55 protein-coding genes and 1 pseudogene (2 of these 56 only partly in view) are annotated in these 55,556 nt (G+C 71.5%); 24 read left to right on the plus strand and 32 right to left on the minus strand.

The genetic code is table 11. The annotated features are described in order from the left end of the window. The 3 genes from ACQPZW_RS24000 to ACQPZW_RS24010 all read right to left on the minus strand — a co-directional run. Window positions 1-1,147: the 5' portion of an ATP-binding protein gene (locus ACQPZW_RS24000; RefSeq protein WP_433797173.1), read on the minus strand. 209 nt of this gene lie to the left of the window's left edge; only the first 1,147 of its 1,356 coding nucleotides appear in the window; the start codon lies at window positions 1,145-1,147; its stop codon lies off the left edge, out of view. Window positions 1,148-1,215: 68 nt separating this feature from the next. After that, the gene (locus ACQPZW_RS24005) at window positions 1,216-4,068 is read right to left on the minus strand and encodes a M28 family peptidase (RefSeq protein WP_433797609.1); all 2,853 of its coding nucleotides are present in this window, start codon (window positions 4,066-4,068) and stop codon (window positions 1,216-1,218) included. A 197-nt stretch (window positions 4,069-4,265) separates the two neighbouring features. Further along, complete coding sequence (locus ACQPZW_RS24010; protein ID WP_433797174.1) at window positions 4,266-4,844, minus strand: hypothetical protein; 579 nt, start codon at window positions 4,842-4,844, stop codon at window positions 4,266-4,268. A 27-nt stretch (window positions 4,845-4,871) separates the two neighbouring features. On the opposite strand from ACQPZW_RS24010, the gene ACQPZW_RS24015 reads away from it, so the two are divergent. The 3 genes from ACQPZW_RS24015 to ACQPZW_RS24025 are packed head-to-tail and all read left to right on the plus strand — an operon-like array spanning window position 4,872 to window position 7,041. Then, the gene (locus tag ACQPZW_RS24015) at window positions 4,872-5,537 is read left to right on the plus strand and encodes a response regulator transcription factor (RefSeq protein WP_433797611.1); all 666 of its coding nucleotides are present in this window, start codon (window positions 4,872-4,874) and stop codon (window positions 5,535-5,537) included. Window positions 5,538-5,580: 43 nt separating this feature from the next. Next, a complete protein-coding gene (locus ACQPZW_RS24020) occupies window positions 5,581-6,183 on the plus strand; it encodes a nitroreductase family protein (protein ID WP_433797175.1) in 603 nt (200 codons plus the stop codon). Window positions 6,184-6,195: 12 nt separating this feature from the next. Next, entirely contained in the window at window positions 6,196-7,041 is an 846-nt protein-coding gene (locus ACQPZW_RS24025; protein ID WP_433797176.1) for a hypothetical protein, read from the plus strand. Here the strand turns inward: ACQPZW_RS24025 and ACQPZW_RS24030 are convergent. Beyond that, window positions 7,025-7,765, minus strand: a pseudogene (locus tag ACQPZW_RS24030) (TerC/Alx family metal homeostasis membrane protein); the annotation flags it as partial. The gene ACQPZW_RS24025 and the pseudogene ACQPZW_RS24030 sit on opposite strands and share 17 nt — an antisense overlap. Window positions 7,766-7,951: 186 nt before the next feature. Here ACQPZW_RS24030 and ACQPZW_RS24035 point away from each other — a divergent pair. Beyond that, a complete protein-coding gene (locus ACQPZW_RS24035; RefSeq protein WP_433797178.1) occupies window positions 7,952-8,227 on the plus strand; it encodes a helix-turn-helix transcriptional regulator in 276 nt (91 codons plus the stop codon). Between the two features lie 32 nt (window positions 8,228-8,259). Here the strand turns inward: ACQPZW_RS24035 and ACQPZW_RS24040 are convergent, their stop codons facing one another. Genes ACQPZW_RS24040 through ACQPZW_RS24050 form a run of 3 tightly spaced genes read right to left on the minus strand, consistent with a single transcriptional unit; the run spans window position 8,260 to window position 9,385 of the window. Continuing rightward, window positions 8,260-8,616 (minus strand): nuclear transport factor 2 family protein, encoded by a 357-nt coding sequence (locus tag ACQPZW_RS24040; protein ID WP_433797179.1) that lies wholly within the window; start codon window positions 8,614-8,616, stop codon window positions 8,260-8,262. Further along, window positions 8,613-9,065: an SRPBCC family protein gene (locus tag ACQPZW_RS24045; protein ID WP_433797181.1), complete on the minus strand. Its 453-nt coding sequence runs from the start codon at window positions 9,063-9,065 to the stop codon at window positions 8,613-8,615. Before ACQPZW_RS24045 ends, ACQPZW_RS24040 begins: the two co-directional genes overlap by 4 nt. After that, the gene (locus ACQPZW_RS24050) at window positions 9,062-9,385 is read right to left on the minus strand and encodes an ArsR/SmtB family transcription factor (RefSeq protein WP_433797183.1); all 324 of its coding nucleotides are present in this window, start codon (window positions 9,383-9,385) and stop codon (window positions 9,062-9,064) included. The genes ACQPZW_RS24045 and ACQPZW_RS24050 overlap by 4 nt, the downstream gene beginning before the upstream one ends. Before the next feature lie 282 nt (window positions 9,386-9,667). Here ACQPZW_RS24050 and ACQPZW_RS24055 point away from each other — a divergent pair, with 282 nt between their 5' ends. The 3 genes from ACQPZW_RS24055 to ACQPZW_RS24065 are packed head-to-tail and all read left to right on the plus strand — an operon-like array spanning window position 9,668 to window position 11,252. Next, entirely contained in the window at window positions 9,668-10,315 is a 648-nt protein-coding gene (locus tag ACQPZW_RS24055; RefSeq protein WP_433797184.1) for a GTP cyclohydrolase II, read from the plus strand. After that, window positions 10,312-10,779, plus strand: coding sequence for a deaminase (locus ACQPZW_RS24060; protein WP_433797185.1), 468 nt, complete (start codon window positions 10,312-10,314; stop codon window positions 10,777-10,779). The genes ACQPZW_RS24055 and ACQPZW_RS24060 overlap by 4 nt, the downstream gene beginning before the upstream one ends. Further along, entirely contained in the window at window positions 10,776-11,252 is a 477-nt protein-coding gene (locus ACQPZW_RS24065) for a MarR family winged helix-turn-helix transcriptional regulator (protein WP_433797186.1), read from the plus strand. The genes ACQPZW_RS24060 and ACQPZW_RS24065 overlap by 4 nt, the downstream gene beginning before the upstream one ends. 15 nt (window positions 11,253-11,267) lie before the next feature. Here the strand turns inward: ACQPZW_RS24065 and ACQPZW_RS24070 are convergent, their stop codons facing one another. Together ACQPZW_RS24070 and ACQPZW_RS24075 are read right to left on the minus strand one after the other, a co-directional pair. Then, the gene (locus tag ACQPZW_RS24070; protein WP_433797187.1) at window positions 11,268-11,972 is read right to left on the minus strand and encodes a class F sortase; all 705 of its coding nucleotides are present in this window, start codon (window positions 11,970-11,972) and stop codon (window positions 11,268-11,270) included. Next, window positions 11,969-12,793: a DUF4397 domain-containing protein gene (locus tag ACQPZW_RS24075; protein WP_433797189.1), complete on the minus strand. Its 825-nt coding sequence runs from the start codon at window positions 12,791-12,793 to the stop codon at window positions 11,969-11,971. Before ACQPZW_RS24075 ends, ACQPZW_RS24070 begins: the two co-directional genes overlap by 4 nt. Window positions 12,794-12,949: 156 nt before the next feature. Here ACQPZW_RS24075 and ACQPZW_RS24080 point away from each other — a divergent pair, with 156 nt between their 5' ends. The 3 genes from ACQPZW_RS24080 (at window position 12,950) to ACQPZW_RS24090 (ending at window position 14,825) form a co-directional block, all read left to right on the plus strand. After that, entirely contained in the window at window positions 12,950-13,528 is a 579-nt protein-coding gene (locus tag ACQPZW_RS24080) for an RNA polymerase sigma factor (RefSeq protein ID WP_433797190.1), read from the plus strand. Further along, window positions 13,482-14,195: an anti-sigma factor gene (locus tag ACQPZW_RS24085; protein WP_433797191.1), complete on the plus strand. Its 714-nt coding sequence runs from the start codon at window positions 13,482-13,484 to the stop codon at window positions 14,193-14,195. The genes ACQPZW_RS24080 and ACQPZW_RS24085 overlap by 47 nt, the downstream gene beginning before the upstream one ends. Window positions 14,196-14,336: 141 nt before the next feature. Then, complete coding sequence (locus ACQPZW_RS24090; RefSeq protein WP_433797193.1) at window positions 14,337-14,825, plus strand: SgcJ/EcaC family oxidoreductase; 489 nt, start codon at window positions 14,337-14,339, stop codon at window positions 14,823-14,825. Here ACQPZW_RS24090 and ACQPZW_RS24095 read toward each other — a convergent pair. Further along, window positions 14,794-16,182 carry a sensor histidine kinase gene (locus ACQPZW_RS24095; protein ID WP_433797194.1) on the minus strand — a complete coding sequence of 463 codons (1,389 nt, stop codon included), beginning with the start codon at window positions 16,180-16,182 and terminating at the stop codon, window positions 14,794-14,796. The genes ACQPZW_RS24090 and ACQPZW_RS24095 overlap by 32 nt on opposite strands. Next, complete coding sequence (locus tag ACQPZW_RS24100; protein ID WP_433797195.1) at window positions 16,179-16,853, minus strand: response regulator transcription factor; 675 nt, start codon at window positions 16,851-16,853, stop codon at window positions 16,179-16,181. The genes ACQPZW_RS24095 and ACQPZW_RS24100 overlap by 4 nt, the downstream gene beginning before the upstream one ends. Window positions 16,854-17,125: 272 nt before the next feature. On the opposite strand from ACQPZW_RS24100, the gene ACQPZW_RS24105 reads away from it, so the two are divergent. Then, a complete protein-coding gene (locus ACQPZW_RS24105; protein WP_433797196.1) occupies window positions 17,126-18,367 on the plus strand; it encodes a glycoside hydrolase family 16 protein in 1,242 nt (413 codons plus the stop codon). Here the strand turns inward: ACQPZW_RS24105 and ACQPZW_RS24110 are convergent. From ACQPZW_RS24110 to ACQPZW_RS24120, 3 genes are read right to left on the minus strand one after another with little or no spacing between them, the layout of a single operon-like run. After that, complete coding sequence (locus tag ACQPZW_RS24110) at window positions 18,346-19,269, minus strand: STM4015 family protein (RefSeq protein ID WP_433797197.1); 924 nt, start codon at window positions 19,267-19,269, stop codon at window positions 18,346-18,348. The two genes, ACQPZW_RS24105 and ACQPZW_RS24110, sit on opposite strands and share 22 nt — an antisense overlap. 27 nt (window positions 19,270-19,296) lie before the next feature. Then, window positions 19,297-20,538, minus strand: coding sequence for a metal-dependent hydrolase (locus tag ACQPZW_RS24115; protein WP_433797198.1), 1,242 nt, complete (start codon window positions 20,536-20,538; stop codon window positions 19,297-19,299). A gap of 11 nt (window positions 20,539-20,549) precedes the next feature. Beyond that, entirely contained in the window at window positions 20,550-20,936 is a 387-nt protein-coding gene (locus ACQPZW_RS24120) for a nuclear transport factor 2 family protein (protein WP_433797200.1), read from the minus strand. Window positions 20,937-20,996: 60 nt separating this feature from the next. Between ACQPZW_RS24120 and ACQPZW_RS24125 the strand changes: the two genes are divergently transcribed. Beyond that, window positions 20,997-22,145 (plus strand): FAD-dependent monooxygenase, encoded by a 1,149-nt coding sequence (locus ACQPZW_RS24125; RefSeq protein ID WP_433797201.1) that lies wholly within the window; start codon window positions 20,997-20,999, stop codon window positions 22,143-22,145. Here ACQPZW_RS24125 and ACQPZW_RS24130 read toward each other — a convergent pair. From ACQPZW_RS24130 to ACQPZW_RS24155, 6 genes are all read right to left on the minus strand, one after another. Then, window positions 22,118-22,930: an ABC transporter ATP-binding protein gene (locus ACQPZW_RS24130; protein WP_433797203.1), complete on the minus strand. Its 813-nt coding sequence runs from the start codon at window positions 22,928-22,930 to the stop codon at window positions 22,118-22,120. The two genes, ACQPZW_RS24125 and ACQPZW_RS24130, sit on opposite strands and share 28 nt — an antisense overlap. Continuing rightward, window positions 22,923-23,663 carry an ABC transporter permease gene (locus tag ACQPZW_RS24135; RefSeq protein WP_433797204.1) on the minus strand — a complete coding sequence of 247 codons (741 nt, stop codon included), beginning with the start codon at window positions 23,661-23,663 and terminating at the stop codon, window positions 22,923-22,925. Before ACQPZW_RS24135 ends, ACQPZW_RS24130 begins: the two co-directional genes overlap by 8 nt. Continuing rightward, the gene (locus ACQPZW_RS24140) at window positions 23,660-24,370 is read right to left on the minus strand and encodes an ABC transporter permease (RefSeq protein ID WP_433797205.1); all 711 of its coding nucleotides are present in this window, start codon (window positions 24,368-24,370) and stop codon (window positions 23,660-23,662) included. The genes ACQPZW_RS24135 and ACQPZW_RS24140 overlap by 4 nt, the downstream gene beginning before the upstream one ends. After that, window positions 24,367-25,314, minus strand: coding sequence for an ABC transporter substrate-binding protein (locus tag ACQPZW_RS24145; RefSeq protein WP_433797206.1), 948 nt, complete (start codon window positions 25,312-25,314; stop codon window positions 24,367-24,369). The genes ACQPZW_RS24140 and ACQPZW_RS24145 overlap by 4 nt, the downstream gene beginning before the upstream one ends. Window positions 25,315-25,379: 65 nt before the next feature. After that, entirely contained in the window at window positions 25,380-26,021 is a 642-nt protein-coding gene (locus ACQPZW_RS24150; RefSeq protein WP_433797612.1) for a response regulator transcription factor, read from the minus strand. Beyond that, on the minus strand, window positions 26,012-27,256 hold the full coding sequence (locus tag ACQPZW_RS24155; RefSeq protein ID WP_433797207.1) for a sensor histidine kinase: 1,245 nt from the start codon (window positions 27,254-27,256) through the stop codon (window positions 26,012-26,014). The genes ACQPZW_RS24150 and ACQPZW_RS24155 overlap by 10 nt, the downstream gene beginning before the upstream one ends. 90 nt (window positions 27,257-27,346) lie before the next feature. Here ACQPZW_RS24155 and ACQPZW_RS24160 point away from each other — a divergent pair, with 90 nt between their 5' ends. Continuing rightward, entirely contained in the window at window positions 27,347-28,084 is a 738-nt protein-coding gene (locus tag ACQPZW_RS24160; RefSeq protein WP_433797208.1) for an ABC transporter ATP-binding protein, read from the plus strand. Beyond that, on the plus strand, window positions 28,078-31,476 hold the full coding sequence (locus ACQPZW_RS24165; protein WP_433797209.1) for an FtsX-like permease family protein: 3,399 nt from the start codon (window positions 28,078-28,080) through the stop codon (window positions 31,474-31,476). The genes ACQPZW_RS24160 and ACQPZW_RS24165 overlap by 7 nt, the downstream gene beginning before the upstream one ends. Before the next feature lie 364 nt (window positions 31,477-31,840). On the opposite strand, the gene ACQPZW_RS24170 is transcribed toward ACQPZW_RS24165, so the two are convergent. Genes ACQPZW_RS24170 through ACQPZW_RS24190 form a run of 5 tightly spaced genes read right to left on the minus strand, consistent with a single transcriptional unit; the run spans window position 31,841 to window position 36,508 of the window. After that, the gene (locus ACQPZW_RS24170; RefSeq protein ID WP_433797210.1) at window positions 31,841-33,088 is read right to left on the minus strand and encodes a beta-N-acetylhexosaminidase; all 1,248 of its coding nucleotides are present in this window, start codon (window positions 33,086-33,088) and stop codon (window positions 31,841-31,843) included. Next, on the minus strand, window positions 32,992-33,456 hold the full coding sequence (locus ACQPZW_RS24175) for a glycoside hydrolase family 20 zincin-like fold domain-containing protein (RefSeq protein ID WP_433797212.1): 465 nt from the start codon (window positions 33,454-33,456) through the stop codon (window positions 32,992-32,994). The genes ACQPZW_RS24170 and ACQPZW_RS24175 overlap by 97 nt, the downstream gene beginning before the upstream one ends. A gap of 9 nt (window positions 33,457-33,465) precedes the next feature. Continuing rightward, complete coding sequence (locus tag ACQPZW_RS24180) at window positions 33,466-34,272, minus strand: carbohydrate ABC transporter permease (protein ID WP_433797213.1); 807 nt, start codon at window positions 34,270-34,272, stop codon at window positions 33,466-33,468. After that, window positions 34,269-35,219: a carbohydrate ABC transporter permease gene (locus ACQPZW_RS24185; protein ID WP_433797214.1), complete on the minus strand. Its 951-nt coding sequence runs from the start codon at window positions 35,217-35,219 to the stop codon at window positions 34,269-34,271. Before ACQPZW_RS24185 ends, ACQPZW_RS24180 begins: the two co-directional genes overlap by 4 nt. After that, window positions 35,216-36,508, minus strand: coding sequence for an extracellular solute-binding protein (locus ACQPZW_RS24190; RefSeq protein WP_433797215.1), 1,293 nt, complete (start codon window positions 36,506-36,508; stop codon window positions 35,216-35,218). Before ACQPZW_RS24190 ends, ACQPZW_RS24185 begins: the two co-directional genes overlap by 4 nt. Before the next feature lie 105 nt (window positions 36,509-36,613). Between ACQPZW_RS24190 and ACQPZW_RS24195 the strand changes: the two genes are divergently transcribed. After that, the gene (locus ACQPZW_RS24195; RefSeq protein WP_433797216.1) at window positions 36,614-37,591 is read left to right on the plus strand and encodes an N-acetylglucosamine kinase; all 978 of its coding nucleotides are present in this window, start codon (window positions 36,614-36,616) and stop codon (window positions 37,589-37,591) included. Between the two features lie 467 nt (window positions 37,592-38,058). After that, on the plus strand, window positions 38,059-40,323 hold the full coding sequence (locus tag ACQPZW_RS24200; RefSeq protein ID WP_433797217.1) for a M4 family metallopeptidase: 2,265 nt from the start codon (window positions 38,059-38,061) through the stop codon (window positions 40,321-40,323). 144 nt (window positions 40,324-40,467) lie between these two features. Here ACQPZW_RS24200 and ACQPZW_RS24205 read toward each other — a convergent pair whose 3' ends face one another. Continuing rightward, entirely contained in the window at window positions 40,468-41,340 is an 873-nt protein-coding gene (locus tag ACQPZW_RS24205; RefSeq protein WP_433797218.1) for a TIGR03620 family F420-dependent LLM class oxidoreductase, read from the minus strand. 85 nt (window positions 41,341-41,425) lie between these two features. Further along, the gene (locus ACQPZW_RS24210; RefSeq protein WP_433797219.1) at window positions 41,426-41,677 is read right to left on the minus strand and encodes a hypothetical protein; all 252 of its coding nucleotides are present in this window, start codon (window positions 41,675-41,677) and stop codon (window positions 41,426-41,428) included. A gap of 442 nt (window positions 41,678-42,119) precedes the next feature. Between ACQPZW_RS24210 and ACQPZW_RS24215 the strand changes: the two genes are divergently transcribed. Beyond that, window positions 42,120-42,656, plus strand: coding sequence for a QsdR family transcriptional regulator (locus ACQPZW_RS24215; RefSeq protein ID WP_433797220.1), 537 nt, complete (start codon window positions 42,120-42,122; stop codon window positions 42,654-42,656). A 48-nt stretch (window positions 42,657-42,704) separates the two neighbouring features. Here ACQPZW_RS24215 and ACQPZW_RS24220 read toward each other — a convergent pair whose 3' ends face one another. From ACQPZW_RS24220 to ACQPZW_RS24230, 3 genes are all read right to left on the minus strand, one after another. Then, complete coding sequence (locus ACQPZW_RS24220; protein WP_433788678.1) at window positions 42,705-43,868, minus strand: ISAs1 family transposase; 1,164 nt, start codon at window positions 43,866-43,868, stop codon at window positions 42,705-42,707. A 460-nt stretch (window positions 43,869-44,328) separates the two neighbouring features. Next, complete coding sequence (locus ACQPZW_RS24225; protein WP_433797221.1) at window positions 44,329-45,225, minus strand: alpha/beta hydrolase family protein; 897 nt, start codon at window positions 45,223-45,225, stop codon at window positions 44,329-44,331. 671 nt (window positions 45,226-45,896) lie between these two features. Continuing rightward, window positions 45,897-46,397: a hypothetical protein gene (locus tag ACQPZW_RS24230; RefSeq protein WP_433797223.1), complete on the minus strand. Its 501-nt coding sequence runs from the start codon at window positions 46,395-46,397 to the stop codon at window positions 45,897-45,899. 457 nt (window positions 46,398-46,854) lie between these two features. On the opposite strand from ACQPZW_RS24230, the gene ACQPZW_RS24235 reads away from it, so the two are divergent. Then, window positions 46,855-48,240 carry an MFS transporter gene (locus ACQPZW_RS24235; protein ID WP_433797225.1) on the plus strand — a complete coding sequence of 462 codons (1,386 nt, stop codon included), beginning with the start codon at window positions 46,855-46,857 and terminating at the stop codon, window positions 48,238-48,240. On the opposite strand, the gene ACQPZW_RS24240 is transcribed toward ACQPZW_RS24235, so the two are convergent. Together ACQPZW_RS24240 and ACQPZW_RS24245 are read right to left on the minus strand one after the other, a co-directional pair. Continuing rightward, window positions 48,209-49,465 carry an MFS transporter gene (locus tag ACQPZW_RS24240; RefSeq protein WP_433797226.1) on the minus strand — a complete coding sequence of 419 codons (1,257 nt, stop codon included), beginning with the start codon at window positions 49,463-49,465 and terminating at the stop codon, window positions 48,209-48,211. The two genes, ACQPZW_RS24235 and ACQPZW_RS24240, sit on opposite strands and share 32 nt — an antisense overlap. Continuing rightward, window positions 49,465-50,049, minus strand: coding sequence for an ArsR/SmtB family transcription factor (locus tag ACQPZW_RS24245; RefSeq protein WP_433797227.1), 585 nt, complete (start codon window positions 50,047-50,049; stop codon window positions 49,465-49,467). The genes ACQPZW_RS24240 and ACQPZW_RS24245 overlap by 1 nt, the downstream gene beginning before the upstream one ends. A 404-nt stretch (window positions 50,050-50,453) precedes the next feature. Between ACQPZW_RS24245 and ACQPZW_RS24250 the strand changes: the two genes are divergently transcribed. The 6 genes from ACQPZW_RS24250 to ACQPZW_RS24275 form a co-directional block, all read left to right on the plus strand. Then, entirely contained in the window at window positions 50,454-50,906 is a 453-nt protein-coding gene (locus tag ACQPZW_RS24250) for a hypothetical protein (protein ID WP_433797228.1), read from the plus strand. Window positions 50,907-51,133: 227 nt separating this feature from the next. Continuing rightward, the gene (locus ACQPZW_RS24255) at window positions 51,134-52,075 is read left to right on the plus strand and encodes an MBL fold metallo-hydrolase (RefSeq protein ID WP_433797229.1); all 942 of its coding nucleotides are present in this window, start codon (window positions 51,134-51,136) and stop codon (window positions 52,073-52,075) included. Further along, window positions 52,048-52,935: a LysR family transcriptional regulator gene (locus ACQPZW_RS24260; RefSeq protein WP_433797230.1), complete on the plus strand. Its 888-nt coding sequence runs from the start codon at window positions 52,048-52,050 to the stop codon at window positions 52,933-52,935. The genes ACQPZW_RS24255 and ACQPZW_RS24260 overlap by 28 nt, the downstream gene beginning before the upstream one ends. Window positions 52,936-53,008: 73 nt before the next feature. Then, the gene (locus ACQPZW_RS24265; RefSeq protein ID WP_433797231.1) at window positions 53,009-54,163 is read left to right on the plus strand and encodes an LLM class flavin-dependent oxidoreductase; all 1,155 of its coding nucleotides are present in this window, start codon (window positions 53,009-53,011) and stop codon (window positions 54,161-54,163) included. After that, a complete protein-coding gene (locus ACQPZW_RS24270) occupies window positions 54,163-54,684 on the plus strand; it encodes a flavin reductase family protein (RefSeq protein WP_433797232.1) in 522 nt (173 codons plus the stop codon). The genes ACQPZW_RS24265 and ACQPZW_RS24270 overlap by 1 nt, the downstream gene beginning before the upstream one ends. After that, window positions 54,608-55,556, plus strand: partial view of an aliphatic sulfonate ABC transporter substrate-binding protein gene (locus ACQPZW_RS24275; protein ID WP_433797234.1) — the 5' portion only. Its footprint extends 74 nt past the window's final position; the window shows 949 of its 1,023 coding nt (coding positions 1-949); it begins with the start codon at window positions 54,608-54,610; its stop codon lies beyond the right edge, outside the window. The genes ACQPZW_RS24270 and ACQPZW_RS24275 overlap by 77 nt, the downstream gene beginning before the upstream one ends.

A 55,556-nucleotide genomic window follows, 5' to 3' on the forward strand; every position in this document is an offset into this window, starting at 1 on the left:
CGCCGCGGGCCAGGGCGGCCTCCGGGTCGGCGAAGCCGGGGCCGGCGTCGTCGACGATCACGGTGGCGGACTCCTCGGCACGGACGACGGCGACCCGGCAGGCGGCGTCCTCGCCGGTGTGGTGGAACACGTTGCCGAGCAGCACGTCGAGGGCCTCGGTGACCCGCGACCAGGCGGCCGGCACGGTGATCCCGTCGGGGGGCGGGTCGGCCTGCCAGGGGCGGCCCTGGTCCTCGGCTAGGGCGCCCCAGAACGCGGTCCGGTCGGTGACCACGGCACCCAGGTCGCAGTGCAGGCGGGGGCGGGCGGCCAGTGGACGGCCGGCTTCGCTGATTACGGCGCTGATCTCGTGCTCCAGGCGGTCGACGACGCGCAACTGGCGGTCCCGGTCGTCACCGGCGGGCAGGGCCTCGGCGTTCAGGCGCAACGCGGTGAGCGGCACCCGCAGGCGGTGGGACAGGTTCGCGGCGAGCGCCCGCTCCTTGGCGAGCAGCTCCAGGAAACGGTCGCCGAGCAGGTTCAGGGCCGACCCGACCTCCTCGATCTCGCGGGGGCCGCTGGGGCGTACCCGGGCATGAAGTTGACCTCCTCCGAGGCTGGTGGCGGTGCGTGCCAGGTCGCGGGTGGCGCGGACGATCCGGGCCGCCAGGCGGTCGGCGAGGACCATGCAGAGCCCGACCAGGACGATCGCCTCGACCAGCAGCACGAGCACGGCGGTGCCGACTCCGGCGCGCAGTGACGTGTCGGGGACGAAGACCTCGATGACGGCGATCAGGCCCTGCGGGAGGGCGACCGGGCGCAGGTAGACGCGACCGCCGTCGATGCCGATGGCGCCGGCGGTCTCCCGCTGCCGGACCTGGGCGACGGCCCCCTCACCGGCCCGGGTGACGCCGACCGTGCCGAGGGTGGGCAGGTGGGCGGCGAGCTCGCCGTTCTGCCCGGCCCGGGTGCTCATGATCGAGTTGAGGACGAGCTCCCGGTCGGTGGCGACGACCACGACGGCGGACAGGCCGAGGGCCTGGCGCTCGGCCTCGCGCATGGCGCGGTCCTGCACGGCGCTGTGCACCAGCAGCGCCAGGGGGATGACGAACGCCAGCGCCACCAGGGTGGTGACGGCGAGGGCGACCAGTACGTAGCTGCGTCTCATCGGACCGCCGACCATAGCCGGACCGGGCGCACCCCACCATAGGGAGGGGTACGCCCGGCGTGCGCTGATCAGAACGTCAGCGCCCACGAGTCGAGCGTTCCGGTGTCGCCGGAGTAGAGGTCTCGGACTCGCAGCTTCCAGGTGCCGGAGGCCTGCTCGCCGGAGGCGTCGACGGTCTGGCTGACCTGGACGTCGTCGGCGCTGTCGAACCGGCTGGACTTCTTGATCCGGTAGGCGGTGCCGTCCGGGGCGATCAGGTCGATCTCCAGGTCGCCGCGGAACCCGTGCCGGATGCTGACGTCGACCTTGAGCGTGGCCGGCGCCGGGCCGGTGCGCTGCACGGTGATCGGCGACTCGATCGCCGCGCGGTCACGGATCGCGAAGTCGGCCGGGTTCTCGACCCGTGTCGAGGCCGTCTCGGCGGGCGCCTTCACCCCGGTCAGGGTCCAGGCGGCGTACGCGGCGACGTCGGTGTGCGCGTCGAGGGCGTCGAAGTCGACGTTCCCGGCGCCGTCACAGGCGGAGTGGTAGCAGGGGTCGTACGGCTTGCCCGCCTCACCGTCCCACTTGTCGGCCTCGGCCTGGGTCATCGCCGGGGCCAGGCTCAGGGTGGCGGTGCCGCCGGTCGGGATGCCCGCGGCCTTGAAGGAGGCGTGGTCGGAGCGGCCCTTGATGTCGGTCGGCTCGGGTTCGATGCCCTCGGCGGCGAATCCGGCGTTCAGCGCGGCGGCGATGGCCGTGCCCCTGCTGTCGTCGCCGTAGACGAAGTAGCCGGGGTTCGGGGAGCCGATCATGTCGAAGTTCAGGTACGCGGTGATCTTCGCCCGCTCGGCGGTGCCGAGTGAGGACACGTACGCCTTGGAGCCGACCAGACCGGCCTCCTCGGCGCCCCACCAGCCGAACCGGATGCCGGAGTCGCCGTCGGCGCCGGAGGCGGCGTAGGCCAGGGCGACCTCGAGGATCCCGGCCGAGCCGGAGGCGTTGTCGTTGATGCCGGCGCCCTGGGAGACGCTGTCGAGGTGCGCCCCGAGCATGACGACCCGGTTGGGGTCGCCACGCCCGGGCAGGTCGGCGATCAGGTTGTGGCCCGTCTTGCCGGCGTGGGTGAACTGCTGGACGCGGGTGGTGTATCCGGCCGCGTCCAGGCGCTGCTTGAGGTAGTCGAGGGAGGCCTTGTAACCGGTCGTTCCGTGCGCGCGGGTGCCGTTGTTGGCCTTGGCGATGCGGGCGAACTCGGTGATGTCGGCGCGCAGCGCGGCGACGTCGATGTCGGCCGCCTTCGCCGGGGTGGCGGTCGGGCCGGAGGTGGGGGTGACGGACGGCGACGCCGAAACGGGAGGCGTCGACGTGGTGGCCGATGGGGTCGGCGGGGTCGGCTGGGTCGGCTGCGGGGCGGCCACGGCGCAGGTGGGATCACCCTGGGCGGGCACGCTGACGGCGTCCCAGGCGGCCTTGATCGCGGTGAACTCGGTGCAGCTGTCCGGGTGCAGCGACAGGGTGGCCTCCAGGGTGGCTTTGCGGGCCTTGCTGTAGGTCCAGCCGGACGTCTTGCGCAGCAGCGCGTGGTAGAAGATCTCGCCGGCCAGCCACAGCCCGATGCCGGTCACCTTGGCGCCGTTGCAGGTGGTGCTGGCGGGCTTCCCGGCCGGGGCGGAGCCCTCGGAGGCCAGGTAGAACCAGTGGTTGAGCGGCCCGGCGGCGGAGTGCACCTCGGTGGTCGGGATCTTCGACGACCAGCAGTTCGGGTCGCCGACGGCCGACGGGTTGAACATGTTGCGGATCGGGCCGCGGCCGGAGAGGTTCACCTCCTCGCCGACGAGGAAGTCGGCCGGGTCGTTCGGGTTCGCGGCGAAGTGCTCGGCCATGGTGCCGAAGATGTCGCCGGTCGCCTCGTTCAGGCCGCCGGTCTCGTTGGTGGTGCCGCGGCTGCCGCCGGGGGTGTGGCAGAAGACGCCGTGGCCGAGCTCGTGGGCGACGACGTCGACCGAGTTGACCTGGCGGGCTCCGTCGCTGGTCCGGCCGTACTTCGTCTGGTCGCGGTTGGCGTCGCCCGTACCGGCGCAGCTGTAGAAGGCGTTGACGTCGGTGAGGCCGACGAACATCGTCGCGGCGCCGCCCTTGCCGTCGATGCCGTTGCGGTTGAACCGGGCCTTGAGCATGTCCCAGAGGACGCCGCCGGCGTACTGGGTGTCGACGCCGCCGGTGGTGATGTCGCTGCCTGCGCCGGTGCCCCACTTGTCGTCGGCGTCGGTGAGGATCTGGCCGGTGCGGTCGTTGAGGGTGCGCATGCCGCCGCGGGCCGGGTCGCGCATCTCGAAGCCGCCGGAGCCGGTGGTGGTGCCGATGGTCACCTGACCGCCGTAGTGGCCCTGCCCGGTGCCACCGGTGATCTCGTCCCAGGATCCGGCGTACTTCCCGGTCCGCGCGTCGACGTAGGCGTGGGCGCGGCTGTCGTCGCCCTCGACCACGACCTCCCAGACCAGGCGGTCGCCGTCGTCGCCGGCGATGACGCCGAGTCTCGGCTCGCCGCTGACGGTGCCGGGGTGGATGAGCAGCGAGACCTTCTCCGCCTTGGCCGCGGTCACCTTCGGCGTGGTCGCGACCTGGACCTTCCCGGCCGTGGTGCCGCTCCTCACGGTGCCCTTGGCGTCGGTCACGACGACGACGTCGCCGCCGACGAAGACCGGAAGGCCTTTGTGGGTACGGGAGTAGCTCACGTAGTTCAGGCCGCGTGTCGTGGTGGTCACCGACTGGCGGGTGTAGGTGGCGTCGGGGTCCTTGGTGAACCCGGTCGACGTGCCGGTCACGTACTGGTCGGCGGCGGCCGCGGAGCTGACCGCGCCACCGTCGGAGAAGTCCGGCTCCGGGATCTCCCCGACACCCGAGTATCCGGCGCTGTACGCCGCCCCGAGGCCGAGCATGACCAGTGTGACGCTGCCCAGCGCGGTGACGCGCAGCGCCTTTCTGCTGCGGGAACGCCTCACTGACGATCCTCCCAAGGCTTGAAGTCGATCTCTGTGTGCCGTGGGAGTCTCGCCGTGCCTGCCTTAAGAGCGCCGGAAGGTTTGCTATCGGCCCGGTAACGACGCGCCGACGACGGTCGATGCGCCGGTCGGGTTCAGGACCCGAACTCCTCGATGACCTGCGCCGCCGGGCCGCCGCTCCAGTAGGCGGTGATGACCGACGTGTGACCGGGCCCGGAGAGCCGGGCGACGACCACGGTGTCGCTGCGGCGTGAGCCGGTGGCGGTGTAGCCGGTCAGCGGGTCGGCGTCGACGATGTCCACCCGGGTCGACGAGAAGGCGACGATGATCGACCCGCCGTCGGCGCTGACCCGGTAACGGGGCCGCCGGTCCACGGCCGACGGCTCGGCACTCGGTGTCGGTGACGGCGACGGTGGCGGTTTCGTCGTCGCCGTGCGGGCCGGGGTGCGCGACGGGCGTGCCTTCGACGGGCTGGCCGACGGGCTCGGCGACGACGGGGGCGACGGTGACGGCGGTGGCGGCTCGGTCTCGGCCAGTCCGAAGCGGATCTCGGTGTAGCGCCGGTTCACGTCGATGGCGACCGGGGGCTCGTCGGTGAGCGCCGGGGCCACGCCGAGCCGGACCCCGAACCAGGAGACGGTGACCGCGGTGACCGTCACGGCGAGCCATCCCGCGACATATCTCCAGCTCCGGATCATCGGCACATTCTGCATGACCGATACGCTGGCGCAATGCCCGAGGTGCTGGTGATCGAGGACGACGTCGACGTCCGGGAGGCGATCGGCCGGTTGCTGACCGCGACCGGCCATGAGGTACGGCTGTGTGCGACCGCCCTCGACGGCCTGCGGGAGATCGCCGCCCGTGAGCCGGACGTGGTGGTGCTCGACCTCGGGCTGCCCGACCTCGACGGCGCGGCCGTGCTCAGCCGGATCCGGCTGACCTCCCAGGTGCCGATCGTGGTGGCCACCGCGCGCGAGGCGGAGAGCGAGATGATCCGGCTGCTGCGGGCCGGCGCCGACGACTACGTGGTCAAGCCGTACTCGGCCGAGCAGATCGAGGCCCGGATCGCGGCCATGCTGCGCCGGGGCCGCGGGACCACGGCGGCCGGGCTCGTGGTGGGCGGGCTGGCGCTCGACCCGCAGGCGCGCACGGCGTCACTCGACGGGGTGCCGCTGCAACTGTCGCGGCTCGAGTTCGACCTGCTCGCCTACCTGATGGAGCGGGCCGGCACGGTGGTGTCGCGGCAGCAGCTGCTCGGGGAGGTGTGGCCGGAGAGCCGGTCGCTGGAGACCGTCGACGTGCACGTGACGTGGCTGCGGCGCAAGCTCGGCGAACGGGCCGCGCAGCCACGGTATCTGCACACCGTGCGCGGGGTGGGGATCCGCCTGTCGCCACCCGGCCGGTGAGGCGCGGTCCCCACCGGGGGCGCGGATTCGCTAACGTCGCCGGATGGCCGAATTCAATCAGGTGCTCCGCGGGCGGCGGATGGTTCGCGACTACCGGCCGGACCCGGTTCCCGACGAGATCGTCGAACGGGTGGTGAAGGTGGTGCACCGGGCGCCCAGCGCCGGGTTCAGCCAGGGCCACCGCATCGTGGTCGTCACCGACCCGGCCAAGCGGGCCGAGCTGGCCGCGATCGCCGAGTCGTGGTATCTGGAGAAGGGCTTCCCGCCGTGGATCTCCCGGGCGCCGGTGCAGCTGGTCCTCGGCATCCGGGAGGCGTCGTACCACGAGCGGTACACCGAGGCGGACAAGCTGGAGTCCGGCGCGGAGGAGATCCCGTGGCCGGTGCCGTTCTGGTGGTTCGACTCGGGGGCGCTGTTCACGCTGCTCCAGCTGGCCGCCGCGAACGAGGGTCTGGCCAGCGGCTTCTACAGCCCGGCGTTCCCGGCGGAGCTGGCGGCGCTGTCGGCGGTCGCCGGGCTTCCCGGCGACGTGGCCCTGGCCGGGGTGGTCACCGTGGGCTACCCGGCCGACGATCCGGGTGTGCCGGTGGCGAGACTGGCCGCCCGCCGCAAACCGATCGACGATCTGGTCTCCTGGCTGCGATGAGGTCCTGAGCCGATGTGGTCGAAGAAGTGGTGGCTGGTCGCCGCCGGCGTGACGGTGCTGCTGGTGGTGGCCGGGTTCGTGTGGTGGCGGTGGGACGGGACCCGTCAGCCGCGGGTCGAGGACGTGGTCGCCGGGATGAACACGGCGGTCGCGGACGCGGTCACGGCGGCGGGGCAGGACGTGGCCGTCACGGTCAGCCCGGTGGTCGCGGCCGCCGAGTGCCCGCTCGGGCTCCTGCGGACGGGGCGCGTCTTCACCGGCAAGGCGGATCTCTACACCGATCCGGGCGGCGAGGAGACACTGATCGACACCATCGAGCAGAGACTGGCCGGGCGGTACGCCGTACGCCGCGGCACCGCCGTCGCCGGGGTCCGCACGCTGGAGGCCGACGTCGGCACGATACGCCTGTCGGCCCGGAGGCTGAGCCCCGGCTGGCTGGCCGTGACCGCCCGCAGCGGGTGCAGTCTCGGCACGGCCGGCTCTGGCGCACCCGGCTCAGCTGCACCCGGCTCTAGCGCACCCGGCTCGGCTGCGCCCGGGTCGGGTTCCCCCGCATCGGGCGTCGACGCCGTCAACGGGCTGCTCACCGTGGTGGGCGCCCGGGCCGCCGCCGTCACCGAGCAGCATCTGCGCTGCCCGTCCGGGGACATGGTCACCGTGTCGGCGGTCAGTGAGCCGGTCGAGGCGGGACGGCTCGCGGAGCGGTTCCTCGGCACCATCCCGGCCGGCGCCCGGACCTTCTCGGCCGCGGGCGCCAACCGGGTCGCCTACCGGGACGGCGCCGTGTCGGTGGTGATCGCCGCCTCCGACGACGGCGCCGCGGTCACCGCACAGCACACCGTCAGCTGCCCGGGGTGACCGTCTCGCGGGTGCTGCGCAGGCTCCAGACGACGGACACGGTGATCGTCACGACGATGACGCCCAGCGTGACCGGGATGGGCAGCTTGCCGACCGGGGTCTCGGACAGGATCAGCTTGACCCCGGCGAAGGCGAGCAGGACGGCCAGTCCGTAGTACAGGTGCACGAAGCGGCGCAGCAGGCCGGCGAGGCAGAAGTAGAGGCTGCGCAGGCCGAGGATGGCGAAGGCGTTGGCGGTCCACACGATGAAGATGCTGGTGGTGATGGCGAGGATCGCGGCGACCGAGTCGATCGCGAAGATCAGGTCGGTGGCCTCGACCGCGATCAGGACCATGAACAGCAGGGTGGCGACGCGCTTGCCGTCGATCCGGGTGAAGAACCGGTCGCCGTGGTAGGCCGGGTCGGTGGGGACGATCCGCCGCATCAGGCGCACCACCGTGTTGCGCTCCGACGGGGACTGGTCGCCGTGCTGGAACGCCATCTTGTAGCCGGTCCAGACCAGGAAGGCGCCGAACACGTACGCCGTCCAGAAGAAGGTCTCCAGCAGCTCCGCGCCGACGAAGATGAACACGAACCGGAAGACCAGGGCCCCGATGACGCCCCAGAAGAGCACCTTGTGCTGGTAGGCGGCGGGGACGGCGAAGGTCGTGAAGATCAGGGCGAAGACGAAGACGTTGTCGATCGACAGCGCCTTCTCGATGAGGTAACCGGCGTAGTAGGAGCCCGTCCCCCGCGCTGCGGAGCCGGGCGTGCTGGACGAAGGTCTCCCCGGGCCACCGTGGCGGTGGCTGCGCGACCGGGACCGGATGGCCGGTCCGTAGTGACGGCGACGCGTGGATCGTCGGGTACTCCCCTCGAACTACGTCCAAGTATTCACGAATTATGCTTCGCCTGTCAACCGGAGGTGACCATGTGGACGTTCCTGACCAACCACGCGCACGTGCTGCTCGCCGTCGCCCGCGAGCCCACCGCGCGGCTACGTGACGTGGCGGGGTCGGTCGGCATCACCGAGCGGGCCGCCCAGACCATCGTCGCCGACCTGGAGGCCGCCGGATATCTCCAGCGGACCCGGGTGGGGCGCCGCAACGAGTACACCGTCAACCCGGCCGGGCAGTTCCGGCATCCGGCCGAGGCGGGACACCACATCGGCGAGCTGCTCGCCCTCTTCTCCGAGCCGAACGTCTGACCGGCGCCTTCCGGAACGCGACCCGGCACCCTTCAGGGCAGCGGGACGACGTACGAGTCGACGCGCGCGATCAACCCGTCGCGAAAGGTGAACAGGTCGTTGAAGGCGAACCGGAACGGGCCGTGGTCGACGCTGACCCCACGCCCCTCCCCCGTGGTGACGACGACCGCCCCGTCCTCGAGGACCCGCTGCACGTCGAGTGTCGGACTGCCGGTGAACCCCGGGTTCTCGATCTCGCCGTCGAACTCGACCTTGCCGTGAGTGGTCCGGTGACCGTGGATGACCCAGACGACGTCGTCGGTGAGTGTCGCGAGGATCCGTGGGTGGTCACCGGCCCGGAAACCCTCGAAGTACTCCTGGACGAGGTGCTGCTGAGCGGACTGCGTCATGGTCTCTCCCGTAGGTCGTCGGACAGATAGGCGCCGAGGGCGTCGAGGATCGAGGCGAGACCGTCGGCCGCCTGCGCCGTACGCAGCTCGGGCGGGAGCCGTCGCTGGTGGACGGTCAGGTCGGTGCCGGTGCCGGCGGGACGGATCGTCACGGTCGTCCGGAGCCCGGTGACCGGCTCGTCGAAGACCAGTTCATGGGGGACGGTGACGCTCACATACACGAACCGCAGCCGCCGGGTCGCGCCGTCGGGCGCTCGGGTGTCGAGGGAGAGCTCTCCCCCGGGCCGCAGGTCGATGGTCACCGACCCGGCCGGAACCGTCGCGTGTGACCCGCCCCAGAACGCGGCGACACCGGCCGGCTCGGCGAAGGCGGCCCAGACCCGCTCGGGCGGCGCCGCGAACCCGCGCCGGGCGATCAGCTCGTCACCGTGCATCTCGGCCCGCGTCACCGGGGTGTCCCGTCGTCGGCGAGGTGCTTGTCGAGGGCGTCGAGCCGGTCGTCCCAGGCGCGACGTTGCTCGTCGATCCAGCCGCCGAGCTGGGACAGCCGGTCGACCCGCAGCCGGCACGGCCGCCGGGTGCCCTCCCGCCGCTGCTCGATGAGGCCGCTGCGGCGCAGGACCCCGACGTGGTGGGAGATCGCCTGCTGGGAGAGCCCGAAAGGCTGGGCGAGCTCACCGACCGTGGCGTCTCCCCGGGACAGCCGGGTGACCAGGGCCCGCCGGACGGGGTCGCCGAGCGCGGCGAAGGCGGCGTCGAGATCAGGCATGACCCCACCCTAATACAAAGCCTCGCTTTAACAAGCGGTTCTTTGTGTAATGCCCGGGCGGCACGCATCTCTGTGCCGCGATCGGCCGGTTGCCGCGGGATGACCGCCGGATGAGCGCGGATGACCCGGGACTGCTCATCCGCGGCCGCGGCGCAGCCGATGATGACCCCGGCGCACCGTGGCCGGACTCGGCGTGACTGACGCCACCCTCCGGTTTATTGATCATTCAACAGATGCGGACGATGCTGGTTGCTGAAGGTTCAATAACTTTGGGGGTACGCGATGACGGCGCAGATTCGTACGCAGGTGACGGTGCCGTTACGGTTCCCGGACGGGTACTCGACGTCGGCACGCGTGTTCACGTTCACCGGGCTGGCCGACGGCCGTGAGCACCTGGCACTCGGGTTCGGCGACTGGCGTACCGCGGTGACGGTCGCGGCGAACGGCGGCCCGGCGCCTCTGGTCCGGCCGCACAGCGAGTGCCTGACCGGCGACGTGTTCGGCAGTGAGCGCTGCGACTGCGGCCCGCAGTTGCGGGAGGCCGCCGAGCGGATCACCGGGACCGGCGGGTTCCTGCTCTACCTGCGCCAGGAGGGCCGGGGCATCGGGCTGTACGCGAAACTCGACGCCTACGCCCTGCAGGACACCGGCCTCGACACGTATCAGGCCAACCTGGCGCTGGGCCACGGCGAGGACGAGCGTGACTACACCGCCGCCGCGCAGATGCTGCAGTCCCTCGGCGCGCCGCGGATCCGGCTGCTCAGCAACAACCCGGACAAGGCGGCGCAGCTCGCCGCACGGGGCATCGACGTGACCGAGCGGATCCCCACCGGCGTGCACCTGTCCGCCGCGAACGCCCGCTACCTGACCACCAAGCGCGACCACACCGCCCACACGCTGGACCTGCCGTTGACAGCGGTGGCGTCGTGACGGCCGCCGACCGTTTCTGGCTCAGCGAGGCGATCCGGGTGTCCCGGCTGGCCCCGGCCGTACCGGACCGGTATGCGGTGGGCGCGGTGGTCGTCGACGGCGACGGGACGGTGCTGGCCACCGGCTACACCGGCGAGACCCACCCGCACCACCACGCCGAGGAGGAGGCCCTGGCCCGGCTGGCCGGCCTCGACCTGTCGGCGGCGACCCTGTACACGTCACTGGAGCCGTGCACCGCCCGCCGGTCGCGCCCGGCCACCTGCACGCGGCTGATCCTGGACGCACACGTCGGCCGGGTGGTCCTGGCGTGGCGCGAGCCGATCCTGTTCGCCGACTGCGACGGCGTCGAGACCCTGCGGCGGCACGGCGTCGAGGTGCTGGAGCTACCCGACATGGCCGACCAGGTGCGGGCCGTCAACAGTCACGTCCTGCGGCCCGCCGCGCGTCTGGAGATCATCGGATGAGCCCGGGCGCCGCCGACGAGCCGCCGTGGCTCAGCGACACCGAGATGGGCGCGTGGCTCAACCTCGCCCAGATCCTGATGCTGATGCCCACCGCGCTCGACCAGCAGCTACGGGAGGACGCCGGCCTGCCGCACACCCACTACCACATCCTGTCGGCGCTGAGCCTCCGTCCCGAACGGGCGATGCGGATGACCGAGCTGGCCCGCCGGGCCGGCACCACCACGACCCGGCTCTCGCACGCGGTCGCCACCCTGGAGCAGCGTGGGTGGGTGGCCCGGCGGGCCTGCCCGACGGACAAGCGCGGCCAGATCGCGCACCTGACCGACGCCGGGTTCGCCGTGCTCGCGGCGGCCGCCCCCGGCCACGTGACGGAGGTGCGCCGCCTGGTCTTCGACCACCTCACCGAGGACGACGTGGTCCGGCTGCGCGACATCACCGCCAAGCTCCTGCCGACCCTCACCGGCGACGTCTGAGACGGCCGGTCACGGTCATTCGCGGGGTACGGCGGTGACCACCACGTTGTCGCGGTAGTGGCGGGTCGCGGCGTCGAACGGCCCGCCGCAGGTGATCAGGGTGAGGCGGACGTCGCCGGTGCGGGCGAAGTACTTCTCCAGTGGGACGGCCGTCTTGCGGTAGCGCTCCCGGGCGATCACGGTGAACCTCCGGTCGCGCCCGTCCGGGCCGGTGAGCGTCACGCGGTCTCCGTCGTCGAGGGCGCCGAGCCGGAAGAAGGCCCCCTCCCCCTCGGCCGCGCTGTCGACGTGCCCGGCGATGACGATCGACCCGGCCCGGGCGGCGGCGCCCGGCCCGAACCGGTACCACCCGACCCGGTCGACGCTCGGCGGGACCGCGAAGTCCCCGGTCGCGGGGTCGATGCCGACGGCGTCGACGGTCACGTCCAGGCCGAGCGACGGGATGCGCAGCCGGGCCGGGGCCTCGTCGGCGGCCGCGGGCAGCCCGCCGTCGGTGACCGGCACCCGTGGGCCCGGCGAGCGCGGGACCGGCACGCTCGCGACCGGCGGGCGCGACGGGGAGGCCAGGCCGGTCACCGACGGCCCGCCGAAGTCGGGCGCGGGCTCGGCCCGGCACGCGACGACCGCGAACGCCGTGGTGAGCACCGTGCCCGCGGCGACCAGGAGCAGGGCACGCCCCGGCGAGCGCCGGGACGTGCCGTCATGCTGCCGAGAGCTCACCGCCGGCCGGTGGCCAGCCGGGTCAGGCCGAACAGGGCCAGCAGGATGCCGACCGCGCCGGCGCCGTACCAGGGCAGGGACACGCCCCGGTCGGCGCGGCCGCCGTCGCCGCTGGGCACCCCGCCGGGCGCCGAGTGCAGCCCGTCGACGGTCTGCGCGACGATGTCGAGCGTCTTGTCGTCGGCCGACCCGATCGCGTACACGATGGTCGCGGTGCCCTCCTTCAGGTTGAGGTCGGCCGGGCCGAGCACCCGGGTCTCGGTGCCGGCCAGCACCACGTCGGCGGCGACGGTTCCGGCGTCGACGTCGGCCTTGGCCTCGTTCGGGTTGGTGAGGTCCTCGAAGACCGGCTTGCCGCCGGCGCGCACGTCCACGGCCGGGGCCGCGGCGGTGTGCCGGACGATCAGGCGGGCCTTGCCGGCGGCGAGCTTGGCGGTGTCGTTGACGAACGGCGTGAGCACCGGCTTGCCGTCCGCGCCCAGGTGGGCGACGAGGCTGATGTTCGCCCCGCCGGGGACCTCGGCGTCGTCGACGGTCAGCAGAGCGTCGGCGATCGGCGCGCCCGGCTTGGTCAGGGCGATGTCGTACTGCCCGGCCGGCAGGGTCAGCGGGCCGGCGACCTTGCCCGGCTGGAAGTCGGGGATGGTCTTCTCGCCGTTGACGTAGACGTCGACCGGCTGCTTGGGGATGCCGTGCACGACCGACACCTGCGAGTCGGCCGCGGCGTGGGCGGGCAGGGCGGCGAACGCGCCGGTGGCGCCGAGGGCGATCATGGTCACGGCCCCCAGCGTGGCCGTGCGGCGAAGGTACGAAGTGCGCACTGGTGCTCCTCTGACGATCGTCGTGGAATCGGTACGCACGGTCCTTCGCTCGCGGCGGCGGCCGTGGATGCGGTGGCGGAGAAAAAAAATCCGGTGCATCCACGGGCGGGCCGGGGAACGAAGAAACAGGAGAACAGATGCGCGGAAGGGAGGTCGATGAGCTCCGACGACGAGCTCGCCGAGCGGTTGCGCGCCGGCGACGAGAAGGCTCTGCGTACGGCGTACGAGCGCCATGGCGCGGCGGTGCTGTATCTGGCTCAGCGGCTGCTGGGCAACCGGGCGGACGCCGAGGACGTGACACAGGTGACGTTCGTGGCGGCGTGGACCGGGCGGGACGGCTACGACCCGCAGCGCGGCACGCTGCTGAGCTGGCTGCTGGGCATCGCCCGGCGCAAGGTGGTGGACCGGTTGCGGTCGGCGGCACGCGAGGACCGCACGACAGAGACGGTACGCACGCAGCTCCCGCCGGCGGACGAGCGGGAGACCCCGGAACGGATCGTCGACCGTCTGGTCGTCGCGGACGAGCTGGGCCGGCTGCCCGAGGAGCAGCGGCGCACGCTGGAGCTGGCGTTCTTCGACGATCTGACCCATCCACAGATATCAGCCGTGACGGGGTTGCCCCTCGGCACGGTCAAGAGCCATATCCGCCGTGGAATGGCCAGTCTGCGACGTCGTTGGGAGGTGGACGGTGCAGCATTTGGATCCCGATCGGCTGGTCCTTCTCGCGCTCTCTGAGGAGCCCGAGGAGTTGACCGAGTCGGATCATCTCGCGGAGTGCGCTGTCTGCCGACGGGACCTCGACGGGTTCCGTGAGGTGGCCGGCCTGGGGGCGGAGGCCCAGGAGGTCCACGATCTCCCGGCACCGCCGGAGCGCATCTGGCGAGCGATAGAGGACGACATCGCCCGTACCCGAGTGAAGGAGACGCCGGTCACCGACCTGGCCGAGCACCGCGCCCACCGCAAGCGCTCGCGCCGCTGGGCGCCGTTGATCGCCGCGGCCGCCGCCGCGGTCTTCGCGATCGCCGGCACCGTGACCGTCGACCGTCTGCTGGATCGGCGGGCCACCGAGTCGGTGACCGCGCGGGCCACGCTGACGCCGCTGCCGACGGTGTCGGCCGACGCGAAGGGCAGCGTCCGGGTGCTGGCCGACGGCGAGGTGGAGATCGACGTCAGCAACCTGCCGCTGACCACCGGTTTCCATGAGGTGTGGCTGCTGGATCCGGACGATCCGACGAAGATGGTCGCGCTGGGCAACCTGTCCGACCAGCGCCGGGTGGTGCTGCCGGTGCCGCCGGGCACCGACCTGAACCGGTTCCGCCTGGTCGACGTGAGCGACGAGCCGCACGACGGCGACGCCACGCATTCCGGAAACAGTCTGTTGCGCGGCACCTTGACCAGCTGAGCGTCAGGGAAACGGACGGGAATGGCCGGGGCGTCGAGCGCCCCGGCCATTCTTCGCGAAACGTTGTCCGCTGCCTTTCCCGGTGCTGGTGGTCCGGCGGCGATCGTGGAATGCAACGATCCCCGATCGACAGGAGACGACATGACCCGGAGGGTACGCATCCTCGCCGCCGGCACGGCCGCAGCGCTGGCCGTGACCGTGGCGCCGTGGCCGGTATCGAGCGCGACCGCCTCTCCGACGGTTCGGTCCCACACCTCCGAGCAGCAGATCCGTGCGCTGTTCACGCAGTGGAACCGGTCGCTGGCGACGCTCGACGCGCAGCGGGTGGCCGACCGGTACGCCCCCGGCGGTGTCCTGGTGCCGACCGTGTCCAACCAGGTCCGCACCAGCCGCGCGGAGATCGTCGACTATTTCCAGCATTTCCTGCAGAACCGTCCGCAGGCGGTTGTCACCGCATCGCACGTGACGGTGCTCGACCCGACCACGGCGGTCGACACCGGCACCTATCGGTTCACCCTGCGCTCCGATTCCGGGACGCGGATCGTGGATGCCCGCTACACCTTCGTCTACGAGCGCATCGGCGGGAAGTGGCTGATCGTCAACCACCATTCCTCGGCGATGCCGGAATAGCCGGCCCGGCGGCGCGGAAGGCGATGACGACACGCAGACCGCCACCGCCGGCCGCGTCCAGGTGGATGCGTCCACCGTCGTCCTCGACCAGCTGACGCACGATGGCCAGGCCGAGCCCGGAGCCGCCGGGCCGGCTGTCGCCGCGCCAGAACCGGTCGAACGCCCGTTCCCGCAGCTCGGGCGCGATGCCCGGCCCGTCGTCGGTGACGGTGACCCGCACCAGGTCACCGTCACCGACGGCGGTGACCCAGACCCGGCCACCGGTCGGCGACACCTCCAGCGCGTTGGCGAACAGGTTGTCCAGAATCTGTTCGAGATGACCGCGAGTGATCAGGGCGACCGGGCCCGGTCCGGTGCCGGCCAGCTCGAGGGTCACGTCCTTCTCGCCGGCGGCGGCCCGCCACACGTCGAAGCGTTCGCGGGTCACGTCGTACACCGCGGTCCGCTCCGGCGCCGAGACGTCACCCTCGGCCCGGGCCAGCGCCAGCAACCCGTTGACCAGGCGGCTCATCCGGATCACCTCGGCCGACGCCTGGTCGACGTCCTCGCGCAGCTCCGGGTCGTGTGCCGCGTCGGCGATGTTGTCCAGCGACAGCCGCAGGGCGGTGAGCGGGGTACGCAACTGGTGCGACGCGTTGGCGATGAAGGTGCGCTGGGAACGGACCAGGCCGTCGATGGTCTCGGCCGCCGTGTTGAGAGTGCGGGCCAGCGTCCGTACCTCCGGTGGGCCGGTCTCCTCGACCCGTACCGCCAGGTCGCCGTCGCGCAGCCGGACGGCCATCCGGTTCAGGTCTCGCAGCGGGCTGGTCACCCGGCGGGCGAAGACCATGCCGGCCAGGGCCGCGGCGATCAGCACGGCGACCGCAAGGACGCCACGGAATCCCCAGATCTGCCACTGCCGGCGGTCCAGGGGCGCGGAGGGGTAGGTGACCCGGACCGCGCCGACCACCTCACCGCGGGCATCGCGCGCCGGGACCGCCACGGCGAAGCCCTCCTCCCCCAGGCTCGCCTGAGGACCCCAGACGACGACCGGATCGCCGGCCAGCGCGCGGGTGAACGCCGGGTCGCCCGGTTCGACGGCGGCGGGCACCCCGTCGGCCGGACGGCCGGGCACGGTCACGGCGTCGAGCCGGCCCGGGGTCTGGCGCTGGTAGGCGTCCATCAGCTCGGCGAGCGCCCGGTGTGACGGGGTGTCACCGCCGGCCAGCAGCAGGGCCGCGGTGTCGGCCTCCCGGCGGGCGGCGCTGACCGCGTCGTCGCTGAGCTGATCGGTCAGCACCCACGCGACCGGAACGGTGAACGCGACGATGGCGACCGCCACCAGCACCACGTAGCTGACCGTCAGTTGACGGATCACGGAGCCGCCACCAGCCGGAACCCGACGCCGCGGACCGTCTCCAGGGTGATCGCCCCGCCGAGCTTGCGGCGCAGCGCCCCGACGTGCACGTCCAGTGTCTTGGTGGGACCGAACCAGTTGGTGTCCCACACCGATTCCATGATCTGCTCGCGGGTGAACAGCTGCCCGGGCTCGGTGGCCAGGTAGGCCAGCAGGTCGTACTCGCGCGGGGTGAGCGCCACCTCGACGCCGTCCATCAGCACCCGCCGCGCGCGCCGGTCGATGACGAGGCGTTCCGGCAGCGGCTCGTTCGCCGCGGCGGGCGCACTGTCCGCGCCGGACCCGGCGGAGCGGCGCAGGACCGCCCGGATCCGCGCGATCACCTCCCGCATCCCGAACGGCTTGGAGACGTAGTCGTCGGCGCCGAGCTCCAGCCCGACGACCCGGTCGACCTCCTCGGCCCGCGCGCTGATCACGATGATCGGCACCGATCCGCGGGCCCGCAGCTCCCGGCAGACGTCCAGGCCGTCGGTGTCGGGCAGCCCGAGATCCAGGAGCACCAGGTCACACGGCTGCGCCGCCAGCGCGGACCGGCCGTCGGTCACCCACTCGACCTCGAACCCGTACCGGCCCAGTCCACGTCGTAGCGACTCGGCGACGGGGTGATCGTCCTCCACCAGAAGTACACGCACCTGGAGAAGGGTAGCCGCCGGGCGACCGTACCAAGATCTCCCCGGAACCGCCCTGACCAGGGATATCACGACTGTCCGCCGCCGCCGGGCAAAGAGCGGGCAAAGAGCCTTGCCGATTCTTTGCCGAATGCTGGCCGAGTCTTTGCCCGGCTCACCCACCGGCCATCGGCGCATGGAGATTCATTATTGACTTACCGTCGTGACGGTCGTAATTTTCATCGGCAACAAGCTTTAATGAAAAGTATGCCCCTTCCCCAGGGAGGACACGGCTCATGTCCATCGCGAAACGCCTGCTCGGCGGTGCCGCGGCGACGGTCCTGGCGGCCGTCGGCGTGGTCGCCGTCAACGCCGGCACCGCCTCCGCCGCCGACTGCGGCTACCTGTTCGACGACTTCCACTACACCTCGTCCGCCGACCCGGCACTGACCGCCAACGGCTGGACCCCGCGCAGCTACCAGGGCGGACCCGGCGTTCCCGGGGCCAACTGGTCACCGAACGCGGTCACCTTCCCGACCGACGCCGGCCAGAAGGTGATGCAGCTGACCGCCTCGACCGACGGCACCGCCGCCGGGACCAGCCACGCCGAGCTCTACTCCACGCAGAAGCGCTACCTGGAAGGCACCTACGCCAGCCGGGTCCGGTTCACCGACACGCCGGTCAGCGGCAACGACGGCGACCACATCAACCAGACGTTCTTCACGATCAGCCCGCTCAACGGCGACCTCGACCCCACCTACAGCGAGCTCGACATCTCCGAGTACCTGCCGAACGGCGGCTGGGGCGAGACCGGGCCGATCAACTACCAGACCACCTGGTACACGTACCGCAACGAGCCGTGGTTCGCCGACAACCTGCACTCCGAGCAGCGGTCGAGCCTGAACGGCTGGCACGATCTGGTCGCGCAGGTCGCCAACGGCCACGTCGTCTACTGGATCGACGGTGTCCAGGTCGGTGACCACGGCGGCAAGTTCTTCCCCCGCCAGACGATGACCATCAACTGGAACCTGTGGTTCATCGACACGGCCACCCACACCGGCGGCCAGTCCACCTACATCGAGCAGGTCGACTGGGTGCTGTTCGCCAAGAACCAGGTGCTCAGCCCGGCCCAGGTCGGCTCGCAGACGGCGTCGTACCGGACGGCGGGCACCCGCTTCACCGACACGGTCGCCACGTCCGGCCCATGCACCAACCCGTCCCCTCGACCCCCGGCTCACCGTCGCCGTCGAACCCCGGCTCACCGTCGCCGTCGGTGCCGGCCGGAAACTGCTCCACCGCCCCGAACTGGCAGTTCAGCTCGGTCTACCTCGGCGGAAACACGGTCAAACACGAGAAGAGCCGGTACGGCGACCCGTCCGGCCCGAAGTCGGGTGACGGCGTGCACCTGTGGAAGGCCCGGTACTGGACGCAGGGCTCGGAGCCCGGCTGGACCGAGCAGTGGCAGGACCTGGGCCGCTGCTGATCCGCCTCGATGGGCCCGGCCGCGTGGCCGGGCCTACTCGTTGACCGCGGTGTAGCGGCCCCACTCCTCTTCCTCTTCCTCCCGCGCGCCCCCGACGTCGACCGTGACCCCCGGCAGGTCGTCGACCAGTCGCCGCGCCACCTCCGGCGACATGAAGTGATGATTGAGGACCAGGTGTTCCAGATGGGTGAGCGGCTGGCCTGCCAGTAGCGCCTCGGCCCCCGTGTCGCTCAGCGTCCCCCAGGACAGATCGAGCACCCTCAGCCGGGCGACGATCGGAGCCGCCGCGACGGCCGCCGCGATCTCGTCGGCGATCTCGGCGTTGCGCAACCCGAGCCAGGTGAGCGTGGGCATCGGCCGCCCGGCCAGGATGGGTGCGAGGTCGCCGACCCCGGCGTCACCGCCGTACTGCGCGACGCCGAGCCACAATTCCAGTTCCTCCAGCAGAGGCAGGTCGCACGCGCTGAGCGCCCGGACCAGATCGGCGGACAGTCCACCTCCCTGCAGGACCAGCTCGTGAAGGTTTTCGTGCCGCACCGGCCGCAGTGTCAGCCCCCGGGAGGCGCCGCGAACCCACAGATGTTGAAGTCCGGGGAAGGTCTCCAGCACAGGGGTGATGTCACCCTGAGTGATCCAGGAGATCTCGCACTCCTCCTGTGCGATCTCACCGATGAACAGCGCGCGAAGAGCCCCGAACCGGTCGGCGTTGCCGGTCAAGAGATCGATCGGGAAGGGACTTTTAAACGGATGTCCCCAGTTCCCGATGATCAGGGCTATCGGGCCGTCGGGCCTGGTGTCCTCCAGCATCTCGTCGAGGACCTGCTCGATCCTGCGCTCTCCGTGGCCGGTGTCGATCCGCCAGGCAACCGTCGCCGGGTCTTCCGGCACGCCGTCCTCCCAGCGCCAGACCGGAAAGCCTGCGAACGTATCCAGGTAGTCCTCGTAACCGAGCGACACCGGAACCCCCTTCCGACGGCGGCAAGATCACTCGCCGGTCAGAACATCCTCTCGGGGTGGCGTCCACGGCGCGGGCAAATCCGGGCACTCGTCCTGTGACGGGCCGACCCGCACCTCGGCCATTCCCAGGCCCGGCTCGCGGTCGTACCGCAAGTCACCGACGACCCACCCGTCACCCTCCGCCACCGCCCACGGCGCACGCGCGAACTGCAGCAGGGCGTCCACAGCGCAGTAGTCGCCGACCAGGCCCGGCAGGAGATCGGCCGGGAGGGCCAACTCGCCGCCCCAGGCGATCTCGGCCGTCGACGGCTGCGCAACCGGCACCAGCGGCGCGGTCCGTTCGGCGCCGGACGGGAACAGCTCCGCACATCGGGCGGCGGTGATCCAGCCGGGCGCCAGCGAATGGAACGCGCGACGGAGAACGTACTCGTCAGAGGTGGTCTGCACGGCCAGCAGCTCCCGGCACACCGGGTTGGCGGGCATCGGCGTCAGCACCACGTCAAGGGTCCTGGCCTGCGGGAACCGGTCGGCCAGCAGCGCCTCGATGCGGCTCTCCGCGGTCCGGGAGGTGACCACGAACGTCGCGGTCAGCGCCAGCCAGGTGACGACGCCGGCGGCGAGCGCCACCCGTGCGGGGGCGAATCGGCTCAGCGCGGCGAGCCCGGCGACGAGGGCGGTGAGCAGGGCGGCGAACGCCAGGGGTACGAACCCCGTGAACCAGCTCAGCCCGAGGCCGGCCGCCAGCACCACCGTGATCAGGATCCGCCCGGTCCGGCTCGGCAGCACGAACAGCAGCGTCGCCGCGCACGCCCACAACAGCGGCTCGACGATGAACACCGCGTCGCCGTAATACCAGTGGTCGTCGACCGGCCAGAACGGGTGCACCCCGTAGCTGTTGGTGAAGTCGAGCCCGATGTGCAGCAGGGTCGCCAGCACCGACAGACCGGCCAGGAACCAGGTGTCGCCGGCCGACGGCGTCACCTTCCGGCGCCACCACCACAACCGCACCGCCGCGAACAGCAGCAGCGACAGCGCGAGCGCGCCGGGCACGGTGTGGGTGTGGCCACGGTGGTGCAGCAGGTAGTCCAGGGTGCTGCCGGCCCAGGTGGTGTAGAGGACGTCGGCGTCGGGCAGGTTGCCGCCGACCGCCATGACGGTGATGGCGACGGTCCGCCGAGCCCGGTCGCTGAGCACCGCCGACGGCGGGACACTGCGGTGGACGGTCTCCGCGACCAGAACGCTGATCAGCGTGTGCGTCAGATTGTCCACGGAGGGAGATCCTACTGACGCATCGCCTCCTGCTGGATCCGGGGGAACTGGGCGGCCATCGCCTCGGCCAGCGCGTTCGCCCCGGACAGCGGACGCACCATCACCATGATCTCGTCGATCCGGCCGTCCTCGTCCAGGTGCAGGAAGTCGCAGCCGGTGAGCGCCTTGCCGTCGACCTCGGCCTCGAAGACCAGCGCGTGGTTGCGCCCGTCGGCGATCTCCCGTACGTACCGGAAGTTCTCGAAGACCCGCATGGCTCCGCGCAGGATCGCGGCGGTCAGAGCCTTCCCGGGGTACGGCTTGAACGCGACCGGACTGGTGAACACGACATTGTCGGCCAGCAGCCCCTCGATCGCGGCGGCATCCCGGGCCTCGACGGCCTGACGGAACGGGTGCATACGTCCTCCTGAAGAAGATCAACGACTCGCCATCGGCAACCATAACTATGATTCGCGGGTGTGACGGTACGAATCGCGATCCTCGGGGGCGGGATCGGCGGGCTGGCCACCGCCGCCTTCCTGCGCCGTGCCGGTCTGGCGTGCACGGTCTACGAGCAGGCCGCCGCCCTGACCCAGGTGGGAGCCGGTCTGCTGGTCACGCCGAACGCGGCCCGCCTGCTGCGGCGCCTCGGTGTCTTCGACGGGCTGCGCGAGCACGCGCTGCGCCTGGACGTCGGGTGGGAGTTCCGCCGCTGGCGCGACGGCACCGTGCTGTCCTGGGAGGACCTGTCCACGGCATGCGCCGACATGTACGGCGAGCACACCTGGACGATCCACCGGGCCGACCTGCTGCGTGCCCTGTTGCCGCAGGTGGAGCGGGTCGAGTTGGGCCGCCGGTGTGTGGCCGTCGACGGTGGCCGGCTGCGGTTCGCCGACGGGCACACCGTGGAGGCCGACGTGGTGGTCGGGGCGGACGGCCTCCACTCGATCGTGCGGGCCGCACTGTTCGGGGACACGCCGGCCACCTTTTCGGGGCTGTGTGCGTTTCGGGCGCTCGTACCGGCGGATGTCGCTCCCGATTTCGCGCGCCGCCCGGCGCAGACGTTGTGGCTCGGGCCGGGCCGTCATCTGGTGCACTATCCGGTGGCCGCGGGCCGGCTGGTGAACCTGGTCGGGGTGGCACCGGCCGGCGACTACACCGTGGAGTCGTGGACGGCCACCGCGACGGTGGCCGAGTTGCGGGCCGAGTTCGACGGCTGGGATCCGCGCCTGACCGGGCTGATCGAGTCGGCGGCGACGCTGGGCCGGTGGGCGCTGCTGGACCGGCCGCCGCTGCCCGGCTGGTCGCGGGGCGGGACGACGCTGCTGGGCGACGCCGCGCATCCGATGTTCCCGTTCTATGCCCAGGGCGCGGCGCAGGCGATCGAGGACGCCGCCGTGCTGGCCCGGTGTCTCGCGGAGCACGACGATCCACGGGCGGCGTTGCGGGAGTACGAAGAGCTGCGGATTCCGCGTACCACCCGGTTGCAGCAGGTCAGCCGTGCTCGTTCGGAGTCGAACCATCTGCCGGACGGGCCGGCGCAGCGGGAGCGGGACGCGACGTTCGCGCAGCGCGATCCGCTGGTCGCGAACGGATGGATCTACGGGTACGACCCGGAGGCGCCCTGATCGGAGCCGGAGCCGGAGCCGGAGCCGATGAGCCCGTGCACCTCGCGACGGTAGTCCTGGAAACGCGGCAGGGCCCTGGTCTCCACCTCGTCACGGGGACGGGGCAGGTCGATCGGTACCTCCTTCAGGATGCGGCCCGGCCGGCCGGAGAGCACCAGCACCCGGTCGGCCATCAGGATCGCCTCGTCGATGTCGTGGGTGACCAGCAGGACGGTGACGCCGACACGGACCGCGACCGACAGGGTGAGCTGCTCGAGAGCGGCCCGGGTCTGTGCGTCCACCGAGGCGAACGGCTCGTCCATCAGCAGGTAGCGGGGGCTCGACACGATGGCCCGGGCGATCGCGACGCGCTGCTGCATGCCGCCGGACAGCTGCCACGGGTGGTGGTCGGCGAAGTCGGTGAGCCCGACCATCGACAGGGCCTCGCCGGCCAGCCGCCGCCCCACCGCACGGCCCAGCGGGCGGACCGGGAACCGGACGTTCTCCCGGACGGTCAGCCAGGGGAACAGGCTGCGGTGGTAGTCCTGGAACACGATCGACACACCGGCGGGGATCGCGGTGACCGGGCTTCCGTCGTACCAGATCATGCCGTTGTCGGGTCTCTCCAGGCCGGCCAGGCAGCGCAGCAGCGTGGTCTTGCCGCAGCCGGACGGGCCGACGACCGCGACGAGCTCGTCCTCGGCCTGCACGAAGCCGACGTCGTCGAGAGCCGGGGTGCGCTGACCGCGGCGGCCGGTGAAGGTCCGGCTCAGACCGGCCACGCGGATCAGCGGGACGTCAGCCATCGACGATCGCCCTCCAGTCGTGGTACCAACGCAGGACACGGCGTTCCAGCAGGCCGAAGACGCCGGTCACGGCCAGGGCGAGCAGGCCGAGGACGATGATCCCGGCATACATCTGGGCCATCGCGTAGGTGCGCTGGGCCTGCAGGATGAGGTAGCCGAGGCCGCCGGTGGCCGCGATCATCTCGCTGATCACCATCATGATCAGGGCGATGCCGAGGGCGACGCGCATGGCGGTGACCAGGGCGGGCAGCACGGCCGGGAGGATCACCGTGTACGGCCGGGCGCCGCTGATCCGGGCGACGTCGACATAGCGCGGCTCGACGGCCCGGGTGGCGTCGACCCCGGCGATCAGAACCGGCCACATGGCGGCGGCCGCGATGACGGTGATCCGCATGCCCGAGGTGGGGCCGAGGGCGAGGACGGCGGCCGGCAGGACGGCCGGCGGCGGGATCGCGCGCAGGAGCTCCAGGCTGGGCCGCACCCACGGCTCCAGCGCGCGGAACCAGCCGATGCCGACGCCGAGCAGCGCACCGGCCAGTGATCCGAGGAGGAACCCGGCGATCGCGCGGCCGGCGGACGGGAGCACGTCGGTCCGCACGTCGATCGCGGCCAGCTCCCGGAGGGCGTCGCTGACCGGGGGGAACAGGCCGGTGGCACCGACCCGGCCGGCGACCTCCCAGGCGGTCAGCAGCAGCCCGGCGGTGGCCAGGCCGAGAAGCGGTCGCGCGTTCATGATCCGAGCAGGCTGTGGACGGCGGCCCCGAGCAGGCCCGCCGCGAGGATGCCGGTGTAGGCGGCGGCGATCTGGCCACCCTGCAGCTGCAGGCCGATGAACGAGCCGAGCCCGGGGCTGCCGGTGACCAGCTCGACGGCGACGGCGACGACGATGCCCAGGCCGGCGGCGGTGCGCAGCCCGGTGCGGATGGCCGGGGCGGCGGCCGGCACGGTGACCGTGGCGATCAGGCGCGCACCGGAGGCGCCGAGGACCCGGCCGGTCTCCACGAGCATCGGGTCGACATCCCGGACCCCGAACCGGGTGCTGATCAGAAGCGGCCACAGGCAGGCGAATGCCACCAGCAGAGCCTGCATCGGGACGCCGATGCCGGCGACCACGATCGCGACCGGGATCAGCGCGACCGCCGGGATCGGGCGCAGGAAGTCGACCACGACCCGGCTCGCCGCGTCAGCCCATCGGGACAGGCCGGTGGCCAGGCCGGCGGCGATCCCGACGACCGCGGCCAGCAGCACTCCGGCAGCCCAGGCGGTCACCGTGTGCCCGACGGCGGCGGCCAGGCCGCCACGGACTTCCGGCGACGCCAGCGCGGCGGCGACGTCCCGGCCGGCCGGGGTCGCGGTCGGCGGCAGCAGATGCACGAGCCGGAGCACGTCCCAGAGACCGGCCAGGACGAGCAGCCCGGCCAGCCCCTTGAGGACGGTCACAGATAGGCGCCTTCCGCACTGACCGGCTTCTTGGCGACCTGCTGCCGGGTGAGGATGTCGGCCCACCGCTGCCAGCCGGCCGGTGCGGCGGCGGTCGTGTAGACCGGCAGTCTGATCCGCCCGGCCAGGTCGGCGGCGACCTTCGTGTAGGTGGGCAGGATCGCGCGCAGCTCGTCCGGATGTGCCTGGGCATACTCGCAGGCCCTGGTCAGCGCTGTTCGGAACCGGTCGACGGTTGCCCGGTCCGATGCGGTGAAGCGCTCCGACGCCAGGAACACCGACTGTGGCACGCCGTCGGGCTGGCCGGCGCTGCCGGAGAGCAGATCGCGGGCGCCGGCGGCCAGCCCGGCGGTGACGAACGGCTCGGCCGGCAGGATCGCGTCGACCTTGCCACCGGTCAGGGCGTCGGCCATCGCCGGGAACGGCAGCTCGCTGAACTTCACCCTCGTGACGTCGACGCCGGCGCTCGCCAGCGCGTTCAGGATCGACAGGTGCGGCAGCTGGAACAGCGTGTCGACGGCCACCGTCCGGCCTTCGAGGTCCTTCGGCGCCGTGATCGGGCCGTCGGCGGCGACCTGAAGCTGGATGTTGTTCTCCGCCGGGTCGGCCGGGTTCGCCGAGGTGTTGGCGACGGCCACCACCGGCACGCCGTTCGACCGGGCCAGGAGCACGGCGGGCGCGTTCAGGAAGCCGATCTCGGCGTCACCGGACAGCAGCGACGGGATGACGGCGGGCGCCTCGGCCGGCACGACCCGCACGTCCAGACCCGCCTCGCGGAAGAACCCCTGCCGGACGCCGAGGACCATGGCGGCCGCTCCGGAGACGCCGATCGTGGACACCCGGACCGTACGCAGGCCGTCCGAGGTGGTCGGGGCCGGCTCCCCACCGCAGCCCGCGATGGAGAGCGCCAGGATCGCCGCCGTCACGAAGCACGATCTCCGCATGCCGCCCCCTCGTCAGGACATCGGCAACAATCTATCCGATGGAGGGGTGGTACGGGGCCCGCGTCTCACGACCGCAGGAAGGTCAGCACGGCCAGCACCCGGCGGTGGGTCTCCTCCGCCTGCGGCAGGCCCAGCTTCTGCAGGATGTTGCGGATGTGCTTGGCGACCGAGGCCTCGGCGACCGTCAGCTCGGCGGCGATCGCCAGGTTGGAACGTCCCTCGGCGACCAGGGCGAGCACCTCGCGCTCGCGGGCGGTCAGCGCGGCGAGCGGGTCACGGCGGCGGCGCAGCATCTGCCGGACCACCTCCGGGTCGACCACGGTGCCGCCGTCGACGACCCGTTGCAGCGCGTCGACGAACTCGCTGACATGCCCGATCCGGTCCTTGAGCAGGTAACCCAGATGGGTGCCGTCGCCCGCGCCCATCAGCTCGGTGGCATATCGGGTCTCGACATACTGGCTGAGCACCAGCACGGGCAGCCGCGGCCGTCGCCGCCGCAGCTCCAGGGCGGTCCGCAGGCCCTCGTCCTTGAAACCCGGCGGCATCCGCACGTCGGTGACGACCACGTCCGGCTCGTGCGCGGCGACCGCCGCCCGCAGCCCCTCGCTGTCACCGACCGTGGCGGCCACCTCGTGCCCGAACCGGGTCAGCAGCGCGGCGATCCCGTCACGCAGCAGGACACTGTCCTCGGCGAGCACTACCCGCAAGGCCGGCAAGGGATCTCCACGATCAGTCGGGTCGGGCCGCCCGGCGGGCTGGACAGCGACAGTCTGCCACCGACCACCGACACCCGGTCGGCGAGCCCGACCAGCCCGGTGCCGCGACCGGTGCCGCCCCCGAGGTCGGCGCCACCGCGCCCGTCGTCGGCGACCTCGACGGTGAGTGTCCGCGCGGCATAGCTCCCCGCTATCGTGCCGCGGCCGGCGCCGGAGTGCCTGGCCAGGTTGGCGAGGGCCTCCGCGACGACGAAATAGGCGGCCGACTCCACAGCCGCAGAGAACCGCTGCGGCACCGCGAAGGACACCTCCAGGGGTACGGGACACCGGTCGGCAAGATCAGCGATCGCCGCATCGAGCCCGAAGTCGGTCAGGACGGGTGGGTGGATGCCGCGGATCAGCTCCCGCAGCTCGACCAGGGCACGGCCCGCCTCGTCGTGGGCGCGTGACAGCTGGTCGGCCAGCGGCCCGTCGGGCGCGTCGAGCCGGGCCAGGCCGAGCATCACCGACAGCGCCACGAGACGCTGCTGGGCGCCGTCGTGCAGGTCACGCTCGATGCGGGTGCGCTCGGCCTCGAACGCGTCGACGAGACGCACCCGGGAACGGGTCAGCTCGACGACCGCCTGATCGAGGTCGCGGCGTGGAGTGAGCACCAGCCGGGCCAGCGCCGCCCGCAGCCGGGCCAGCAGCACCAGGCCGTAGGCGCAGGCCACCACGGCGATCAGCCCGACCGCGCCGGCCAGCAACGCCTGCGGCCAGGACGTCACCGGAACCGCCTTGAGCACGTTGACCTGCTCGGCGTCGCCGATCGTGCCGAACAGCACCGGGGTCGCCAGCACGGCCGGTGGCACGCTCACGCCGAGGACCACGGCCAGCAGGTCGACCGGCCAAAGGACGGTCATCAGCAGCCCGGCGAAGCCCAGTTCACGCCAGGTGCCCGGCTCGGTGTAGCGGGTGCGCAGCCAGGACGCGAGCCCCGGCTCCGGTGGCACGCGGTGCCGGTGCGGCAGCGGGCGCCCGTCGACCAGTCGCTGGAGACGTCGCTCGGCCGCCGCGACCGGGAGCCCGATCAGCGCCAGGCCGGCGAGCAGGGGCAGGCCCACGACGACGACCGCGAGCACTCCCCCGGCGGCGAACAGCAAGGCCGACACCAGCAGCGTGAGCAGGCCGGCGACGGCGTTCGCGAGCAGGTAGACGGCCGCTCGGGGGACGTCTCGGGCGTGCATCCGGCCACTGTAAACGGTATAGCCAGCACTACCGGGAAGAGGCAATCCTGCGGGGCTGTGCCGGGGTTCGGCGGGCGGCAGGGTTGTCGCATGACCCATGACGCGATCCGTCTGCACCGGGTCGTCCGGAGGTTCGGCTCCGGCGACGCCACGGTGACGGCCCTGCACGATCTGTCGCTCTCCTTCGCCGAGGGCACCTTCACCGCCGTCATGGGGCCGTCCGGGTCCGGCAAGTCGACGCTGCTGCAGTGCGCCGCCGGGCTCGACCGTCCGACCTCCGGCACGGTGCTGCTGGGCGACACCGACCTGACCGCGCTCGACGAGCGTCGGCTGACCCTGCTGCGCCGCGACCGGATCGGTTTCGTGTTCCAGTCCTTCAACCTGCTGCCGACACTGACCGCCGAGCAGAACGTGGCGTTGCCGCTGCGGCTGGCCGGTCGCCGCCCGGCCCGCGGCGAGGTCCGCGACGTGCTGGCCCGGGTCGGTCTGGGCGACCGGGCCCGGCACCGCCCGGCCGAGCTGTCCGGCGGCCAGCAGCAGCGGGTCGCCATCGCCCGCGCCCTGATCACCCGGCCGCAGGTGCTGTTCGGCGACGAGCCGACCGGGGCGCTCGACTCGGCGACCGGCCGGGAGGTGCTGCGGATGCTGCGCGGCCTGGTCGACGACGGCGGCCAGACCATCGTGATGGTCACCCACGACCCGGTCGCCGCCGCCCACGCCGACCGGGTGGTGTTCCTGGCCGACGGCCACCTGCACGGCACTCTCGACAGCCCGTCCGCCGAGACGGTCGCCGCCCGGATGACCGGGATGGAGGCCCCGGCGTGCTGACCGTGACGCTGAGCAGCCTGCGCTCGCGCTGGGCGACCCTGGTCGGCACGCTCGTGGCCCTCGGCCTGGGGGTCGCGCTGATCGCCACGATGGGCCTGGCACTCGCCTCCACAGGGACCGCCCCACCCCAGCCGCCGTCCCGCCTGGCCGGAGCCCCGGTGGTGGTCCGCGGCGCCGACGAGCTCCGCGTCCCCACCCGCATCGGCGACCGCGTCCAGCCGCTGGCCCAGCCCCACGAGATCCCGCCCGCCCTGGCCGCCGCCCTGTCCACGAAGTCCTCGACCGTCGCCGACCGCTCGTTCCCGGTGCTCGTCGACATCCCCGGGCAGTCCCGGGCCCACACCGGCGCGGCCTCCCCGGCTCCGGCGGCCACATCGCCGCTTCCGTTCTCAGACCGGCCCACGTCCCCGCCCCGTCCCACCGCCCCCTCACTCGGCACCACCACGGCCTCCACCGGCCCTGCCTCCCGCACCACCACGGCCTCCGCCAGCCGTGTCCTCCGCGCCACCATGGCCTCCGCCGGCCCTGTCCCCCGCACCACGATGACCTCCGCCGACGCTGTCTCCCGCACCACGATGGCCTCCGCCGGCCCTGTCCCTTCCGGCGCGACCACGTCCGGTGCCCACGCCGACCTCGCCTCTGCCTCTCGTGTCACCTCGACGGCCGCTACCCGCATCGCCCCCACACCCGCTTTCCCCGCCGGTGGGACGTCCGTCTCCCGCGCCACGTCGACGCCGGCCGACCGCGGCGCCCCCGAGCCGGCCTTCCTCATCAACTCGGCGGCTGCGTCTCCCACCCCGAACTCCCCCACGAGCTCAACCTCTGCTTCCGCCTCACCCCCTCCGCGCCTGGAAGCCCCGGCGGGGCCGGCGGGGCCGGTCGGGTCTGAGGGCGCTGATCGGCTCGTCGGGCATCCGTGGGGTGTCGCCGGGTTCGGCGGGCACCGCCTCGTCGCCGGTCGTGAGCCGCGCGAGCTGACCGAGATCACACTGGCCGCCGACCCGGCGCTCGTCGGCCGGACGGTCTTCGTGTGGACACCGGCCGGCAGCGGCTACTACACGGTGTCCGGGGTGCTGACGCCGGTCCCGTTCGAGCGCGCCGTGTTCTTCGCCGACGGCGCCGCCGCGGCCATCGCCCCACGGATCGACAACCTGGTGGTTGACGCGTCGCCGGAGGCCGTGCGGGCCGTCGCCGCAGGCTATCCGAGTGTGCGGGTGCTCACCGGGGACGACCGCCGGCTGGCCGACAACGACCCCGATCGTGACGCCGACGCGCTGGTCGCGATGAATGCGCTGCTCGGCACAGCGGCCGGGGTGACCACGTTCGTGTCGGTGTTCGTGGTGGCGTCGACGTTCGCGTTCGCGGTGGCCCAGCGGCGGCGGGAGATCGGGCTGCTCAGGCTGGCGGGAGCGACGCCACGGCAGATCCGGCGGGCCGTGCTCGCCGAGGCGGCCGTCGTCGGAGTCGTGGCCTCGGCGGCCGGCTGTGTCCTCGGGTCCAGCGGCGCGCCATGGCTGGCCCGGCTCCTGGTGGACGAACGGCTGGCCCCCACCTGGTTCACGATCGGCGATCACCGCTGGCCGTACCATGTGGCGTTCTGGACCGGGCTGGTCGTCGCGCTGGCCGGGGTGATGGTGGCGACCGTCCGGGCCGGGCGGGTCTCGCCCACCGAGGCGCTGCGGGAGGCGTCCGTCGACAGCCGTGCCATGACGGCGGGCCGGTGGGTCTTCGGGATCGGGATCCTCGCCGCCGGGCTGGGGCTGCTCTGCTGGCGGCTGCTGACCGATCCCGGCGAGGCCCTGCACCGCAAGACGTACACGACCCAGCCGATGCTGCTGATCACCGCGGTGGCGCTGCTGGCACCGGTCCTGGCCGGCCCCGTGGCCCGGCTGGTGGCGTGGCTGCCCGCCCGGCTCCCCGGGGCGACCGGAATGCTGATGCGGGAGAACACAAGCGCGGGACGGCGCCGGACGGCCGCGGTGGCCGCCCCGGTCCTGATCACCGTGGCGCTGGCCGGCTCGTTGCTCGGGACGACCGCGACCATCACCGGGGCCGAGGCCGAGGAGTTGCGCGCCCGGACGACGGCGGACCTGATCGTCACCGGCACCCCGGACGCCCGCACGGTGGCCGCGATCCGTGCCGTCCCGGGAGCAGAGGTGATGACCAGCGCTTCCACCAGCGTCTACACCCTGGAGGACGGGGTGGCGCTGGTCCGCTCACCGGCGCAGGCGGTCGATGCGGAGGCCTTGAGCGCGGTCCGCCGGCTGCCGGTCGAGGCGGGCGATGTCGGCGACCTCGACGACGACGGCATCATCGTCAACGAGGAGTGGGCCGAGCACACGGTCGGAGCCCGCGTCGACGTGTGGCTCGGCGACGGCACCCCGCGGACGCTGCGTATCGTCGCCGTCCTGGCCATCGGCACCGGCGGCGACAGTGTCTACGTGACCACCCGCAACGCCGGCGGCGCCTCACCGGACCTGCTCGAGTTGAGCTGGCACGCCGGCGCCGACACCCTGGCCGGTGAGACAGCGGTCCGTGACCTGCTCGAGCCGTCACCGCCGTCAGGCGGCGGCCCCGGCGCGGGGAAAGCCGGTCGGCCCGAGCCGTCAGGACGACCAGGCGCCGCGACCTCCGCCGGCGCGACGCCAACCACCGAAGCTACGAACCGCGGGGCAGTAACGAGCGGAACGGCAACCGGCAAGCCGGCGACCACCGAAACAGCAAACGCCGGAGCAGCAACCGGCGGGACAGCGACCGCCGAGCCAGCGATCACCGGAATGACGAACGCCGAAACAGCAACCGGCGGGACGGGAACCGGCAAGCCGGCGACCACCGAAACAGCGCACGCCGCGGCGGCGGCGAGCGGGGCGGCGGTCGGCGGGCACGCGGCCGGCCCGGCTACGGTCGGCGGGCCCACCGTGCCGGGCGCGGTGCGGGTGCAGACCCGTGAGCAGTGGCTGGCGGCGCAGGCGCCGGTGAGTAGCCGGCAGACGCGGGTGGGCTACCTCGTGGTGCTGGGGATTGCTCTGCTGTACACCGGGATCGCCATCGCGAACACGATGGTGATGGCGACCTCCGACCGGGCCCGCGAGCTGGCGGTGCTGCGCCTGGCCGGCGCGACGAGACGGCAGGTGCTGCGGTTGGTGGCCGCGGAGGCCCTGACCGTCGTGGTGGTCGGCGCGGTCCTCGGCCTGTTCGTGACGGCCCTGAACCTACTGGGCATCTGGGCCGCCCTGGCCACCCTCTCGGTATGGGCCTCGGTGATCGTGCCCTGGACGGGTCTCGCCGTGACACTGGCGGCCTGCGCCGTCGTCGCCGTCCTCGCCGCGGCGCTTCCAGCGGCCGCGGCATTGCGGACCCGCCCTGTCGAACTGGCCGGAACCCGTGAATAGCCAGGCCCGACACGAGCGAGCCCGGGAGAGTCGGGCCCAGGACGAGCGCGCCCGGGCCGGACGAGCCAGAAACGAACCGGCCTGGCCGGGTGGGTCACAAACAAGCACGCCCCGGCCCAGCGGGCCAGAGACAAGCACCTCGCGGGCCAGGCGGGTCCAAAACAAGCAAGGCCACGGCCGGACACGTCAGAAACAAGTTGGCCCCGGCCAGGCGGGCCCGGAATCGCGCGGGCCCGGGATGGGGCGGGCGGGCCCGCGATTGAGCGGGCGGGCCCGGGATCGAGCGGGACGGGATGGGGGCGACCCGAGATCGCACGGGGCGGGATGGCGACGACCCGGGATCGCGTGGGATGGGATGCGGGCGTCAAGGGGTGCTGATGGTGGCGACCAGGCGGGCGATGTGTTCGGCTCGCTGTTCGCGGGTGGCGGGGCGGCCCGGGATGCCCGGACGTTGTTGCCACGGGTGCGGGCCGGCCGGGTTCCGGTATTCGACGCCGAACGCGTCGAGACGGCGCAGGTGGTGGGTGAGGCGGTGCTCGAAGTCGGCGTAGTCGCCGCCCGCGGGGCTCCACAGCGTCTCGGCGACCGCGCACAGCCGGGGGAACAGCAGGTAGTCGACGGTGCGGGGGGAATCGGCGTGTTCGGTCCACATGGCGGCCTGGCCTCCGAGGACGTGGCGGGCCTCGTCGGGGGTGAGCTCCGGCGGGACCGGGTCGAAGGCGTAGACGTCGCGCAAACTCAGCGGGATCGACACGGGGATCGGCTCGGTGGGCAACTCCGACTGGCGGTAGTCGAGGTAGACCTTGTCGTCGGGGCAGGAGACCACGTCGAAGCCGCGGCGGGCGGCGGTGACGGCTCCGGTGCTGCCGCGCCACGAGGCGATGGTGGCTCCGGGTGGCAGGTCGCCCTCGAGGATCTCGTCCCAGCCGAAGGGCTTCCGCCCGGCCGCGGCGAGGTGGTCGCCGAGGCGGCGTACGAACCAGGCGTGCAGCTGCTGCTCGCGGGAGAGCCCCAGCTCGGCCATCCGCTGCTGGGTTCGCGGGTCGTCGCGCCACTGGTCCTTGGGGCACTCGTCCCCGCCGATCCCGATGTGGGTGGACGGGAACAGTTCCATGACCTCGTCGAGGACGCCGGTGAAGAAGTCGACGGTGGACTCCTCGACGTTGAGGATGTTGCGGTTGACACCCCATCGCGTCCACACCTGCTGCGGCGCCCCGGTGACGCCGAGCGCCGGGTAGGCGGCGAGCGCGGCCTGCACGTGACCGGGGGTCTCGATCTCCGGCACCACGGTGATGAACCGCTGGGCGGCGTAGGCGACGATCTCCCGGATGTCGTCCTGCGTGTAGTACCCGCCGTGCGGCCGTCCGTCGACCGGGCCGCCGCTGACCGCCCCGACCTGGCTCTCGTGCCGCCACGCCCCGACCTCGGTGAGCCGCGGATACCGCCGGATCTCGACCCGCCAGCCCTGGTCGTCGGTGAGGTGCAGGTGCAGCGTGTTGAGCCGGTGCATGGCCATCAGGTCGACGATCCGCAGCACGTCGTGTTTGGGCATGAAGTGGCGGGCGACGTCGAGCATGAGCCCGCGCCAGGCGAAACGCGGGGTGTCGTACACCTGCAGGGAAGGGATCGCCCATCGGTGACCGGCCCCGGGGCCTTGCGGTGCACCGCCGGTGGCAGCAGTTGGAGGAGGGCCTGGCAGCCCCAGAAGACGCCGGCCGGCCCGCCGCCGGTGATGATCGCCTGTCGGGGGGTGACCCGGAGGCGGAAGGCCTCCGCGTCGAGGTCCTCGTCCAGTGCGAGCGTGATGGTGGCGTCGGTGGCGGAAGCGTGCGGCAGCGGCAGCCCGGTGGGTGGGCGCAGCGCCGACTGGAGCCAGGTGAGGACGCCGCTGAGTGCGGCCGGGGCGCCGACGGTGGTGCGGTGGTCGAGCACGAGCTCGCCGTGGCCGGGGACGAGAGTGTGCGGACGGGGAGTCAGCAAGGCGGGACCCTAGCCCTTCACGGCGCCGGCGGACATGCCGGCGACCAGGTTGCGCTGGATGATCAGGAAGAACACGACGACGGGGGCGGCGAAGATGACGGACGCGGCCATCTGGGCCCCGAAGTCGGTGCCGGTGTGCGGGTTGGTGAACGAGGCGAGCCACACCGGCAGGGTGTAGCGGGCTTCGTCCTGCATGAAGGTGTAGGCGATCAGGTAGTCGTTCCACGCGGCGATGAACGCGAAGATGCCGGTGGCGATGACACCCGGCGCCACCAGCGGGAACAGGACGCTGACGAGGGTGCGCCAGGTGGTGGCGCCGTCGATCTGGGCGGCTTCCTCGACCTCGGCGGGGACGGCGACGAAGAAGCCGCGCATCACCCAGATCGAGAACGGCAGGACGGTGGCGACGTACGCGAGGATGAGCGCCGCGTAGGTGCCGAGCAGGTCGAGGCGGTTGAACATGGTGAACAGCGGGATCAGCATGGCCGTGGCGGGCAGCATCTGGACCGCGAGGATGACCACCATGATCGCCCGGCGGCCGGGGAACCGGAACCGGGACAGCGCCGCCGCGGCGAAGATGCCGAGCACGATGGACGCGAGGACGGTGACGGTGACGACGATGACGCTGTTGCCGAGGTTGGTGAGGAACTGCGGCTGGGTGACGGCGGCGGTGAAGTTGTCGAGCGTCGGGTGGTGCGGCCAGAAGTGCGGGTCGGGCGTCATGACCTCGGGCCGCGGTTTGAAGGCGGTGTTGACCATCCAGTAGACCGGGAAGATCCACACCAGGCAGAAGACGGCGGCGATCGCGTTCTTCACAGGTCCTCCCCGGCTTTGAGCAGGTTGCGGATGTAGACGGCGGTGAGAGCGAGCAGCAGCAGCGTGGTGACCACGGAGACGGCCGCCCCGTTACCGATCTTGAATCCGACGAACGCCGTCTTGTACGTGAAGACGCCCAGCGTCGCGGTGGCGTCGTCCGGCCCGCCGCGGGAGATCAGCCAGATCTGGTTGAACACGTTGTAGTCCCAGATCACCGAGAGGATGGTGACCAGCAGCAGCGTCGGCCGCAGGAACCGCAGCGTGACGATGCGGTAGACGCTGAACTCGGAGGCGCCGTCGAGCCGGGCCGCCTCCTTGTACTCGTGCGGGACCTGCGTCTCGGCGGCGTTGAGGGTGAGCGCGATGAACGGGACCGCCTGCCACACGATGAGCAGCCAGATCACCACGTAGGCGAGGACCGGGTCCTGCGCCCAGTTCAGGCCGGCGGTGTCACCGAAGATGCCGAGCATCCAGTTGACGACACCGTATCCGGGCTGGAACAGCCAGTTCCAGACCAGCGACGACGCCACGTTCGGCATCGCCCAGGCGACGATCAGGACGACGGTCACCGTGTGCCGCCAGCCGCGGCCGAGGCGGGTGAGCAGGTGCGACACCCCCATGCCGATGAGTACGCTGCCGGCCACCATCGCCGCGGTGAAGACGAGGGTGCGCAGCAGCGAAGCCCAGAAGGCCGGGTTCTGCAGCAGGGTCGTGTACTGGTCGGCGCCGACGAAGCTGTGGACGCCGGTGAACAGGGTCCGCTGGCTGTAGTCGGTGAACGACGTGTAGACCAGGAACCCGATGGGCGCGAGCGTGACCACGGCGAGGACCAGGACGGCCGGGCTGAGCAGCAGGTACGGGGCCGGGTCCCGCCGGCGGCGCGAGCGCGTCACCGGCGGGTCGGTCGGCGCGACGGTCGTGTCGCGCGGGGCGGTTGTGGTCCTCACTGTCCGGCGAGGGTCGTCGCGAGGTGGGTGTCGAACTCCGTACCCGCGGCTTCGGGGGTCTTGGCGCCGGAGGCGACCGCGGCGAACAGCTGGTTGATGCTCTTGTCGCCCTCGATCGTGGACCACTGTGCCGCGGCCGGGGTGGCCTTGGACGACAGGGCGCCGCCGAAGAAGCCCTGCTGCTGCTCGGTGAGTCCCTTGGCCTGGGCGGCCTGGATGCCTTCGGCGCTGTTGGGGATCCACCCGTCCTTGCCGTAGACGAACTCGTCCTGCACGGCCGGGCTGCCGGCGATCTTCACCCACTGCAGGGCCAGGTCGGGAGCGTCGCTCTTGGCGGCGATGCCCCAGTCGGAGCCGCCGAGCATGACCGGCTGGGTCTTGCCGGAGGTGCCGGGGAACGGGAAGGTGCCCAGGTCCTCGGCCTTGATCTGCGGGTTGGCCTTCTGGATCAGCCCGATCGAGCCGCTGGTGGCCAGGATCGCCGAGGTCTTGCCGTCGGCGAACAGCTGCGTCTGGTCGGGCGTGAGGGTGTCCAGGGTGCGTGATGCGGCCGTGGAGTAGGTGTTCTGGAACGTCTTGAACTCGGTCAGGCCCTTCTGCCCGGCGGGGGTCGAGAAGCCGCCCTTCCACGTCTTGCCCTCGGCCGTGGCGATCTCGCCGCCGGCGTCCCAGACGAACTGCAGGCCGGCGAACCAGTACTGGCCGGGCAGGTAGAACGGGGCGAAGTCGGCCGCCGGGTTCTTCGCCTTGACCTTGTCGAGGGCGTCGGTCAGCTCGGCGTAGGTCTTCGGGACGCCCGTGACACCGGCGGCGGCCCAGGTCTTCTTGTTGTAGATGACGGCGCGGGCACCGGCGAAGCCCGGCACGCCGTAGAGGGCGCCGTCGACGGTCGCCGGGTTCTCCAGGCCGGCCAGCCAGGTGCGGCCCTGCTGCAGGTCGGCCTTGTGCCCGGTGAGGTCGAGCAGGCCCCCGTTGGCGGCGAACCCGGGCACCTGGGTGTTGCCGAGGTCGAGCACGTCCGGGGTTCCGGTGGTGGACAGGGCCGTACTGATCTTGGTGGTGATGCCCTCCCACTGCTGGATCTGCAGGTCGACCTTGGCGCCGGTGGCCTCGGTGAACCGGCTGTTGATCGCCTGCAGGGTGACGTCGGTGTAGTCGCCGTCCATCACCCACACGGTGAGGGTCTGGTCCTTGGGGTCGCTCGTGGCCCCGGTGCCGCCGGAGCAGGCGGTGAGGGCCAGCAGGGTGACGCCGAGTGCGGCGGCGACGGAGGTTGATCTATGTGACATGCGCGCTCCTTGGCGGTCATGTTTTTCACAGCTTGCCGTTGCCGATGAAAATTACGACCGCACGCAGGGCTAGTCAATAACTGTTGGCTATGTTTCCATTTCGCCATGAAGCTGGTGGTGGGCGTCGATGCGGGCGGGACCTGCTCCCGAGCCGTCGTCGCGACCGTCGACGGGGAGGTCGTCGGACGCGGGCTCGCCGGGCCCGGCAACCCGCTCTCACACGGCCCTTCGCAGGCGGCCGCCCAGGTCGGGGCCGCCGTCCGGCAGGCGCTCGGCGGGCGCTCCCCCGGCACGGTCGCGGCCGCCATCCTCGGCATCGCCGGGCCCGCGGGCACCGGCCCCTTCGCGGCCGAGCTCCGGATCGGCGGCCCGGTCACGGTTGTCGGCGACGTGGTCACCGCCTTCGCCGCGGGCGTCGCGGCCCCGGCCGGTGCGGTGCTCATCGCCGGCACGGGCGCCATCGCCGCGGCGGTCCACGATCACGAGGTGGTACGGACCAGCGACGGCCTCGGCTGGCTGCTGGGTGACGAGGGATCCGGGCGCTGGCTCGGGTTACAGGCCGTGCGGTTCGCCGTCCGTCACTGGGCCACACCACTCGCCGCCCAGGTGGCCGCCCACGCCGGAGTGAGCAGCTCGGACGACCTGGTGTACTGGGCGCAGGCGCTGCCGTTCACCGCGATCGACGACCTGGCGCCGCTGGTCTGCACGGCCGCACGTGACGGCGACCCGCACGCCGGAGCCCTCGTCGACGCGGCGGTGACATGCCTCCTGCGCACCCTCGACGACCTCGGGCAGGACGGGCCGGTCGTGCTCGCCGGAGGGCTGCTGGCGGGCGGGACACCCGTACAGCATGGGGTGTTGAAAGCCCTGGAAGCTCGCGGCCGGCAACCGCGTCTCGCGCTGGATCCGGCCGCCGGCGCCGCGTGGCTGGCGGCCCGGCCGCTCAGCTCGCTGCCGCCGGACCGCCTGCACGAGGCCCTGCTCGGCCCTCCCACGCCGACGGCGACGCCCCTGTCGGCGCGGCTCAGGAACGCAACCCTCGGCGCGATCCGGGAACGCCGCCCCCGCGTCTCCGAAACCTAGACCCACCCCGCACCCGTCGCGGGCATGCGGGCCCGGAAGCCCGTGGCGTGGTGCGATCACCAGCAAGGTCACGGCCGACAGCGCGGCGGGACGTCTCCCGGGCTGCCGGGTCAGTCGGCGTCGGTGGCGCCGCGCCAGTCGCCGGTGTCCAGGTACTCGCCGGCCTCTCTACGCTCTCGGACGGCCGCAACCGCCCGATCCTCCTGGTCCTCAGTCACGGCGTGATCATGCACCAGGGGTACGACATCGATGCGCTCTCGTCCTACGCGTCACCGGTGACATCCACGGAGACCAGAGGCCCCGCTCGCCGGTGAGGATGCCCACAAGGGACCCCGCGGGGGACCACGAGGATCGACGAGTTCCGCTATGTTGCCCGTCGATCCACAACGGGGAACGGGGAACACGTGGCAGGACGACGCACCCTCGCAGGCGCAGCAAGCCTGGCGATGATCACCGCGGGTATCGCGGTGACGACAACGACCACGCAGGCCGCAGCGGCACCGCCGCCCCTGCCCGACCCAGTCCGGGCCGCCGCCGACGCGACCTCGGTCGTGCAGCGCGACCGCGCCACCGTGCGGGGTGGCCCGGACGAGAAGTACGCGGTACGCGACGTGCTGGTCGAGGCGGACGGCAGCCGCCACGTCCGCCTGCACCGGACCTACCGCGGTCTCGAGGTGCTCGGCGGCGACTTCGTCGTGCACTCGACGGCCGACGGGCGCCTGAGCTCCACCACGGTGGCGCAGGACCAGGTCATCAAGCTGCCCACCAAGCCCGCGGTCTCCGCGAAGAAGGCGGCGGCCGCGGTCCCGGGCAAGCCGACCACCACCCTTGTCGTCGACGCGGTCGCGGGCACACCGGTGCTGGCCTGGCGGGTCCGCGGCAACGGCGTCGAGAAGATCCTGGACGCCTCGACCGGCAAGCTGCGGCGCACGGTCGACGACATCCGGACGTCCGGCCACGCGGGCACCGGCCACGGGCAGCTCTCCGGCCCGGTCACGCTGAACACCACCCGCCGCGACGACGGCGGCTACCAGCTCGTCGACCCGGACCGGGGCAACTCCGAGACCCGCAACGCGCAGGGCAGGAACTTCCCCGCGCCGGACGACACGGCCGCCTTCACCGACGCTGACAACGCCTGGGGCGACGGCACGCTCGCCGACCCGGCGACGCTCGCCGTCGACGTCCAGCACGGTGTGCAGCAGACGTGGGACTTCTTCCAGCGCACGTACGGGCGCAACGGCATCGCTGACGACGGCCGCGGAGCCCTGGCGATCGTCCACGACAGCTCCGCCGACGGGAACGCCAACTGGAGCGACTCGTGCTTCTGCATGCGGTTCGGCGCCGGTGACTCCCGGAAGAAGGCGCTGACCTCGCAGGACATCGTCGCCCACGAGTGGGCGCACGGCGTGACCAGCGCGACCGCCGACCTCGAGTACTGGGGCGAGTCGGGCGGGCTCAACGAGGCGACCAGCGACATCTTCGGCACGCTGGTCGAGTTCGCCGCCGCCAACCCGGTCGACCCGCCCGACTACCTCATCGGCGAGCAGTCCGACGTCGGCGGCGAGGGCCGGCCGCTGCGCTACATGGACGACCCGACCCGCGACGGCAGGTCGATCGGCTGCTGGGACGGCGCGAACCGCGACGTGCACTATCTGTCGGGCGTACCCAACAAGTTCTTCTACACGCTGGCCGAGGGCAGCGCACGGTCGGCCTGGGGCGAGGCGGCCCCCTGCCGGGGCGCGGCGCCGGTGACCGGCATCGGGCGCGACAAGGCCGGGGCGATCTGGTACCACGCGCTCTCCCGCTACATGGTGTCGACGACGACCTTCTCCGAGGCGCGTGCCGCGACCCTGCGCAGCGCCGAGGACCTGCACGGCAAGGACAGCACCGAGTACGCGGCGGTGGCCGCCGCCTGGACCGCCGTGCAGGTCGAGGCGACACCGACGGTCAAGCAGACCCCGACGATCGCGCGGATCGCGGACCGGACCGACCGGGTGGGCGATACCGTGCGCCTGCAGGCCGAGGCGACCGACCTGCAGGGCGGGCCGCTGCGCTTCACCGCCGAAGACCTGCCCAAGGGACTCACCATCAGCGAGGACGGCCTCGTCACCGGCACCCTGGTCGAGGACGACTGGTCGACCCCGGCGATCATCGTGACCGACCCGGACGGCTACCAGGACGCCACCGACTTCTGGTGGGAGGTGCACGCTCCGCCGGTCGTCGAAGACCCCGGCCCCCAGAGCACCGAGGTCGACGCCATCGTCGACCTGCAGTTGAAGGCCACCGACCGGGACTACGTCCAGTGGCAGTTCACCGGCCTGCCGGACGGGCTGAGCGGCAGTGGTCAAGGCCGCGTCACCGGCTCGCCCACCACGGAGGGCGCCTTCGAGGTGACCGCCACCGCCACCGACCTGGACGGTACGGCCTCGTCGGTGACGTTCGCCTGGACCATCACGCCGGCGGGGCCCCCGGCGCCGGTACCGATGCTCTACGGGTTCATGACCGGCAGCGACGTGCAGGTCCTGTGGTTCGACGCGCCGGGCAACCCGGAGACGATCGCCGGCTACGAGGTGACCATCAGTCCGGACGGTCCCACGGTCACGGTCGACGGCGGGACCACCAGCACGATCATCCCGGACCTGGACCCCGCCAAGGAGTACACCGTCTCGGTCGTCACGCTCCACCGCGACGGCCGCCGCAGCACCCCCAAGACCGCCGAAGTGTGGAAGTGAGTGTTGCGGTAACGGGTGGAACAGCGAGAGCGGCCGCCTGAACGGCGGCCGCTCTGCGGTGCTCGTCAGTAAGGACTCGCCGGCCAGGCGCGTGAACGACCCCGGGAGGGCACCAAGCCCCGCCGAACCGGTTGAACGACAAGCTCAGGAGCGCAGCCCCAGCAGCGCGGCCAGACGGCGCCACTCGGCGAGCGGAAGCTCGCGCGGCGAGCCGGCCTCGGTGAGAACCTGGATCGCCACGTGGTCGGCGCCCGCGTCGAGGTGCGCGTCGATCCCGGCGCGGACCGCCGCGTCATCGCCCCAGACCACAGCCGAGTCGATGAACCGGTCACTGCCGTCCCCGGCGAGGTCGGCCTCGTCCAGGCCGAACGTGGCAAGCTGCCGGGTGTAGTTGGGCAGGGCGAGATAGGGCTTGAGGGCGCGGCGCCCGGCACGGCGGGCGACGCCGGGGTCGGTCCCGAGGAAGACCTTCTGTTCCGGTACGAGCAGAGGTCCGTCCCCGAGAATCCGGCGCGCCTCAGCCGTGTGCGCCGGTGGCATGAGATAGGGCAGGGCCCCGGCGGTCAGCTCCCCCGCGGCCTGCAACGTCCTGGGCCCGAGGGCGGCGATCATCCGCTCGTCCGCGGGCACACCGGCCAGCGCGCCGTTGAGCAGTTCCTTCAGACGGCTCAACGGCCGGGTGTAAGCCTGCCCGAGTCCTTCGGCGGTGACCGCGTGCCCCGAACCGAGGCCGAGATAGAACCGTCCCGGGAAGGCGTCGCGAATCCGCTGGTGCGAGGCAGCGAGCCGCTCCCCGTTACTGGTCCAGATGTCCACGATGCTGGTCCCGACGACGAGCGTGCTGGTGGCGCCCAGGATCGCGTCGACGATCCCGAGATCGTCGCCGGGACTGCCGCCGACCCAGAAGGCCCCGAACCCGAGCCCCTCGATCTCCCGGGCCACCGCAGCGACGTCCTCGGCGCCGTCCGGCCAGATCCGACCGGGGGCCCACAGTCCATATCGTCCCAGATCATCCATGAACCGGTATGTTACCCGCGAAGGTCATCCAAAACCGGACGCAGGCACGTGGCGAATCGGCAGACCCCTCTTCGACCACGGTAATTCACCTCAACCCGAGAATATGGTCGGGCACCCCGCCGCCCACAGTGCCGAATCTTTGCCGCGCCTCGAATTCGTGCCACGCCTCGAATTCGTGCCACGCCTCGGACTCGTGCCACGCCTCGGACTCGTGCCATACCTCGGATTCGTGCCACGCCTCGGATTCGTGCCACGCCTCGGATTCGCGGCACGCCTCGGCTTCGGCAGCGAGGAGGAGGGATTCCCGCACGCTCTCTGGAGTATTGAAATCGGTCATCCAGCAGAATTGATCGCCGTTGAATGAAGCACACGAGCGAGAGCGGCCGCCCTCGCTGAATCCTCTGCGCGGACCGGCCCGAATCAGCCGTTTCCTTTGGTGCTGCCCTGAAGCACGCGGTGGCATGGGGTCACGCGAAGCAGCCCCGGGAGCGTCCGGCGGTCATCCGCACCCGCCGCCAGCAGTCATGCCGGCGAAGGAGCGGGGTCGTCCGGGCCGGCGGCTGGTCGGATCAACGGGTGGGATCTGCGGCGATACGGGTAGCAGACATCCGATCAACGGCCCCTGCCAAGAGGTGCGCCGAGGCCGAGCCGGACAGAAATCGGACACGCTGGGTCACATCGCGAGGCCGGGCGGTCACGGAAGCCGCTTGGCTGTTCCCGTGGTCGTGGATAGCATTCGTTCTCCCGATCAAAGGGAGCTCGATTTGCCAGCTCGGCGTGTGATCGATCCCGATGTCCTGCTGCGTAGCGCGGCCATGCATTATTTGAAGCATTCGACTATCGACATGGAGTTGCTCGCCACGGAAATGGCGATCAGTCGAGCGACTCTCTATCGGATGGCGGGCAGCAGGGACGCGCTTCTGGGCGAGGTGTTCTGGGCGCTCGGGCGGATCTTCATAGCGGAGGCGTCGGCAGAGGCCACCGGGACCGGCGCCGACCGGGTGATCCACGTGTCGCGCCTGTTCGCCGAGATGGTGACCGGGGCGCAGCAGCTCAAGCAGTTCGTGGCCGAGGACCCGCAGACGGCGGCACGGGTGCTGTTGACTACGGGCTCCGACGTGCACCACCGTGCGGTCGACGCACAGCTGGAGATCTTCGAGCAGTCACGGGTGATCGGTGATCCAGCGGACATGCGATCGCGGGCTTTCCTCTACGTGCGCCTCATGGAATCGGTGGTGTACAGCCCGGTCCTGGGCGTTCCAGAAATGGATTTCAACCTGGCCGAACCGGCATTGCGGGCCTTGCTCCCGTGTTGACACCGCAGCCAAGCCGGCAACATCAACACCCAGGGCCCCGGCAAAGTCCTAAATGAGGCCGAGAAGTGCCAGTGGGCGGCTGCTGTCGCGGGCGTGGTGCCGGTTGGCGGCGGCGATGTTGGTGGTTCCGGCCGCTCGTAGCGCGCTGATGGCGGCGTCGCGGAGGGCTGCCATGACGTGTGGTCCGGTGCCGGTGCGGATTTGGCTGCGATCTTCGTCGTAGGTGACGTCGCGAACCCAGTGGATCTTGTTCTCGATGGTCCAGTGACCGCGGATCCAGTCAGCCAGCTGGGCCGGCTTGGCCTGGTGAAGGAGTAGGTCGGTGATGGCGTAGACGGTTTCGGTGGTGAAGCGTCGGGGCTGGTCGAGACGGCGTCTGCGGCGGCGGATCTGCAGGGCCTGGGCGGCGTGCGGGAAGTCGATGCCGGCCGCGACGGTCAGGATCTTCAAGGTGCGGATCTCTCGGCGGCCGTGGCCGCGGTCATCCTGGCGGGCAGCTTGCGGGACCTGTCTCCACGGCAGTCTTGAGAGTTGTTTGTGCAGGTGAGGCTGGTTTCCTTTGACGGTCAGGATCCAGTGGGCGCCGCGTTCGGCGAGGTAGTCGACGTGTTCGCGCTGGCAGTGCATGGCGTCAGCGGTGATCACGGTGTCGCGTAGGTCGCCGATCTGGTCGAGCAGCGGACCGAATCGGGTGATTTCATTGGTCTTGCCGTCGACATCAGTGCTGGCCAGGACGATACCGGCGTTCTGATCGCAAGCGGCCAGGACGTGTCGGGCGGTGCTGTCGCCGGTGCGGGATCCGCGCAGTGTCTTGCCATCGACCGCGATGGCCTGCCGACTCGCCGGGGTCTCGGCCCGGCCTGCGAGCCAGACAGTGATCGCGGTGGTCAGCAGCTGCGCGTCGAGGGCCTGCAAAAGCCGGCGGATCATTGCTTCGGATGGGCGCCGGCCAGGGGTGATGCCCAAGGTGAGAGCGGTCGTGGCCGGCACGTCGGCGACCCACTCGGCGATCGCGGTGTAGGAACGGCAGCCGGCGATCACCGCGCAGACCGCTGCGACAACCACCACCGTCAGCTGATGCCGGACCCCTCGCCGGGCCCGCGGATCGGGCAGCTCGGCCAGCGCTGCCACCAGCCCGCCAGCGGTTTCGGGCACGGTCAGAGCCGGTGTACAGGACAAAGAGGAGATCAGAGATGATGGCAGTGCGGGCATGACTCACTTCGGATAGATCATCGTGGCGTAGGAACCTTGATGATCTTCTGAATCGGTCATGCCCGTCTTGCTGCACCGAACAGCGGCGCTTCTACCCCAGTCCACTCAAGTCGGACACCACCACGACTTTGCCGGGGCCCTGCATCAACACCCGGCCCAAACCGACATCCGAACGATGTTGACCGGAATTCAAAATTTACGCTCGCCCAACGATGACGCGTGCGGTCAACATTGACGTGCGGTCAACATTGACGCCCCCTCAACATTGACGCCCCCTCAACATTGACGCTCGGTCAACATTGATGCCCGGTCAAGTGATGACTTCACTCGATATGGACGTCCGGTCGACGTTGACGATTCGTCGATGTTGAGCGGTCTGCACCGCTGACAAGCCGTCAACGTTGACCGGCGGGCGAGGTTGAGAGCCGGTCAACGTTGACGGCGGAGCAAGCCTTCAGCGTCAGATCGTGAAGTTGGTGCAGCTGCTGCGGTACTCGTCGACGGTCAGGCCCGTGGTGGGGCCGGGGCAGACGAACTGCCGGTAACGGGTGTCGTTGTCGACGAAGAGCTTCAGCCACGCGATGCTGTGCTTCGCGATAGTGGTGTTGGCGCTGTTCGGTGCGAAGTGGGTGGCGTTGTTCAGCTCCAGATAGGCCTTGCCCGGGCTCGACGGCAGGCTCTGGTAGAACGGCTCCGCGTGGGTGGCCACGGGAGCGACGGTGTCGCCGTCGGCGCCGATCACCAACGTGGGGACGGTGTTGCCGCTCCACGACTTGGTCAGGTTCCACGGGGTCAGTGGGATCGCGGCCTGCAGCGACGGGCGACTACGTGCCGCCTCCAAGGTGCCGCCGCCGCCCATCGAATGGCCGACGACCGCGACACGGGTGGGGTCGATGCGGGTGCGGATGCTGCTTCTGCCCGTAAGGTAGTCGGCGGCGGCGAGCAACTGGCGGCCCCGACTGTCGGGCTGGTCGGAAGTGGTCAACGTGTCGATGTTGAACACCACGAAACCCTGCGAGGCGATCCGCGGGGCGAGCCACGCCATGCTGGATTTGTAGGCGGTGTAGCCGGGGGCGATGACGACCGCGCCGAAGGTGCCGGCGCTGGTGTCGGTCGGGTAGTAGATGTCGCCGCCGCCGAAACCGCTCGCGGCCAGGCGGGACACGCTGCTCTGGGCGGTGGCGAACGGGCCTCGAACCGCTTCGATGCCGGCGACGGTGGGAGCCGGGCCCTTCGAGAACGACACGGTGGCGGCGTTCGCGGACGGGACGAGGGTGATGCCGGCGACGCTGAGGGCGACGGCGGCCAGGGCGCCGACGACGATCCGGCCGCGCTTCTTCACAGTGGTCGAGGACAAAGCGTCTCCCTTGTCGATGTGGTCGGACAAGCGATTGTTGAAGGCGCGGAATACGTTTCTCAATAGTCTCGGAACCTTGTGAGACGGCCGTCTTAGAATGCGATCCGCAAATGGTCACGCTCCCATTGTGATGACCCGAGACCCTCCACCGGCGCCGGCGTAGAGCGCGGTGATCGTCTCGCGCAGGGGGCGAGCGACTCGGGCGGCCGGGCCGCCCGCGCCTCGGCACGGAGCCGCATCCAGGGACTGACGGCGTGGGCCACGTTCTCCCAGACTATGGCGGCACGGTGGCAGCCGTCGGGTTCGGTGCAGGCGGCGCTCGGCCAGGCGGACGCTCGCGGGCCGAGCACATAGGGCAGCAGGCGCAACACGGCCGAGGTGAGCCAGACCCGCGCGGCCGGAGCGAGCCGGATCAGCCGACCAGGGTGAGCCGGATCAGCGCGGCCGGGGTGAGCGGAATCTGCACGGCCGGGGTGGCCCGGATCAGTGCGGTCAGGGCGAGCCGGAACTGCGCGACGGCGGTGTCGGTCGCCCGAAGCGGTCGGACGGCGGCCTCAATTGGGAAATCAACTGGATCATGGGCTTCCCCAACGGCATCGGGTGGGCGTCCCGACAGCCGCCGTCGGCCGCCGCCGGATTTGGAGGCGGCGGCAGACCCTCATCTTGTACGGCTACTCATGCTCGTTTCGAGCGGACAACGCCTCGCCGAGCCGCCGAAGGTTGGACACCACCGGAGCGTAGCCGCTGAGCCACTTGCGGATGTCGTGTCCACAGGGCACCCCGAGCAGGGCCATTCCGGAGTGCCGTGCCACATGCAACACGTCGCATCGCCCGCTGACCAGCAGGCAGTGCGCCGGGTCCACATCGAGCAGCCGAGCCGTCCGGGAGGCGACGCTCACCTCGCCGAACGTGTCGCCGTCGAGTCCGAGGCGTCCGGCGACCACCGCGATCCGGCCGTCCAACCCGTGCGCACGCAATCCGGCGCGCATGGCGTTCTCCTCGAACCGGCCGACCACCCACACCCGGCGGCCCGCGTCCGCGCATCTGTCCAGCAGTTCGGGTAGGCCGCGCGTCATCCGGGCGGTGAGGGCGGCGTCCAGTTCGGCGATCGACGCGGCGGACTCCGCGACGCCGACGATGTCCGGCTCGTGCCAGAACAGATGGCTCAGCATGTCGGGAACGGAATAGCTTGTCCGGGCACCCCACCGGTCCCGTGGCTGCTCCGGCATCGAGTCAAGCACCGCCGACGGCTTGCATGTCGTCGGCATCGTGAAGCAGACGCCGTCGAAGTCGAGCACGACGTGCCGTGCGTTCGAGACCGCCCGCGCCACATGCGGGCGAACCCTGACCCTCACCCCACCGTCCACCGCCCCATCCTGAAGCAAAGACGATCATGAGCCAACCGGATTTGCCCGCCAGATCCGCGGCCGGTCCAGGTGTCCGCGGTGGACGGCACGGGGCGAGCAGGAGCCGCGTCCGCCAGTACAGCACGTGTCAACTATCAATTGACATATAAAGGGACTCATCGCGTTGACCTGCCGAAACGCCTTCTCTAACGTGAGCCACTCAGGCTCAAGTCGGAGGAGTGGCGTGACAGGGCTGACCCGTGTGGCACGCGATCGAAACGCTGTGGCGTATCTGGCGGCCGTGCTCGTGTCCAGTTTCGGGACCAGCGCGATGATGCTGGCGGCCGGCATCTGGGTGATGGAGCTGACCGGATCGAGCAGTCTCGCCGCGTGGACCGGCTTCCTGCTGTGGGCGCCCACGCTGGCCGGACCGGTGATCGGCGCTGTCGTCGACCGGGCGCCGCGCCGCCGTCAGGTGATGGTCGGGACGCACGCCGTCATGGGCCTGCTGCTCCTGCTCCTGTTGCTGGTCGACGACCGTACCCACGTCTGGTTGATCTTCGCCGTGATGTTCGCCTATGGCGTGAGCTTCGTGGTCCTGGACGCGGCCGAGACGGCGGTGCTTCCGGCCGCGATCTCCGCCGACCTGCTCGGCGACGTCAACGGGTTGCGGATGTCGGCGTCCGAGGGCATGAAACTGGCCGCCCCGCTGATCGGCGCCGGGCTGTTCGCCTGGCTGGGTGGCGCGAGCGTGGCTGTCCTCGACGCGGTCACGTTCTTCGCTGCCGCCGCGTTGTGCCTGCTCCTGCGGCCCGGGCCGCTCACGCACGAGCCGGAGACCACCCCGTGGGGGCAGCGGATCGCCGAGGGCTTCCGTGTGTTGTGGGCGCATCGCGAGTTGCGGCGGATCGTCTTCGCCGCGGCGGCGGTCATGACCGTCGGCGGGCTGACCGGCACCATGGTCTACGCCGTTGTCGACGAGGGGCTGCACCGTTCGCCCGCGTTCGCCGGGGTGCTGTCGGCGATCCAGGGCGGCGGGTCGGTGGCCGGTGGGCTCCTGGCCGGCACCCTGCAACGCCGGATCCGGCCGCACGTGTTCGTCGGTGTCAGCATCGCCGCCTTCGCCGCCGGGGCCCTGCTGCGCGTGCTGCCGTCGCTGCCCGCGGTCGCCGTCTCCAGCGTGCTGATCGGGGTCACCCTGCCCTGGGTGCTGATCGCCGTCGCCACCCGGGTGCAGAGCGACATCCCCGGCGCGTATCTGGGCCGGGTCTCGGGCACCGTCGGCCTGCTCACGTTCGCGCCCGGCGCCGCCGGCCAGGCGGCCGGCGCGTCGCTGCTCGCCGTCACCGACTACCGCCTGATCCTCGCCGCGGGTGCCGCCGTCGCCGCCGTGACCGCGGCCCTGTGCTTTCGCCCTCTCGGTAGTGCCCGGGCGGACGGGCCGGAGGCAGGACCCGGGTGGACGGGCCGGAGGCAAGGCCCGGGCGGACAGACCGGAGGCAGGACCCGGACCGACGGGCCGGAGCACGGCCCAGGTGAACGGGCCGGAAGCAGGGCCCAGGTGGACAGACCGGAAGCAAGACCCAGGCGGACAGACCAGAGGCAGGGCCAGGATGGACGGGCCGGACCCAGCGGAATCAGGCGTGACCGGTACCGACGTGCTCGCTGATGGAAGGCAGGGTGCGCAGCCGCGGGATCGGTGAGCCGAGCAGCCACAGCCATGCCAGCGTCCCGCCGGCGGCGGCGATCAGCAGGGTGGGGCGTAGCCCGAGTGAACCGCCGAGAAGCCCGCCGATCATCGCGCCGAGCGGCCGGGCGCCGTAGTTGACGGTGCCGAAGACACCGGACACACGGCTGCGCATGTGGTCGGCGATGACCGCGGTCTGCACCGAGTTGAGATTGATGTCGAAGAGCATCACGCCGGCGCCGGAGACCGCCTCGGCCAGGGCGATGATCGTCGCGATGAGCCAGTCGGGGCCACCGGCGAGGGCGATCGCCGCGGTCGGAGCCGGGAAGAGCACGGCACCGATCACGATCATGCGGCCGACGCCGAACCGGGCCGAGAGACCGGGGGCGATCACCGCGCCGGCGACCGCACCGATCGCGCCGACTCCGAACGCGAGGCCGAGCAGTCCGGCAGGCAGGCCCAGTTCGCGGCTGGCGTACAGGATGATCAGCGCTTGGGCGATGAAGCCGAAGAAGTTGACGGTCGTGACGCAGGCGAGCGCCGCCCGCAGGTAGGGGTGGCCGCGCACGTAACGCAGGCCGGCGCCGATGTCCGCGGTCAGCGAGGATCGTTCGCCGACCGGCGCGGGGGTGGCCGGGATGCGGGCGATGAACAGCGCCGAGACCAGGAACGAGACCGCGTCGACGAGGATCGCCACGGGCGCTGTCAGCGCCTGGATCAGGAAGCCGCCGGCGGCCGGGCCGGCCACGAACGACGCCGAGCGGCTGGTGCTCAGTTTGCTGTTGGCGTCGACGTACTGATCGCGGTCGACGAGGGTCACGAAGAACGAGGAGTATGCGCAGGAGAACAGCACCTGGCCGGCACCGGCGAGCAGCGCCACCGCGAAGACCTGGGGCAGGCCGAGGACGCCACACCAGTACGCGATGGGCAGGCTGAGCAGTGCCGCGGCGCGGAGCAGGTCGGCGACGACGAGCAGCCGCTTACGGTGGGCCTGCCGGTCGACCCAGGCGCCGGCCACGGCCGAGAGCAGGTTGGGCGCCCAGATGGCGGCGGTCAGTAGACCGACCTCGGCGGGCGTCGCGGCCAGCATCGTCACCGCGATCAGCGGCAGGGCCAGCTCACTGATCCGGTCTCCGAAGTGCGAGACGGTCTCGCCGGCCCAGAACGCGGTGAAACGCCGGTTGCGCCACAGTGGGCTCGTCGTCATCACTGCGCCTCGGGAAGGTAGTTGCGCAGGATGCGGACCCGGCGGGCGTCGGCCGGCGTGTCCTGGTCGGTGCGCCGCGTGTAGACGGCCAGCAGCTCGTCCATGTCGCGCTGCAGTCTCTCCAGCTCGGCGGCGGTCACCCGGACACCGGTGCTGGCCACGCCGGACAGCCGCCGCCACGCGGGATCGAGCTGGGGCTCGGTCTCGGCCCACCAGTGGTCGGCCTGCCGGCGGGCGGCCTGCTCCATCTGGGTGGCCAGCGTCCGGTAGGCGGTCTGCGACTCCTCGCTCTCGGACGACTCGACGGTGAACCCGCGGGCGACGGCCTTCCAGTACCGCTGGCGCCCGTCGTTGGGCACCTCGTCCGGGTCCGCGTCGGTGACCAGACCGAACGTCGCGAGGTGACGCAGGTGCCAGCTGGTCACCGAAGGCGTCGCCCCGACGTGCGAGGAGAGCTGAGTGGCGGTCATCGGGCCGCTGCGCTGCAGGGCCGTCAGGGCGGCGAGGCGCACGGGGTGGGCGAGCGCCCGCATCGCCTGGGGGTCGGTGATCGTCACGTCGCCGAACGGATTCGTGAGAGACATGTTTCGAGAGTAACCTCTCACGTCTCCGCGTCAAGCGCTCCCCGCGGCCTCGCAGGGCATCGGCCGTTCAGCCGATCGCGCCATCAGCCTGATGGACGCATGGGTGGCTCGTTCGGGGATACCGAGTTGGCGCCGGTCACCGCCGCCTACGATTCATAACGCTCCCCAGTGCCATTCTTCGGCCCGCTCAAGGGAGTTCGACCACGCCATTCAGCGGCGGCCGAATTTGTAAGACTTCGCAGCTCAGAGCGCTCATCAAGGTCGGACCAATAAGGATCAGATCGTTTACTCGGAAGTATCTCGAATGCAATGGTTCGCCTGCGCCGCCGCGAATTCCGGTAATACTGATGAGGCCGGCCGGCAAGGACCGATCCCCATCACATCAATTTCGGAGGTAGATCATCATGTCCGCTCTCTCCCTGCCGCGAACCGTCAGCGCCGCCGTTCTGGCCGCCGCGGGTCTCGCCGTCAGCCTGCCCGGCCCGGCGACGGCACAGCCCGCCGCGATGCCCGGCGACCGCAGCGTCGCGGTGACCGTGCGCAACCACACCGACCTGCGCCTCAGCCTCTCCGACAAGGACCTCGTCGAAGGTGACTGGACGAAGGTCCCGCCGAAGGCCGTCAAGCGCCTGGCAGTCGCCAAGTTCGGCTCGGAGTCCATCGACGACCAGGGCGGCACCGAGGCGACCGTCACCTACAGCACCCTCTACGGCGAGGTCGAGCTCTACTGGCGCAACCCGTGGTCGCGGGACAACGAATTCACCTGCGACGCCCCGGAGGAGCTCGAGTGCGAGGTCGTCGACGGTGGGCTCGGCACCCACCCGAAGGTCACGTTCAACATCCGGGACGCCGACTGAGCCTCGGCGACGTCGCCGGCTACAGGCTCTCGTGGCCGGCGACACTCCGAAGGCACGCCGACGGGCACGCACCCCGGCAAACACCGGGTCCCCGACCAGCCGGCCGGAGGATCCGGTCGTTCGGCTGCGCGCCCGGCACCGCGGAGGCCTCTTGCGTGGATGGCGAGCGCCATCGCCCGTACATCATCCTAGGAACCTGGGGTGAAAGGTGCGGTAACGTCGCCGGGATGCGGATCAGGCTGGGGCGTCCCGATCTCGGCGGGTACGCCGGGCTCTTCGATGTCCCGGCTGCCCGGGGGCCGTTCGCGGTGACCTTCTTCGGGGTGGCGGGGCTGCTGTTCGCCGACGGCGCGGAGGCGGTGATGACCGACGGGTTCTTCTCCCGGCCGTCGCTGCCGCGGGTCGCGCTGGGGCGGATCACGCCGGACGAGCGGCGCATCGCCGCTGGTCTGCGGCGGCTGGAGCATCCGCGGCTGCACGCCGTGGCGGCGGTGCACACCCACTTCGATCACGTGATGGACTCCCCCGTGGTGGCGCTGCGCACCGGCGCCGCGCTGGTCGGCGGTGTGTCCGCGGCGAACGTGGGGCGCGGCGCCGGGCTGCCGGAGGATCGTCTGCACGTCGTCGTGCCGGGCGAGTCGCGGTGCTTCGGGGCGTTCACGCTGACCTTCGTGGAGTCCGCGCACTGCCCGCCGGACCGCTATCCGGGAGTGATCAGCGCGCCGGTCGTGCCACCGGCCCGGGCGGGCGCCTACCGCTGTGGTGAGGCGTGGTCGATTCTCGTCGCGCACGCCGGTGGGCGGACGGCGCTGGTGCAGGGCAGCGCCGGGTTCGTGCCGGGGGCGCTCGACGGCCGCAGCGCGGAGGTCGTCTTCCTCGGCGTCGGCGGGCTCGGCGCCTGCGATGAGGCCTACCTGCGCGACTATTGGCGTCATACGGTACGCGCGGTCGGCGCCCGGCGGGTCGTGCTGATCCACTGGGACGACTTCTTCCGGCCGCTGGACCGGCCGGTGCGGGCGCTGCCGTACGCTGCCGACGACCTCGACCGGACCGTGCGGGTGCTCGGTGGGCTCGCCGGCCGCGACGGGGTCGCCCTGCATCTGCCCACCCCGTGGCGGCGCGAGGACCCGTGGGAGGCGGCGTGCGGTTCGAGCAGCTCGAGTACCTGACGGCGGTGATCCAGCACGGTTCGCTGCGCCGGGCCGGGGAGCGGCTGCACGTGTCGCAGTCGGCGCTCAGCGAGGCGATCAGCGCTCTGGAGCGGGAGCTCGGCGTGCCGCTGCTGGAGCGGCACCGGTCGGGGGCGCGGGTCAGCCGGGAGGGGCGTGACCTGCTGCCGGTGATGACCGAGATCCTCGCCGGGGTGGCGCAGTTGAAGGCCGCGGCCCGTGATCACGCCCGGACGATCCGGGTCGGCACGGTCAATGCGGGGACGTCGTCGCTGCTGGTGCCGGCGGTGCGCGAGTTCGGGGCCGGGCATCCGAGCACGGCCGTGGACGTGGCGACGCTGTTGCAGGCCGAGATCCAGGAGCGGCTGATCGAGGGGCGGCTGGACGTCGGGTTGATCAACGCCTTTCCGGGCGACGAGCTGCCGGCCTCGCTGGAGGGCACGGTGCTGCTGCGGGGGGTGCCGCGCGTGTGCTGCCGCGCCGATGACCCGCTGGCCGCGCAGCCGTCGGTGAGCGTCGCCGACCTGCGGAAGCGGCCGTTCGTGGCGATGCGCCCGGGCTATCTGATGCACCGGCTGGCGCAGCGGCTGTTCGGGGACGCTCCCCCGCCGGAGACGTTCTCGACCGACGGCGCCGAGATGGGCAAGACGCTGGTGGCGACGGGGGCCGGGCCGACGATCCTGCCGGATTACAGCATCGTCGGCGACCCCCTGGAGACGGCCGGGGTGATCACCGCGCGGCCGCTGGCCGAGGAGGTGCCGCCGGTGATGATGCTGCTGGTGCGGCGGCGGTTCGAGCGGCTGCCGGCGGCGATCGCGGAGTTCGAGCGGACGATCGTGCGACTGGCGGGTTCGGTGTAGCCGATCACGTGTTCGGCGTCTCCTGTCACGCCACCGCTTGCATAACCCCCAAAATCTAGCGAGCCTATAGAGTATGGCTCTGAAGTTCCACTGGTTCCTGCCCACCAACGGCGGCGACGGCCGGCACGTGGTCGGCGGCGGTCACGGCCTCGCGGCCGGCGCCTCCGGCCGGCCCGCCGACGTCGCCTACCTGACCCAGGTCGCCCGCGCCGCCGAGGACAACGGCTTCGCCGCCGCGCTCACCCCGACCGGCGCCTGGTGCGAGGACGCCTGGCTGAGCACCGCGATGCTCAGCCAGACCACGCAGCGACTGAAGTTCCTGGTCGCCTTCCGGCCCGGCCTGATCTCGCCGTTCCTGGCGGCACAGATGGCGGGCACCTTCCAGAACCTGACCGAGGGCCGCCTGCTGCTCAACGTGGTCACCGGCGGCGAGGGCCATGAGCAGCGAATGTACGGCGACCACCTGAACAAGGACGCCCGCTACGCCCGGTGCGACGAGTTCCTGCAGATCGTGCGCCGGCTGTGGGCGGGCGAGACCGTCGACTTCCACGGCGAGCACCTGCACGTGGAGGCGGCCACGCTCGGCCAGATCCCGGATCCGGTCCCGGAGATCTACTTCGGCGGCTCCTCCCCCGCAGCGGGCATCGTCGCCGCCAAGCACGCCGACGTCTACCTGACGTGGGGCGAGCCGCCGGACGCGGTGGCCGCGAAGATCGCGTGGATCCGTGGGCTCGCCGCCGAGCAGGGCCGGACGATCCGGTTCGGCATCCGGATGCACACGATCACCCGCGACACCGCCGACGAGGCGTGGGCCGAGGCGGACCGGCTGCTCGCCGGCATCGACCCGGCCACGATCGCCACGGTGCAGCAGGGTCTGCGGCTGTCCGAGTCGGAGGGGCAGAAGCGGATGCTCGACCTGCATCAGGGGCGCACCGACAACCTGGAGATCCACCCGAACGTGTGGGCGGGGGTCGGGCTGGTCCGCGGCGGCGCCGGGACCGCGCTGGTCGGCAGCCACGAGCAGGTCGCCGACCGGATCGCCGAGTACGCGTCGCTGGGCATCGAGGAGTTCGTGCTCTCGGCCTATCCGCACCTGGAGGGCGCGTACTGGTTCGGCGAGGGGGTCCTGCCGATCCTCGCCGAACGCGGACTGTGGAAGGACGAGCGCCCGGCCCGGTGGCGCGGCACGACGATGCCGTTCGCCACCGCCGGGCGAGCCGCACGCTGATGGGCGCCTTCACGACCAATCAAGACCTTGATCCGGTACGCCTCCGTCAGGCGTTCGGGGTCTTCCCCAGTGGCGTCGTGGCCGTGGCCGCGTCCGTCGACGGGAGTCTGGTCGGTCTGGCCGCCAGCTCGTTCACCTCGGTCAGCCTGGACCCGCCACTGGTGTCGGTGTCCATCGCCAACACCTCCAAGACCTGGCCGGACCTGCGCCGTGCCGAGCACCTGGGCGTGACCGTCCTGGCCGCGCACCACGGCGAGCTGTGCCGGCGGCTGGCCGGGCCGGTCGGGCACCGCTTCGACGACGTCACCGTGTCGGTCACCGTGACCGGGGCGGTGACCGTCGACGACGGGCTGGCCCGCTTCGACTGCTCGATCCACCGCGAGGTGGAGGCCGGCGATCACACCATCGTGCTCCTCCGGCTGCACGCCGTGGACCACAGCGCCGATGCCGGGGGCGGGCCGCTGGTCTTCCACCGGTCCGGATTCGGGCGGCTCTCCCCGTACCTCGGAAAGGAAATCTGACATGCCCACCTCTCGCCGTCGCCTTCTGATCGGCGCCGCGGGCGCCGCCTTCCTCGCCGGATGCGGCGGAGAGGACACCGGATCCGGCGCCGCTCCCGGGAAACTGCGCATCGGCTACCAGCGGTTCGGGGGCTTGAGCCTCTCGAAGGCGCGCGGGGACGCCGCGGACGCCGAGTGGTCGCTCTTCGAGAGCGGGCCGGCGCTGACCGAGGCGCTCAAGGCCGGCGCGATCGACATCGGTCAGACCGGGGAGGCGCCGCCCATCTTCGCGGCCGCCGGCAAGATCAATTTCAAGATCATCGGTACGAGCGAACCGGTCCCCCAGGGTGAAGCCGTACTGGTCAAAGCGGCAAAGGGCTACCAGACGTTCGCCGACCTGAAGGGAAGGACGGTCGCCCTGAACAAGGGCTCGAACGTCAACTGGCTGCTGGTGAAACTGCTCGAACAGGCCAATCTCAGCATCACCGACATCAATGTCAAATACCTCAAACCGGCCGAGGGCCGCCCCGCCTTCGACTCCGATCAGGTCGACGCGTGGATCATCTGGGACCCCTATTTCGCGCTGGCCGAACAGCCCGGCGTGCAGATTCTCGCCGACGCCACGGGTCTGGCCAACAACCGCGAATACCTGCTCGCCGCACCGGACGCCGTCACCGGGAAGACCGCCCTGATCAAGGATTTCCTCACGAGATACCGGGCCACCACCGACTGGGGCATCGCCAACGCCGCCGAACGCGCGAAGTTCCTCGCCCCCGAACTCAAGATCGACGAGGCGACCACCACCCGGGCGCTGGCCCGCAGCGCCAAGCCGCTCGCCCCGATCACCCCCGAGATCGGCGCCGAACTGCAGGCCATCGCCGACGGTTTCACGA

It is taken from the genome of Actinoplanes sp. CA-252034 (genome assembly GCF_050956125.1).
Taxonomy (GTDB): domain Bacteria; phylum Actinomycetota; class Actinomycetes; order Mycobacteriales; family Micromonosporaceae; genus Actinoplanes.

Coding starts and splice junctions, on each gene's coding strand:
- ACQPZW_RS24005 (WP_433797609.1), bottom strand. CDS start 4,068: ATGCTCGGCCTCGGGGCGGCGTACAGCGCCGGATACTCGGGTGTCGGG.
- ACQPZW_RS24010 (WP_433797174.1), bottom strand. CDS start 4,844: ATGCAGAATGTGCCGATGATCCGGAGCTGGAGATATGTCGCGGGATGG.
- ACQPZW_RS24020 (WP_433797175.1), top strand. CDS start 5,581: ATGGCCGAATTCAATCAGGTGCTCCGCGGGCGGCGGATGGTTCGCGAC.
- ACQPZW_RS24025 (WP_433797176.1), top strand. CDS start 6,196: ATGTGGTCGAAGAAGTGGTGGCTGGTCGCCGCCGGCGTGACGGTGCTG.
- ACQPZW_RS24035 (WP_433797178.1), top strand. CDS start 7,952: ATGTGGACGTTCCTGACCAACCACGCGCACGTGCTGCTCGCCGTCGCC.
- ACQPZW_RS24040 (WP_433797179.1), bottom strand. CDS start 8,616: ATGACGCAGTCCGCTCAGCAGCACCTCGTCCAGGAGTACTTCGAGGGT.
- ACQPZW_RS24050 (WP_433797183.1), bottom strand. CDS start 9,385: ATGCCTGATCTCGACGCCGCCTTCGCCGCGCTCGGCGACCCCGTCCGG.
- ACQPZW_RS24055 (WP_433797184.1), top strand. CDS start 9,668: ATGACGGCGCAGATTCGTACGCAGGTGACGGTGCCGTTACGGTTCCCG.
- ACQPZW_RS24065 (WP_433797186.1), top strand. CDS start 10,776: ATGAGCCCGGGCGCCGCCGACGAGCCGCCGTGGCTCAGCGACACCGAG.
- ACQPZW_RS24080 (WP_433797190.1), top strand. CDS start 12,950: ATGAGCTCCGACGACGAGCTCGCCGAGCGGTTGCGCGCCGGCGACGAG.
- ACQPZW_RS24090 (WP_433797193.1), top strand. CDS start 14,337: ATGACCCGGAGGGTACGCATCCTCGCCGCCGGCACGGCCGCAGCGCTG.
- ACQPZW_RS24105 (WP_433797196.1), top strand. CDS start 17,126: ATGTCCATCGCGAAACGCCTGCTCGGCGGTGCCGCGGCGACGGTCCTG.
- ACQPZW_RS24120 (WP_433797200.1), bottom strand. CDS start 20,936: ATGCACCCGTTCCGTCAGGCCGTCGAGGCCCGGGATGCCGCCGCGATC.
- ACQPZW_RS24130 (WP_433797203.1), bottom strand. CDS start 22,930: ATGGCTGACGTCCCGCTGATCCGCGTGGCCGGTCTGAGCCGGACCTTC.
- ACQPZW_RS24135 (WP_433797204.1), bottom strand. CDS start 23,663: ATGAACGCGCGACCGCTTCTCGGCCTGGCCACCGCCGGGCTGCTGCTG.
- ACQPZW_RS24145 (WP_433797206.1), bottom strand. CDS start 25,314: ATGCGGAGATCGTGCTTCGTGACGGCGGCGATCCTGGCGCTCTCCATC.
- ACQPZW_RS24155 (WP_433797207.1), bottom strand. CDS start 27,256: ATGCACGCCCGAGACGTCCCCCGAGCGGCCGTCTACCTGCTCGCGAAC.
- ACQPZW_RS24160 (WP_433797208.1), top strand. CDS start 27,347: ATGACCCATGACGCGATCCGTCTGCACCGGGTCGTCCGGAGGTTCGGC.
- ACQPZW_RS24190 (WP_433797215.1), bottom strand. CDS start 36,508: ATGTCACATAGATCAACCTCCGTCGCCGCCGCACTCGGCGTCACCCTG.
- ACQPZW_RS24195 (WP_433797216.1), top strand. CDS start 36,614: ATGAAGCTGGTGGTGGGCGTCGATGCGGGCGGGACCTGCTCCCGAGCC.
- ACQPZW_RS24205 (WP_433797218.1), bottom strand. CDS start 41,340: ATGGATGATCTGGGACGATATGGACTGTGGGCCCCCGGTCGGATCTGG.
- ACQPZW_RS24210 (WP_433797219.1), bottom strand. CDS start 41,677: ATGACCGATTTCAATACTCCAGAGAGCGTGCGGGAATCCCTCCTCCTC.
- ACQPZW_RS24220 (WP_433788678.1), bottom strand. CDS start 43,868: ATGCCCGCACTGCCATCATCTCTGATCTCCTCTTTGTCCTGTACACCG.
- ACQPZW_RS24230 (WP_433797223.1), bottom strand. CDS start 46,397: ATGCTGAGCCATCTGTTCTGGCACGAGCCGGACATCGTCGGCGTCGCG.
- ACQPZW_RS24240 (WP_433797226.1), bottom strand. CDS start 49,465: ATGACGACGAGCCCACTGTGGCGCAACCGGCGTTTCACCGCGTTCTGG.
- ACQPZW_RS24245 (WP_433797227.1), bottom strand. CDS start 50,049: ATGTCTCTCACGAATCCGTTCGGCGACGTGACGATCACCGACCCCCAG.
- ACQPZW_RS24250 (WP_433797228.1), top strand. CDS start 50,454: ATGTCCGCTCTCTCCCTGCCGCGAACCGTCAGCGCCGCCGTTCTGGCC.
- ACQPZW_RS24255 (WP_433797229.1), top strand. CDS start 51,134: ATGCGGATCAGGCTGGGGCGTCCCGATCTCGGCGGGTACGCCGGGCTC.
- ACQPZW_RS24265 (WP_433797231.1), top strand. CDS start 53,009: ATGGCTCTGAAGTTCCACTGGTTCCTGCCCACCAACGGCGGCGACGGC.
- ACQPZW_RS24270 (WP_433797232.1), top strand. CDS start 54,163: ATGGGCGCCTTCACGACCAATCAAGACCTTGATCCGGTACGCCTCCGT.